The sequence below is a fragment of the Streptomyces sp. NPDC058375 genome, from assembly GCF_042723425.1.
In the GTDB taxonomy this organism is placed as follows: Bacteria; Actinomycetota; Actinomycetes; order Streptomycetales; family Streptomycetaceae; genus Streptomyces; species Streptomyces durocortorensis.
The window spans coordinates 1-56,477 of record NZ_JBHXJG010000004.1; the positions used below are offsets into that span (position 1 = coordinate 1).

General features: G+C 71.5%; 47 protein-coding genes and 2 pseudogenes (1 of these 49 running past the window's edge). 33 read left to right on the forward strand and 16 right to left on the reverse strand.

The window, feature by feature from the left end; genetic code table 11:
* Positions 1 to 132: 132 nt before the first annotated feature.
* The 5 genes from ACFWM7_RS01635 to ACFWM7_RS01655 all read left to right on the forward strand — a co-directional run bounded on the left by ACFWM7_RS01635 (position 133) and on the right by ACFWM7_RS01655 (position 5,149).
* Positions 133 to 1,209 (forward strand): LLM class flavin-dependent oxidoreductase, encoded by a 1,077-nt coding sequence (locus tag ACFWM7_RS01635; protein ID WP_383253904.1) that lies wholly within the window; start codon positions 133 to 135, stop codon positions 1,207 to 1,209.
* A gap of 14 nt (positions 1,210 to 1,223) precedes the next feature.
* Positions 1,224 to 2,504 (forward strand): NtaA/DmoA family FMN-dependent monooxygenase, encoded by a 1,281-nt coding sequence (locus tag ACFWM7_RS01640; protein WP_383253908.1) that lies wholly within the window; start codon positions 1,224 to 1,226, stop codon positions 2,502 to 2,504.
* A 4-nt stretch (positions 2,505 to 2,508) separates the two neighbouring features.
* Positions 2,509 to 3,333 (forward strand): DUF1684 domain-containing protein, encoded by an 825-nt coding sequence (locus tag ACFWM7_RS01645; protein WP_383253778.1) that lies wholly within the window; start codon positions 2,509 to 2,511, stop codon positions 3,331 to 3,333.
* Positions 3,334 to 3,586: 253 nt separating this feature from the next.
* Positions 3,587 to 4,486: a S1 family peptidase gene (locus tag ACFWM7_RS01650; protein WP_383253780.1), complete on the forward strand. Its 900-nt coding sequence runs from the start codon at positions 3,587 to 3,589 to the stop codon at positions 4,484 to 4,486.
* A gap of 183 nt (positions 4,487 to 4,669) precedes the next feature.
* A complete protein-coding gene (locus ACFWM7_RS01655; protein WP_383253781.1) occupies positions 4,670 to 5,149 on the forward strand; it encodes a hypothetical protein in 480 nt (159 codons plus the stop codon).
* A gap of 22 nt (positions 5,150 to 5,171) precedes the next feature.
* Here ACFWM7_RS01655 and ACFWM7_RS01660 read toward each other — a convergent pair whose 3' ends face one another.
* A complete protein-coding gene (locus tag ACFWM7_RS01660) occupies positions 5,172 to 6,098 on the reverse strand; it encodes a DUF4231 domain-containing protein (RefSeq protein ID WP_383253783.1) in 927 nt (308 codons plus the stop codon).
* A gap of 415 nt (positions 6,099 to 6,513) precedes the next feature.
* Here ACFWM7_RS01660 and ACFWM7_RS01665 point away from each other — a divergent pair, with 415 nt between their 5' ends.
* The 4 genes from ACFWM7_RS01665 to fxsT all read left to right on the forward strand — a co-directional run bounded on the left by ACFWM7_RS01665 (position 6,514) and on the right by fxsT (position 14,988).
* Positions 6,514 to 6,783 carry a hypothetical protein gene (locus tag ACFWM7_RS01665; RefSeq protein WP_383253785.1) on the forward strand — a complete coding sequence of 90 codons (270 nt, stop codon included), beginning with the start codon at positions 6,514 to 6,516 and terminating at the stop codon, positions 6,781 to 6,783.
* A gap of 562 nt (positions 6,784 to 7,345) precedes the next feature.
* Positions 7,346 to 9,598, forward strand: a complete 2,253-nt coding sequence (gene fxsBH / locus ACFWM7_RS01670; protein ID WP_383253787.1) for a radical SAM/SPASM protein FxsBH, inactivated beta-hydroxylase extension form — start codon at positions 7,346 to 7,348, stop codon at positions 9,596 to 9,598.
* A gap of 117 nt (positions 9,599 to 9,715) precedes the next feature.
* Positions 9,716 to 11,056: an FxsC protein gene (gene fsxC / locus ACFWM7_RS01675; RefSeq protein WP_205081642.1), complete on the forward strand. Its 1,341-nt coding sequence runs from the start codon at positions 9,716 to 9,718 to the stop codon at positions 11,054 to 11,056.
* Complete coding sequence (fxsT, locus tag ACFWM7_RS01680; RefSeq protein ID WP_383253789.1) at positions 11,053 to 14,988, forward strand: FxSxx-COOH system tetratricopeptide repeat protein; 3,936 nt, start codon at positions 11,053 to 11,055, stop codon at positions 14,986 to 14,988. The genes fsxC and fxsT overlap by 4 nt, the downstream gene beginning before the upstream one ends.
* Positions 14,989 to 15,009: 21 nt before the next feature.
* Here fxsT and ACFWM7_RS01685 read toward each other — a convergent pair whose 3' ends face one another.
* Entirely contained in the window at positions 15,010 to 15,921 is a 912-nt protein-coding gene (locus tag ACFWM7_RS01685) for an alpha/beta fold hydrolase (RefSeq protein ID WP_383253791.1), read from the reverse strand.
* A 353-nt stretch (positions 15,922 to 16,274) separates the two neighbouring features.
* Here ACFWM7_RS01685 and ACFWM7_RS01690 point away from each other — a divergent pair, with 353 nt between their 5' ends.
* Positions 16,275 to 17,453 (forward strand): S1 family peptidase, encoded by a 1,179-nt coding sequence (locus ACFWM7_RS01690; protein ID WP_383253792.1) that lies wholly within the window; start codon positions 16,275 to 16,277, stop codon positions 17,451 to 17,453.
* Positions 17,454 to 17,539: 86 nt separating this feature from the next.
* Here the strand turns inward: ACFWM7_RS01690 and ACFWM7_RS01695 are convergent, their stop codons facing one another.
* Together ACFWM7_RS01695 and ACFWM7_RS01700 are read right to left on the reverse strand one after the other, a co-directional pair.
* The gene (locus ACFWM7_RS01695) at positions 17,540 to 18,037 is read right to left on the reverse strand and encodes a phospholipase (protein ID WP_383253794.1); all 498 of its coding nucleotides are present in this window, start codon (positions 18,035 to 18,037) and stop codon (positions 17,540 to 17,542) included.
* Between the two features lie 229 nt (positions 18,038 to 18,266).
* The gene (locus ACFWM7_RS01700; protein ID WP_383253796.1) at positions 18,267 to 18,629 is read right to left on the reverse strand and encodes a hypothetical protein; all 363 of its coding nucleotides are present in this window, start codon (positions 18,627 to 18,629) and stop codon (positions 18,267 to 18,269) included.
* A 288-nt stretch (positions 18,630 to 18,917) separates the two neighbouring features.
* Here ACFWM7_RS01700 and ACFWM7_RS01705 point away from each other — a divergent pair, with 288 nt between their 5' ends.
* Positions 18,918 to 19,808 (forward strand): esterase/lipase family protein, encoded by an 891-nt coding sequence (locus ACFWM7_RS01705; protein ID WP_383253798.1) that lies wholly within the window; start codon positions 18,918 to 18,920, stop codon positions 19,806 to 19,808.
* Positions 19,809 to 19,943: 135 nt separating this feature from the next.
* On the opposite strand, the gene ACFWM7_RS01710 is transcribed toward ACFWM7_RS01705, so the two are convergent.
* Positions 19,944 to 20,984, reverse strand: coding sequence for a lytic polysaccharide monooxygenase (locus ACFWM7_RS01710; protein ID WP_383253800.1), 1,041 nt, complete (start codon positions 20,982 to 20,984; stop codon positions 19,944 to 19,946).
* A gap of 195 nt (positions 20,985 to 21,179) precedes the next feature.
* Between ACFWM7_RS01710 and ACFWM7_RS01715 the strand changes: the two genes are divergently transcribed.
* The 3 genes and pseudogenes from ACFWM7_RS01715 to ACFWM7_RS01725 all read left to right on the forward strand — a co-directional run bounded on the left by ACFWM7_RS01715 (position 21,180) and on the right by ACFWM7_RS01725 (position 22,670).
* Positions 21,180 to 21,518, forward strand: coding sequence for an endonuclease domain-containing protein (locus tag ACFWM7_RS01715; RefSeq protein ID WP_383253802.1), 339 nt, complete (start codon positions 21,180 to 21,182; stop codon positions 21,516 to 21,518).
* Positions 21,519 to 21,724: 206 nt separating this feature from the next.
* A pseudogene (locus ACFWM7_RS01720) lies at positions 21,725 to 21,772 on the forward strand (hypothetical protein); the annotation flags it as partial.
* 208 nt (positions 21,773 to 21,980) lie between these two features.
* The gene (locus ACFWM7_RS01725; RefSeq protein WP_383253803.1) at positions 21,981 to 22,670 is read left to right on the forward strand and encodes a hypothetical protein; all 690 of its coding nucleotides are present in this window, start codon (positions 21,981 to 21,983) and stop codon (positions 22,668 to 22,670) included.
* A gap of 119 nt (positions 22,671 to 22,789) precedes the next feature.
* On the opposite strand, the gene ACFWM7_RS01730 is transcribed toward ACFWM7_RS01725, so the two are convergent.
* Positions 22,790 to 23,419, reverse strand: coding sequence for a class I SAM-dependent methyltransferase (locus ACFWM7_RS01730; protein ID WP_383253804.1), 630 nt, complete (start codon positions 23,417 to 23,419; stop codon positions 22,790 to 22,792).
* A gap of 833 nt (positions 23,420 to 24,252) precedes the next feature.
* On the opposite strand from ACFWM7_RS01730, the gene ACFWM7_RS01735 reads away from it, so the two are divergent.
* Positions 24,253 to 26,019, forward strand: coding sequence for a hypothetical protein (locus ACFWM7_RS01735; protein WP_383253806.1), 1,767 nt, complete (start codon positions 24,253 to 24,255; stop codon positions 26,017 to 26,019).
* Positions 26,020 to 26,570: 551 nt separating this feature from the next.
* A complete protein-coding gene (locus ACFWM7_RS01740; protein ID WP_383253807.1) occupies positions 26,571 to 27,083 on the forward strand; it encodes a hypothetical protein in 513 nt (170 codons plus the stop codon).
* 50 nt (positions 27,084 to 27,133) lie between these two features.
* Here the strand turns inward: ACFWM7_RS01740 and ACFWM7_RS01745 are convergent, their stop codons facing one another.
* Positions 27,134 to 27,787: a response regulator gene (locus tag ACFWM7_RS01745; RefSeq protein WP_383253910.1), complete on the reverse strand. Its 654-nt coding sequence runs from the start codon at positions 27,785 to 27,787 to the stop codon at positions 27,134 to 27,136.
* A 148-nt stretch (positions 27,788 to 27,935) separates the two neighbouring features.
* Between ACFWM7_RS01745 and ACFWM7_RS01750 the strand changes: the two genes are divergently transcribed.
* The 4 genes from ACFWM7_RS01750 to ACFWM7_RS01765 are packed head-to-tail and all read left to right on the forward strand — an operon-like array spanning position 27,936 to position 32,495.
* Positions 27,936 to 28,919 carry a Bug family tripartite tricarboxylate transporter substrate binding protein gene (locus ACFWM7_RS01750; RefSeq protein ID WP_383253809.1) on the forward strand — a complete coding sequence of 328 codons (984 nt, stop codon included), beginning with the start codon at positions 27,936 to 27,938 and terminating at the stop codon, positions 28,917 to 28,919.
* The gene (locus ACFWM7_RS01755; RefSeq protein ID WP_383253811.1) at positions 28,916 to 29,455 is read left to right on the forward strand and encodes a tripartite tricarboxylate transporter TctB family protein; all 540 of its coding nucleotides are present in this window, start codon (positions 28,916 to 28,918) and stop codon (positions 29,453 to 29,455) included. Before ACFWM7_RS01750 ends, ACFWM7_RS01755 begins: the two co-directional genes overlap by 4 nt.
* Before the next feature lie 3 nt (positions 29,456 to 29,458).
* Positions 29,459 to 30,988, forward strand: a complete 1,530-nt coding sequence (locus ACFWM7_RS01760; RefSeq protein WP_383253813.1) for a tripartite tricarboxylate transporter permease — start codon at positions 29,459 to 29,461, stop codon at positions 30,986 to 30,988.
* A gap of 13 nt (positions 30,989 to 31,001) precedes the next feature.
* Positions 31,002 to 32,495: a trifunctional class I SAM-dependent methyltransferase/NUDIX hydrolase/VOC family protein gene (locus tag ACFWM7_RS01765; protein ID WP_383253815.1), complete on the forward strand. Its 1,494-nt coding sequence runs from the start codon at positions 31,002 to 31,004 to the stop codon at positions 32,493 to 32,495.
* Positions 32,496 to 32,771: 276 nt separating this feature from the next.
* Here the strand turns inward: ACFWM7_RS01765 and ACFWM7_RS01770 are convergent, their stop codons facing one another.
* Entirely contained in the window at positions 32,772 to 33,281 is a 510-nt protein-coding gene (locus ACFWM7_RS01770; protein ID WP_383253817.1) for a DUF402 domain-containing protein, read from the reverse strand.
* Complete coding sequence (locus ACFWM7_RS01775; RefSeq protein ID WP_383253820.1) at positions 33,265 to 34,182, reverse strand: GNAT family N-acetyltransferase; 918 nt, start codon at positions 34,180 to 34,182, stop codon at positions 33,265 to 33,267. The genes ACFWM7_RS01770 and ACFWM7_RS01775 overlap by 17 nt, the downstream gene beginning before the upstream one ends.
* A gap of 70 nt (positions 34,183 to 34,252) precedes the next feature.
* Here ACFWM7_RS01775 and ACFWM7_RS01780 point away from each other — a divergent pair, with 70 nt between their 5' ends.
* The gene (locus ACFWM7_RS01780) at positions 34,253 to 34,627 is read left to right on the forward strand and encodes a GntR family transcriptional regulator (protein WP_383253822.1); all 375 of its coding nucleotides are present in this window, start codon (positions 34,253 to 34,255) and stop codon (positions 34,625 to 34,627) included.
* A gap of 62 nt (positions 34,628 to 34,689) precedes the next feature.
* Here the strand turns inward: ACFWM7_RS01780 and ACFWM7_RS01785 are convergent, their stop codons facing one another.
* Positions 34,690 to 35,784 carry a DUF5925 domain-containing protein gene (locus ACFWM7_RS01785; RefSeq protein WP_383253824.1) on the reverse strand — a complete coding sequence of 365 codons (1,095 nt, stop codon included), beginning with the start codon at positions 35,782 to 35,784 and terminating at the stop codon, positions 34,690 to 34,692.
* A gap of 232 nt (positions 35,785 to 36,016) precedes the next feature.
* Here ACFWM7_RS01785 and ACFWM7_RS01790 point away from each other — a divergent pair, with 232 nt between their 5' ends.
* The gene (locus ACFWM7_RS01790) at positions 36,017 to 36,820 is read left to right on the forward strand and encodes an SGNH/GDSL hydrolase family protein (RefSeq protein ID WP_383253825.1); all 804 of its coding nucleotides are present in this window, start codon (positions 36,017 to 36,019) and stop codon (positions 36,818 to 36,820) included.
* A gap of 296 nt (positions 36,821 to 37,116) precedes the next feature.
* Positions 37,117 to 37,380 carry a hypothetical protein gene (locus tag ACFWM7_RS01795; protein WP_003970092.1) on the forward strand — a complete coding sequence of 88 codons (264 nt, stop codon included), beginning with the start codon at positions 37,117 to 37,119 and terminating at the stop codon, positions 37,378 to 37,380.
* Between the two features lie 54 nt (positions 37,381 to 37,434).
* Here the strand turns inward: ACFWM7_RS01795 and ACFWM7_RS01800 are convergent, their stop codons facing one another.
* From ACFWM7_RS01800 to hmgA, 4 genes are all read right to left on the reverse strand, one after another.
* On the reverse strand, positions 37,435 to 38,631 hold the full coding sequence (locus ACFWM7_RS01800; RefSeq protein ID WP_383253827.1) for a CaiB/BaiF CoA transferase family protein: 1,197 nt from the start codon (positions 38,629 to 38,631) through the stop codon (positions 37,435 to 37,437).
* A gap of 73 nt (positions 38,632 to 38,704) precedes the next feature.
* On the reverse strand, positions 38,705 to 39,997 hold the full coding sequence (locus ACFWM7_RS01805) for a type ISP restriction/modification enzyme (protein WP_383253829.1): 1,293 nt from the start codon (positions 39,995 to 39,997) through the stop codon (positions 38,705 to 38,707).
* Positions 39,998 to 40,145: 148 nt separating this feature from the next.
* Positions 40,146 to 40,955 (reverse strand): GntR family transcriptional regulator, encoded by an 810-nt coding sequence (locus ACFWM7_RS01810; protein WP_383253833.1) that lies wholly within the window; start codon positions 40,953 to 40,955, stop codon positions 40,146 to 40,148.
* Positions 40,956 to 41,008: 53 nt separating this feature from the next.
* Positions 41,009 to 42,328, reverse strand: a complete 1,320-nt coding sequence (hmgA, locus tag ACFWM7_RS01815) for a homogentisate 1,2-dioxygenase (RefSeq protein ID WP_383253835.1) — start codon at positions 42,326 to 42,328, stop codon at positions 41,009 to 41,011.
* Between the two features lie 191 nt (positions 42,329 to 42,519).
* On the opposite strand from hmgA, the gene ACFWM7_RS01820 reads away from it, so the two are divergent.
* The 7 genes and pseudogenes from ACFWM7_RS01820 (at position 42,520) to ACFWM7_RS01850 (ending at position 52,064) form a co-directional block, all read left to right on the forward strand.
* The gene (locus tag ACFWM7_RS01820; protein WP_383253837.1) at positions 42,520 to 43,146 is read left to right on the forward strand and encodes a TetR family transcriptional regulator; all 627 of its coding nucleotides are present in this window, start codon (positions 42,520 to 42,522) and stop codon (positions 43,144 to 43,146) included.
* 336 nt (positions 43,147 to 43,482) lie between these two features.
* A complete protein-coding gene (locus tag ACFWM7_RS01825; protein ID WP_383253840.1) occupies positions 43,483 to 45,687 on the forward strand; it encodes a molybdopterin-dependent oxidoreductase in 2,205 nt (734 codons plus the stop codon).
* A gap of 139 nt (positions 45,688 to 45,826) precedes the next feature.
* Positions 45,827 to 47,266: a CitMHS family transporter gene (locus ACFWM7_RS01830; RefSeq protein ID WP_383253842.1), complete on the forward strand. Its 1,440-nt coding sequence runs from the start codon at positions 45,827 to 45,829 to the stop codon at positions 47,264 to 47,266.
* On the forward strand, positions 47,266 to 48,600 hold the full coding sequence (locus ACFWM7_RS01835; RefSeq protein ID WP_383253844.1) for an MFS transporter: 1,335 nt from the start codon (positions 47,266 to 47,268) through the stop codon (positions 48,598 to 48,600). Before ACFWM7_RS01830 ends, ACFWM7_RS01835 begins: the two co-directional genes overlap by 1 nt.
* 42 nt (positions 48,601 to 48,642) lie before the next feature.
* A pseudogene (locus ACFWM7_RS01840) lies at positions 48,643 to 49,194 on the forward strand (transposase); the annotation flags it as partial.
* Between the two features lie 340 nt (positions 49,195 to 49,534).
* The gene (locus tag ACFWM7_RS01845; protein ID WP_383253846.1) at positions 49,535 to 50,929 is read left to right on the forward strand and encodes an aldehyde dehydrogenase family protein; all 1,395 of its coding nucleotides are present in this window, start codon (positions 49,535 to 49,537) and stop codon (positions 50,927 to 50,929) included.
* 55 nt (positions 50,930 to 50,984) lie between these two features.
* Positions 50,985 to 52,064: a Zn-dependent alcohol dehydrogenase gene (locus tag ACFWM7_RS01850; protein ID WP_383253848.1), complete on the forward strand. Its 1,080-nt coding sequence runs from the start codon at positions 50,985 to 50,987 to the stop codon at positions 52,062 to 52,064.
* Here the strand turns inward: ACFWM7_RS01850 and ACFWM7_RS01855 are convergent.
* Together ACFWM7_RS01855 and ACFWM7_RS01860 are read right to left on the reverse strand one after the other, a co-directional pair.
* Positions 52,061 to 53,023 (reverse strand): DMT family transporter, encoded by a 963-nt coding sequence (locus ACFWM7_RS01855; protein ID WP_383253850.1) that lies wholly within the window; start codon positions 53,021 to 53,023, stop codon positions 52,061 to 52,063. The genes ACFWM7_RS01850 and ACFWM7_RS01855 overlap by 4 nt on opposite strands.
* 428 nt (positions 53,024 to 53,451) lie before the next feature.
* On the reverse strand, positions 53,452 to 54,141 hold the full coding sequence (locus ACFWM7_RS01860) for a TetR/AcrR family transcriptional regulator (RefSeq protein WP_383253852.1): 690 nt from the start codon (positions 54,139 to 54,141) through the stop codon (positions 53,452 to 53,454).
* 76 nt (positions 54,142 to 54,217) lie between these two features.
* Here ACFWM7_RS01860 and ACFWM7_RS01865 point away from each other — a divergent pair, with 76 nt between their 5' ends.
* The 3 genes from ACFWM7_RS01865 to ACFWM7_RS01875 all read left to right on the forward strand — a co-directional run.
* Complete coding sequence (locus ACFWM7_RS01865) at positions 54,218 to 55,369, forward strand: acyl-CoA dehydrogenase family protein (protein WP_383253855.1); 1,152 nt, start codon at positions 54,218 to 54,220, stop codon at positions 55,367 to 55,369.
* A 97-nt stretch (positions 55,370 to 55,466) separates the two neighbouring features.
* Entirely contained in the window at positions 55,467 to 55,757 is a 291-nt protein-coding gene (locus ACFWM7_RS01870) for a YiaA/YiaB family inner membrane protein (protein WP_010070249.1), read from the forward strand.
* 90 nt (positions 55,758 to 55,847) lie between these two features.
* Positions 55,848 to 56,477, forward strand: the 5' portion of a protein-coding gene (locus ACFWM7_RS01875; protein ID WP_383253857.1) for a TetR/AcrR family transcriptional regulator. Its footprint extends 3 nt past the window's final position; the window shows 630 of its 633 coding nt (coding positions 1-630); its start codon is at positions 55,848 to 55,850; the stop codon falls past the right edge of the window.

Genomic DNA, 56,477 nt, shown 5'->3' on the forward strand with positions numbered 1-56,477 from the left:
CCCCGCCGGGCCGCCCCAAGACCACGAGCTGCCGCCGGGGCGGTGCTGCGGTCGTGGCCGGGCTCCGTCCGGCCCGGCCACGACGACCCCCGCGAGGCCCCCGACCCGCTTCCGACCCGAGAGGTCCCCGCCATGTCCGCCCGTACACCCCTCCATCTGGCCGCCGAGATCGGCGGCCCGCCGTACTACGACGCCGGGCACTACCTCCGGCTGGCGAGGCTCGCCGAGGACGGCGCGCTCGACTACGTCACCCTCGGCGACTCCTTCGCCCGACCCGGGCTCGACGCGCTCGCCGTCCTCGCCCGCGTCGCGCCCGCCACCGACCGCATCGGCCTCGTCCCCACCGTCACCACCACCCACACCGAGCCCTTCCACGTCTCCTCGGCCGTCGCCACCCTGGACTGGGTGAGCCGGGGCCGCGCGGGCTGGAGCGCCGACGTCTCCACCACCGAGGCGGAGGCCCGGCTCTTCGGCAGACGCCCGGCCGCGCCCCCTGCCGAACTGTGGCAGGAGGCCGGGGAGGTCGCCGACGTGTCCGGGCGGCTGTGGGACAGCTGGGAGGACGACGCCGAGATCCGGGACGCCGCCACCGGCCGCTTCATCGACCGGGACAAGCTGCACTACGTCGATTTCCAGGGCTCCACCTTCACGGTGAAGGGCCCGGCGATCGTGCCGCGCCCGCCGCAGGGCCGCCCCGTCACCGTCATCGACGCCACCACCGCCCCGGCCCGCGAGGCGGCCGCCCGGCACGCCGACGTCGTCCACATCCGGGCCACCATCCCCGAGCAGGCGGCCGCCGTCCGCGACGAGGTGCGCCGCAAGGCCGCCGCCCACGGGCGCGACCCCGAGGCCCTCCGCGTCCTGGTCGCGCTCACCGTCGACCTCGGCGACGTCGAGACCGCGCCGGAACCCGGCCTGGAGAGCGGACCGCAACTCGCCGGGCGCGGCACCTACTTCCGGGGCGGGCCGGTCGACCTGGCGGACCTCATCGCCCAGTGGCACCGGGCGGGCGCGGCCGACGGCTTCCACCTCACGCCCATCACTCCCGAACGCGACCTCGAAAGGATCGTCAACGGCACCGTGGCCCTCCTCCAGCACCGCAGCCTCTTCCGCACCTTCCACCCCGGCGGCACCCTGCGCGAACACCTGGGGCTCGTACGCCCCGCCAGCCGGTACGCCGCTGCCCGGGCCGCCGCGAAGGAGGCCTGACCGTGCCCCGTCCGATGCACCTCGCCGCCCACTTCCCGGGCGTTAACAACACCACCGTGTGGGCCGATCCGCGCTCCCGCAGCCAGATCGACTTCTCCTCCTTCGAGCAGCTGGCCCGGACCGCGGAGCGCGGGAAGTTCGACTTCTTCTTCCTCGCCGAGGGGCTGCGGCTGCGCGAGCACAACGGCCGTGTCCACGACCTCGACGTGGTCGGCCGCCCCGAGTCGCTGACCGTGCTGAACGCGCTGGCCGCCGTCACCGAACGGCTCGGCCTCGCCGCCACCGTGAACGCCACCTTCAACGAGCCCTACGAGCTGGCCCGCCGGATCGCCACCCTCGACCACCTCAGCGGGGGCCGTGCCGCCTGGAACGTCGTGACCTCCTCCGACGCCTTCACCGGGGAGAACTTCCGCCGGGGCGGCTATCTGGACCGGGCCGACCGCTACACCCGGGCCGCCGAGTTCGTCGCCACCGCCCGCGAGCTGTGGGACTCCTGGACGCCCGACGGCGTCTCGCGGCCGTTCGCCCACGAGGGGCCGCAGTTCACGGTCTCCGGTGAGTTCACCGTCCCGCGCTCGCCGCAGGGACACCCCGTCGTCATCCAGGCCGGGGACTCCTCCGAGGGCCGGGAGTTCGCCGCGTCGGCCGCCGACATCATCTTCACCCGGCACGGCACCCTGGAGGCGGGCCGGGACTTCTACGCCGACGTCAAGGGCCGCCTCGCGGCGTACGGCAGGGAGGCCGACAGCCTCAAGATCATGCCCGGGGTCACCGTGGTCGTCGGCGACAACGATGCCGAGGCCCAGGAGAAGGCCGCCGAGATCCGCCGTCAGCAGGTCTCCCCGCAGAACGCGATCCTCGCCGCCGAGCAGATCTGGGGCACCGACCTCTCCGCGTACGACCCCGACGGGCCGCTCCCCGACATCGACCCGGCCCCCGACTCCGAGATCACCCAGGGCCGGGTCCGGCACGGCGACCCCTTCGCGATCGTCGCCCGCTGGCGCGCGCTCGCCGAGGCCAAGGGGCTCTCGCTGCGCGGGACCGTCATCGAGACGACCACCCGGCAGTCGTTCATCGGCTCGCCCGGCACTGTCGCGGCTGAGCTGACGGCCTTCGTCGACCGACGGGCCGCCGACGGGTTCATCCTCGTCCCTCATCTGACCCCTGGCGGCCTGGACGACGTCGTCGACCGGGTCGTCCCGCTCCTCCAGGAGAGCGGCGCGTTCCGCTCCGAATACACCGGCTCCACGCTGCGGTCGCACCTCGGCCTCCCGGAGCCGGTATGGAAAGGTTGACCGCATGAGCACGGACGCACAGCAGCAGGAGCAGGCCGGCGGCGGGCCGGACGCCGCGCGGGACTGGCAGCGGTGGCACGAGGGGCGCGTCGTCGCCGTCGCCTCCCCGTACGGCCCGCTCTCCCTGACCGGAACCCACTGGCTCTCCGACCACCCGGAAGGGCGAATTCCGGCCGTCCCCGGTCACTGGCGCGAGGACGGCGACGGGGTGGTCCTCACGGCCGCCCCCGAGGACGGCATCGTCGTCGACGGCAAGCCCCTGACCGGCGAGGTCCGCCTCGGCGCGGACCGCGGGCCGATCGACGACTCCCGGGTCGCGCAGGGGGAGCGGCGTCTCGTGGTGCTCCGCCGCGAAGGGCTGTGGGCGGTACGGGACTTCGATCCGGGATCACCGGCCCGGCACGCCTTCTCGACCATCGAGGCCACCCCGTACGACCCCCGCTGGACGGTGCCCGGGACCTTCCGTCCGCACAGCGGGGACCGGACCGTACGGGTGGCCAACGCGGACGGGGTCGAGCGCGGTCTCGGCCTCGGCGGGGAGATCGCCTTCACGCTGGACGGCGAGGAGCACACACTCCAGGTGGCCGTCGAGCCCGACGGGTCGCTGTGGGCCGTCTTCGCCGACGCGACCAGCGGGAACGGCAGCTACCGCTTCCGTTTCCTGCGGCCCGGCGCGCCCGCCGCCGACGGCAGCGTGAGCGTCGACCTCAACCGCGTGCTGCTGCCGCCGTGCGCCTTCGCCGACCACTTCATCTGCCCCTTCCCGCCCCCGGGCAACACGCTCACCGTGGCCGTCCCGGCGGGGGAGCGGAACCGGATCGACGCCTGACCCGCGAGCGGTCACTCCGGCCCCGGCAGCCCCACGGCTCCCGGGGCCGGAGACGTCTCGGCGACCGGGGCGGGAACGTCTGTGGCCCGCGTGGCCGAAAGGCATTCTTGCGCCTCCTGTCGGGGCCCCTCGATACTCCGGTCAGCGATTGTCAGGGGCATGGTAATTCCGGAATCCGGACAGGCCCCCGACTGCGCCTCACGGGCCCGCCACCCCACAGGAGGGCCCCCGATTCCCCTCGGAGGAACCCGAAGTGAGGATCAAGCGCACCAACCCCCGCTCCAACGCGGCGAGACGCGTCCGTACCACGGCCGTCCTCGCGGGGCTCGCCGCCGTCGCGGCGATGGCCATCCCCACGGCGAACGCCGAAACCCCCCGAACGTTCAGCGCCAACCAGCTGACCGCGGCGAGCGACGCCGTGCTCGGCGCCGATATCGCGGGCACCGCCTGGAACATCGACCCGCAGACCAAGCGCCTCGTCGTCACCGTCGACAGCACGGTCTCGAAGGCGGAGATCAACCGGATCAAGAAGTCGGCGGGCGCCAACGCCGACGCGCTGCGCATCGAGCGCACCCCCGGAAAGTTCACCAAGCTGATCTCCGGCGGCGACGCGATCTACTCCAGCACCGGCCGCTGCTCGCTGGGCTTCAACGTCCGCAGCGGCAGCACCTATTACTTCCTCACCGCCGGTCACTGCACGGACGGCGCGACCACGTGGTGGGCCAACTCCGGCCGCACCACGGTGCTCGGCACGACCGCCGGATCGAGCTTCCCGAACAACGACTACGGGATCGTGCGCTACACCAACTCCTCCATCCCGAAGGACGGCACGGTCGGCGGCCAGGACATCACCAGCGCCGCCAACGCCTCCGTCGGCATGTCCGTCACCCGCCGGGGCTCCACCACCGGCACCCACAGGGGATCGGTCACCGGACTCAACGCCACCGTCAACTACGGGGGCGGCGACGTCGTCTACGGCATGATCCGCACCAACGTGTGCGCCGAGCCCGGCGACTCGGGCGGCCCGCTCTACTCCGGCACCCGGGCGATCGGTCTCACCTCCGGCGGCAGCGGCAACTGCTCCTCCGGCGGCACGACCTTCTTCCAGCCGGTCGTGGAAGCCCTGAACGCGTACGGCGTCAGCGTGTACTGACCGGCCCTGCCGGCCAGGTACGGAGCTGTCCGTACATACGTGCCCCCGTCCGGAATTCCGGACGGGGGCTCCCGCTCGCCGGGGGGCTCTTGAGAGGATGTCGCGACGGGTCGTCGTGACGGGGCGGCGGGGGCGGGGGCGCTCCCGGGGTGCGCTCCGCTGGCATCAGGGGGTAGCAGGTCCGTGTACCGCATCGGAGTGACCGGTCACCGCTCCATCCCCGTCGAGGCCGAGGCCCATGTGCTCGCCGGGCTGCGGGCCGCGCTCTGCGGCCGCGACCGCGCCACTCAGGCACTCTCCAGCCTGGCGGTCGGCGCCGACCAGCTCTTCGCCGACCTCGCCCTCACCTGCGGTGCCGAACTGACCGCCGTGATCCCCAGCGGCGACTACGAGGCCTGCTTCGAGAACGCCGACGACCTCGCCCGCTACCGGAAACTCAAGGCGCGCGCGGCACAGGAGGTCCGGCTCGACTTCCCGCACTCCACCGACGAGGCCTACTACGCGGCGGGCGCCTACATCGCCGACCACTGCGACCGGCTCCTCGCGGTCTGGGACGGCCTGCCCGCCCGCGGCCTCGGCGGCACCGGCGACATCGTGACGTACGCCCGCGCCCTGGGCCGCCCGGTCACCGTGATCTGGCGCGACGGAGTGCTGCGGGGCTGACCCGGGCCGCCCGGCGAGCAGCTCACACGCGGTGTCTGACCAGCCAGTCGGTGTGCTCGGGCGACACGATCCGCTCGGTCTCGAACACCGCCGCCGGCCAGTGCCGCTCGGTGAGGGTGGTCTCCATGGCGGCCTGCATCGACTCCAGGTCCTTCTCCACCAGCGAGTGCGCCGAGATCAACGGATGGTGCCGCCGCATCTCGTTCCAGGCGAGGCAGGCCGCCGCCGCCGCGGACAGCGCCCCCGTCAGACCGAACGACCGGCCCACCCCGAAGGTCTGCAGCACGCTCAGCGCCAGCGCCGGGAGCGTCAGCGCGACGATCGCGCCCGACCACATCAGCGCCCCGCGCCGGGAGGCCTGCTGACGCCGGCGGTACCAACGGCGTTGTTCGATGAGCCGGTCCCGTACATATGTTTCCTTGCGGACCGTGTAGGCCTTGTTCCGTAACGCCCGCATGGACTCCGTGATGAGGCCGCCGGAATCCGGCAGTTCCTCGCGCGGATCGGCCCAGCCCACTTTCCGCAACTCCTGGAGACCGTCCTCCAGGCGATTGGCGAACAGCGCCTCCGGATGCTCGGCGGAGCTGTCGAACGGTGCGCCGTGCACCGCGTAACGCCAGCAGTTCGATTTGATGAACTCCGCTGCGGAGCGGTTCAGTTGCCAATGCGACTTTGCTTTGCGCTGGGAGGCCAGAAAGGTCGCGAAGAGCACGCCCAGATAGGCCAGCACCGCCCCGCCGTACAGGACCCGGCCCGCCGGACCGTCCTCGGCGTGCCAGGGCAGCGCGGCCGGGACCGTCCCGACCACGAGCAGGGCCAGCTGCGCCCGGGTGGTGTTCACGGCCTCACGCTGGCGGGCCACGGCGACCGCGTCCGTGTGGTGGAACAGGGCCGGCAGGTCGTCGTTCCTGAAGACCATGGATCTCAGCGGCTCGGGCAGCGCCGTCATGGTCGCCTCCGTCTGCAGTTGTCGTATGACCCGGTCGTCGCGCCTGACCCGCCCGGGCCCACGAGAGTAGGGGGGAGCACCGGAGGCGGCAAGAGCGTCCCGGCCCCTCGGACGGTCACCACGACAGGGTTCGGCCACTTCCGCGCAGGCGGCCTTCCTCGCCCGGCGGCACTGTCGCGAGGTTGCGCAACTGGGCGGATAGGACAGTGAGTTGACGCCCCCGCCTCGACGGGTGCGGCCACCTCCGGGCGGGGGAGGGGCCATCGAGGCGCCGTCCTGGCAAGGGCGCAGTACGCCCGTACGGGGTCCGGCCCTACCTCGGCTACCGGGGCTCCTGGCGCAAAGGACTGCTCACCGAGGGCTGCGCGGCGGGCCGGAAGAGGCGGCGGCGCCCTGGGACGCCGTCCCGGACGTCGTGGCCGCCCTGACGGCGGGCGGGCTCACCGCGGGGCAGGACTACCAGCTCATCGCCTTCGTGACGGGCTTTCCGCTGGTCGGCGCCGGGAACTACGAGACCGTGCCGGTGGGGATCTTCTCGCGGCGGTGCGTCGAGGAGGTCGAGTCGCTCCACAACCGGGTCCGGGTCACGGACGTCGTGGGCGACAGTTACGAACGCGTCCTGGACTGCCTGCGCGGCGCCCGCGCCGAATACAACGTCCCCGGCGCGGAACCGGTGAACGAGTGAACGGCCGACCCCGCCGAGGCGTTTCGACGGGTGGGGCCGAGGTCCTGGCAGGCGCTTCACGACAGGCGCGCCCGGCACGGGTGTGGGCGGCTCCGAAACCGCCGGAAAGCCTCTCACCTGCGAGAGCCGGCGGCGGGCAGGCCGGCTTTCCGGCCCGCACGTCCCGCGACGCGTTCCCCGCTCACCCGGGCAGCCGCACAGAAGGCATGTTTCGTGTTTCGAAACACTGGAATGAAGGCGCCTCCGCCGGCATGTGGAGGGGCCCCGGCGGTAGTAAAGTGCGCGTGCCGGGCCGTGTGATGACACGGAATCCGGAAGCGTTTCAATGTCCGGAAACAGACCCCTTCAGGATCCCCCTAGGACGGCCGTGAAGACCTACGGAACCACCCCCGCCTTCGCCTCTGCGAAGACCCGCGCAACCCTCGCGGCGACCGACGTCCGCAGCGCCGAGGCCGCCAGGAAGCTCAGCCGTGCAATCGGTGCGACAACGGGCCGGTCCACCCGGATTTCCACTTTCAGCTCCGCTCTCTGAGCAGTCGTCAGGAGTGGCTAGAATGGCGGAATGACAGGACCCCTGGTCCCCTTCCGTGAATTCGTTCTCAAAGTGCACAGCAGGTGCGATCTCGCCTGTGACCACTGTTATGTCTACGAACATGCAGATCAGAGCTGGCTGACCCGCCCGAAGACCATCTCTGACGAGGCAATTTCCTGGACTGCCCGGCGCCTGGCCGAGCATGCGACGACACATGCGCTTCCCTCCGTCACAGTGATCCTGCACGGCGGGGAACCGCTCCTGGCGGGGCCCGCGCGACTGCGACGGGTCTGCGAGGAGCTCGGCTCGGCCCTGCACGGCATCGCTGAGCTGGACCTCAGGATCCACACCAACGGCGTCCAGCTCAGCCCCCGTTACCTCGACCTCTTCGACGAGTTCCACGTCCGGGTCGGGATCTCGCTCGACGGCGACCGCGCCGCCAACGACCGCCACCGCCGGTTCGCCAACGGACGCAGCAGTCACCCGATGGTGATGCGAGCGGTCGAACTGCTCCGCGAGGAGCGCTACCGCCATCTGGACCTCGGCCTGCTGTGCACGGTCGACATCCACAACGACCCGGTGGCCGTGCACGACGCCCTCGCCGTGCTCGAACCCCCGCTCGTCGATTTCCTGCTGCCGCACGCCACCTGGGACGACCCGCCGCCGCGGCCGGACGGATCGCCCACCGCGTACGCCGACTGGCTCCTCACGGTCTTCGACCGCTGGACGGAACAGGGCCGCCCCATGCCCGTCCGGATGTTCGCCTCGGTGCTCTCCAGCCTGAGCGGCGGCCCCAGCCTCACCGAGTCCCTGGGCCTGGCCCCCACCGACCTCGTCGTCATCGAGACCGACGGGAAGCTGGAACAGGTCGACTCGCTCAAGAGCGCCTACGAGGGCGCCGCCGCCACCGGGTTCGACGTCTTCCGCAACACCTTCGACGAGGTCGCGGCCCACCCCGGCGTCCGGGCACGGCAGCTCGGTCTGGCCGGAGTCAGCGAGACCTGCCGCCGCTGCCCGGTCGTGCGCTCGTGCGGCGGCGGGCTCTACACCCACCGGTACCGCTCCGACCACGGCCCCGAAAGCCTCTCGGGCGGCGGCTTCGACAACCCGTCGGTCTACTGCGCCGACCTGGCCGCCCTGATCCGCGGCATCGAGGAACGTACCGCCGCCGCGATCGAGTCGCCCGCCGTCCGGTCGCCCGACGAGCTGCTCGCCGCCCACCTGGACCTGACCCGGACCCTGCTCGCGGCTCTCCACGACACCCTCGACGGGCGGGGCGGGGCGCTCTGGGACGACGCCTGGCGGCTCGCGGCGACGGTCGAGGCGGACACCGCGGGCGCCGATGCGCTCGACGCGGTCCTCGCGCACCCCTACACCCGCACCTGGCTGGTCGACGCCCTGGAGGACGTCGAGGCGGGCCGAGGCCTGACCGGGCCCGCCGCCGAACGGCTCGCCGCGACCGTGGCCGCCGCCGCCGTCCGGGCCGGACTCGACCTGCCCGTACCCGTGGCGTACCGAAACGGAGGCCTGCACCTGCCCACCCTCGGCACCGTGCTCCTCGGCGGCCCGGAGAAGCGGGGAGCGGCAGTGGTACGTGCCACCAGCGGCGGATTCGTCGTCCGCCGGGAGGCCGCGCCCGGTACGGAGCTGCGCATCGCCCCCGACGAGCCCGAAGGCCCGCACTGGCTGCCCATGCACGTGCTGCGCCGCGCGCCGGCCCCCGTACTCCTGCTCGACGACCTCGACCCCTTCCGCGACCGGTTCGACGCTCCCGCGACCGACCGCCTCGAAGCGGAGGAGGCCGACGCCTGGGCGGACCGGGTCGCCGAGGCCTGGTCGCTGCTGGCCGACGCCGTTCCCGGCCAGGCGGCCGAGGCGGCCCGGACGATCACCACGCTGACCCCCCTGTTCACCGGGGTGGTCGAGCCGGGGCGACACGGTCCCGGCGCGCTCGGCGTCGGGCCGGTGGTGGGCGCGAAGGAGCTGGCACTCGGCCTGCTCAGCGGGTTTCGCCGAGTGAAACTGCGGGCGCTCGGTGAAGTGACGGATCTTTACGCCTTGGACGGTACCTGGGAACATCGAACGCCCTGGGGGAGCGAACACGTGACGTTCTCCCGACTGCTGGCCGAGACTTTCGAACGGGCGGGGCTCGGGCTTTACGATCCGCACTACCTCACGGGTGTTCCGGAAGCGCTCGACATGATCGAAAACGCGGCGGAGGTGACGGTCGACGGCAAACAACTGATCGCCGCTGTCCGCAAGGAGATCGCCGTGCGGTCATGAATCCAACGTCGCGACGTCTGACCGGAAAGTGACGTTCGAATGACCGAACAGCAGGGGGGTGGAAAGCGGTCCGCTCCGGAATGATGAGTTCGCTTGCACTCCCTTCCTCCTTCCGGGATGCGAGTGCTCACACAGGACGGGGGTCGTGTGCACGCATCGACGCAACAGCGAGCGGTGGGCCATCGGCCGTATTTCTTTCTGAGTTACGCCCACACACCGGGGTACGGCGCCGGTACGGACCCCGACATGTGGGTCGAACGGCTTTTCCAGGATCTCTGCGGCCATGTGATGGCCATGACCGACTTACCCGCCGGAGCGCCTGCGGGCTTCATGGACCGGGAGATACGCTCCGGCGAGGGCTGGTCGGAACGGCTCGGCGACGTCCTCGCCACCTGCCGGGTCTTCGTCCCGCTGTTCTCGCCGCGCTACTTCGCCAGCGAGATGTGCGGCAAGGAGTGGTACGCCTTCGAACAGCGGGCCATCCACCACCGGGCCCGCTCCAACCAGCCGGCCGAGGCCATCGTCCCCGCGCTCTGGGTGCCGGTGCCCCCGAGCCAACTGCCCGGCTCCGCCGAACGGTTGCAGTTCAACCACCGTGACTTCGGCGAACGGTACGTCAGCGACGGCCTCTACGGTCTGATCAAGCTCAGACTCTTCGCCGAGGAGTACGAACGGGCCGTCTACGAACTGGCCAAACGCATCGTCAGCGTCGCCGACTCGGTCCGCATCGACACCGGCCGGCCCGTCGACTACCGCCTGGCCCCCAGCGCCTTCGGCTCCCCCAGCAGCGGAGTCGGCGCACCCCGGCCGATGCAGATCACCATCGCGGCGCCCACCCGCCACGACCTGCCCGAGGGACGCAACAGCGACCACTACGGCGACCACCCCCAGGACTGGAACCCGTACTATCCCGCCTCCGCCCGGCCGCTGGCCTATGTCGCCGAGGAACTGGTCCGCTCCCTCAACTACCAGGCCGTCATCACCTCGTTCGACGAGGACCGGCACGACGGCAAGGCCCCGCCCAGCACCCCCGAGATCCTGCTCGTCGACCGCTGGGCCCTGCGGGACGAGGACCACCGCCGCAGGCTCGCCGCCTTCGACGCGGAGAACCGGCCCTGGGTGACCATGGTCGTGCCCTGGAGCCGCGACGACCACCAGAGCAGAGCGGCGGAGAGCGAGCTCACCGAGAAGCTCGAAGCGACCATGCCGATCAAGATGGGCCAGGGCCGCGCCCTCTGCCGGGCCGCCGCGAAAGGAGTGCCCACCATGGAGGCGTTCGGCCAGCTCCTGCCCCAGGTGGTCGAGGTGGCCGCCCAGCAGTATCTGAAACACGCCAAGGCCTACCCACCCGGATCCGGCGGCGGATCCGGCGAGCGGACCCGGCTCACCGGCCCCATGGGCAACACGAGCTACATACCCGACCCGCACGACCCTGCGACGGAAGCGGAGGACCTATGAGTGCCGGTCGTGACGGGCGCATCGTCACCTTCTACTCGTACAAGGGCGGTACCGGGCGCACCATGGCGCTCGCCAACACGGCCTGGATCCTCGCGGCCAACGGCAAGCGGGTGCTGGCCGTCGACTGGGACCTGGAGGCCCCCGGACTCCACCGGTTCTTCCACCCCTTCCTCGACCCGGCCACCCTGGGTGCCACCACCGGAGTGATCGACCTGATCACCGAGTACGCCTGGGCCGCGACCAGCCCCGCCCAGCGCGCCGAGGACTGGCACCGCGACTACGCCCGCATCCAGCCGCACGCCGTGTCGCTGACCCCGGAGTCGCTCGGCTGGGAGTTCCCGCAGGGCGGCACGCTCGACTTCGTCTCCGCCGGACGGCAGAACCGCGAGTACAGCGCCACCGTCTCCACCTTCGACTGGGACAATTTCTACGACCGCTTCGGCGGCGGCCACTTCTTCGACGCCCTGCGCGACGACATGAAGGCCAACTACGACTACGTCCTCATCGATAGCCGGACCGGCCTCAGCGACATCGCCGACATCTGCACCGTCCACCTCCCGGACGTGCTCGTCGACTGCTTCACCCTCAGCGACCAGTCCATCGACGGCGCGGCTTCCGTCGCCCGCCAGATCGCCGAGCGCAACACCGGCCGCCCGATCGCCCTCTACCCCGTACCGATGCGGATCGACGAGGGCGAGAAGGAGAAGGCGGACGCCGGACGGGCCCTGGCCCGGCTCAAGTTCGACCGGTTGCCGCGCGACCTGTCCGGCGACGAACTCACCGCCTACTGGGGCGCGGTGGAGATCCCGTACCGCCCCTACTACGCCTACGAGGAGACGCTGGCCACCTTCGGCGACGAGGCCGGGCTCACCAACTCGCTGCTCTCCGCCTTCGAACGGCTCACCGCGGTCATCACCGACCGGGAGATCACCTCGATGCCCCCGATCGGCGAAGAGGCACGCCTGCGGATCCGTGACGCCTTCACCCGGCGCAGGCCCGCCCTGCCCGCCGACCTCCACCTCAGCTATGTGGCGGAGAACCGGATGTGGGCCGACTGGCTGGAGTCGATCCTCTCCCGGGCCGGCTTCCGGGTCGTCCCGCGCGACGTCTCCGCCGAACGACCCCCGGAGGAGGCGGCCGACACCGCCCCGGAGAACGCGGCCCGCACCGTGGTCCTGCTCTCCAGCGCGTACCTGAAGTCCCAGCGCGCGGTCGAGCTGTGGGAACGGACCGCCGCCGAGGCCATCGGCAGCGGCCGCCGCCGGCTGGTCCCGCTGCGCGTCGGGGACGTACGCCTGTCGTCCCCGTACATCGACCGCAATCCGGTCGACCTCTTCCGGCTGGACGAGGTGCACGCCACCACCGCCGTGATGCGGGCCCTGGACCGCCCGGTGCAGGTCGCCGACGGGGTCTCGCCCGGGCCCCGCTTCCCCGGCACCGTGCCGAGGATCTGGAACGCGCCGCCCCGCAACCCCGGCTTCACCGGCCGCTCGCTCGTCCTGGAGCGGATGCGCGACCAGCTCGGCGGCGGCCTCGCCGTCGTCCTGCCGCAGCCGCAGACCCTGTACGGACTCGGCGGCGTCGGCAAGACCCAGGTCGCCCTGGAGTACGTGCACCGCTTCATGGCCGACTACGACCTGGTGTGGTGGATATCGTCCGAGCAGCCCGACGACGTGGTCGCCTCGCTCGCCGAACTCGCCGTCAGGCTCGGCGCCCAGGGCGGCGACGACATGGCCGCCGCCTCCCAGGAAGCCGTCGACCTGCTGCGGCGCGGGGTTCCCTCGGACCGCTGGCTGCTGGTTTTCGACAACGCGGACGACCCCGAGCAGCTGCGCCGCTACTTCCCGCAAGGCGGCTCCGGCCACATCCTGGTGACCTCCCGCAACCAGAGCTGGTCCCAGCACGGGGACGCGCTGCCCGTGGACGTCTTCCTCCGCGAGGAGTCCATCGAGCACCTCCAGCGCCGGGCCCCGGGGCTCAGCGACGAGGACGCCGCCCAGGTGGCCACGGCGGTGGGCGACCTGCCGCTGGCCGTGGAGCAGGCGGCCGCCTGGATCGCCGAGACCGCCACCCCCATCGACGCCTACCTCGAACAGCTCGCCCGGCAGGCGCCCCAGGTCCTCGCCCTCAACCAGCCGGTCGGCTACCCGGAACCGGTCGCGGCGACCTGGAACATCTCCATCGCCCGGCTCAAGGAGCGCTCGCCCGCCGCGGTACGGCTGCTCCAGCTCTGCGCCTTCTTCGCCCCGGAGCCGATCTCCGCGAACCTCCTCTACAGCAAGGAGATGATCGACGCGCTGAAGCCGTACGACTCCTCGCTCCAGGAGAAGCTGGTGCTGGGCCGGGTCATCCGGGAGATCGGCCGCTTCGCCCTCGCCAAGGTCGACCAGGTCTCCAACTCGATCCAGGTGCACCGCCTCGTCCAGGCGGTGATCAAGGCGCAGCTCAGCGAGGAGGAGCAGCGCGAGGCCCGGCACGTCGTCCACCGCATCCTCGCCGGGGCCCGGCCCGACGACGACGAGCCGATAGACAACCCGGAGACCTGGCCGCGCTTCGCCACGATCTGGCCGCACCTCGGTCCCTCCGACGCCCGCAACTGCAAGGAGCCGGAGACCCGCAGGCTGCTGATCGACCGGGTCCGCTACCTGTGGAAGCGCGGCGACGTCAGGACCGCGGGCGCGCTCGGCAACGAGCTGCGGGACATCTGGCGGGAGAAGCTGGGCGAGCGGGACCTGCAGTACCTCTACCTCTGCTTCCACCTCTCCAACATCCTGCGCACCCGCGGGCGTTACGTGGAGGCGAAGGAGCTGGACGAGCTCACCCTGGAGCGGCAGCGGGCGGTGCTGGGGCCCGAGCACCCGCACACGTACATGACCACCAGCAGCCTGGCCATCGACCTCGGTCTGCTCGGGGACTACGCCCGGGCGATCGAGATGGCGACCGAGGCGCACGAGGGGTTCGGGCAGATCTTCCACGACTCCCACCCCCGGACCCTTGCCGCCGCCAACAACCTGGCCCTGAACCTGCGCAGCGTCGGCCAGTACGCCCGCGCCCGGGAGATCGACCAGGACGTCTACGACCTCCGCTCCCAGGTGCTCGGTCCGGAGCACCCCTACAGCCTGTCCTCCGCCATGAACCTCGCCCGTGACCTGCGGGAAGTCGGACGCTACGAGGACTCGGTGGGGCTGCTCAGCACGACGTACAACAGCTTCAAGGAGACGATGGGCCGCAGCTTCCCCGCCACGCTGAGCGCCGCGAAGAGCCTCGCGGTGTCGTTGCGCAGGGCGGGCCGGCTGGAGGACGCCCGCCGCCTCACGGTGGCGACCCGCGCCCGCTACCGGGCGAAGTACACCACCGCCAACCCCGATTCGCTGGCCTGTGATCTCAACCTGGCCGCAGACCTGTTCGCGGCGGGCGAGAGCGTCGAGGCGAGGGACACGGCGCAGGAGGTCGTCGACCAGTACATGAAGGTGCCGGGGGAGAGGCACCCGTACACCCTGGCGGCGCAGAACAACCTCGGCGTCTACCTCACGGGCGCCGGCGAGCCGGATGCGGCGGAGCGGGTGCTGAAGCTGGTCGTCGCCACCATGCGGGAGACGTTCGGCCGGGAGCACCCCAACACCCTGTTCTGCGTGATGAACCTGGCCAGCGCGACGGCCGACCGGGGCGAGCTCGACATCGTGCTGGAGACCGAGCAGCGGCTGTCCGGGCAGTTGCGCGAAGCGCTCGGGGCGCACCATCCGGAGACCCTGGCCATGACCTCGAACATGGCGGTCACGCTGGACGCCATGGGCCGGGAGGACCAGGCGGCGCAGTTGCGTTCGGAGATCGTCGTCGAGCTGTCGCGCCAGCTCGGCGACGACCATCCGCTGGTCCGGATCGCCCGGACCGAGGAGCGGTTCCGGCGGGAGCTGGAGCCGATGTCGGTGTGACCCCCGCCGTGCCGGGAGGGCTCACCCTCCCGGCACGAGGGCCGGCAGGGGCGCGTCCGGCGGCTCCCGCTCGTCCAGCAGCCAGTCGAGGACGCGGGGGAGCATGGGGAACGCGTCGAAGTGGGCCGCCGCCGGCTCCAGTACGGCGGTGGCGCCCGGGATCTGTCCGGCCAGCCACCGGGAGTGGCCGACCGGGGCGAAGACGTCCTTCACCCCGTGCCAGAGCAGCACCCTGCCGGTGATCCGGGCCGGATCGAAACCCCAGGGGCGGCAGAACGCGATGGCGTCGTCGATCCAGCCCCAGGCCGAGTGACGCAGCCCCTCGCTGAAGTTGCGCAGCAGCATGGACCGGATGCCCGCGTCGTTGACGACCAGCCGGTCGGAGTCGGTCAGCTCCCGGCGCAGATCGTCCAGGAGCCGGACCGGGTCGCGCCGGATCTGCGCCGAGCGGACGATGAAGGACGCCGCCAGGCTCTCCGGGTCGTCGGCCGCCGTGGAGTACGCCTGCACATTGGACGCGGCCATCCCGTCGAACCAGTCGAGCCCGGCCGCGTCCCGGGGCGCCAGACTGACCAGGGCCGCGGTCCGGGTGATCCGTTCCGGCATCAGCGCCGCGCAGGCCAGGGCGTGTGGTGCCCCGCCGGAGCGGCCCACCACGGCGAAGCGCTCCAGACCCAGCGCGTCGGCGATGGCACGGATGTCCTCGACGACGTCCTTGATCCGGCGGCCCTCGTGCCGGTCGCTGCCGCCGTAGCCCGGGCGGTCGTAGGCGATGAGCTGTGTGTGGCGCTGGTAGAGGACCATGCCGCGGGGGGCGGGGCCGAGTCTGCTGCCCGGGGTGCCGTGGAGGAGGAAGACCGGTCTTCCCCGCGGGTCGCCCATCCGCTCGACCATCAGATGCCGCCCGTCCGCCGCGCGCACCCGATCGCGCACCCGTGCCTCCCCGCTCGGTCGCCCGGTCACCCGGCCGGTCCGAACACGGTGTGTCCCGGCGCCGGCCGCCGTTTCGATGATGACCCATCAGAGGCGTTACGGGGACTGTTCGACGATGAGGAACTGTGAAGGTCCTGGGAGCGGGTCGGCGGAGGATTCCCGTCGCCATCCGGACGGAACGCCCCATCATCCGGACCGCAGGGGCGAATACCGGACAGGACTAGTCCTCACCCAGGGGCGGTCGACGGTCGCACCGGGTGTTTGCGAAGGGAACCGACATGGCATGACCGCGGGTAAGTGAACGACCCGCGCGCGAAGCGTCGGTGTCGTGTGCACGTCCGGAAGTCGACCTTGTGTGCGTTTCCCGGCCTCGGAATAGTGGGCGCCCCATCCTCCGTGTACGGGCACCCCACTTGCTCCGTGCACGGCCCCACAGGAGGTCGAAGTTGAAGCATCGACGCATATCCAGGAAGCGCGCGACGCTGGCCGGCTCGGCCGTCGTCGCTCTGGTCGCAGCGGGATTCACGTTCCAGTCTGCGAACGCCAGTGACGATGTGCCGGAGTTCACGGCCAAGACCCTCAGCGCGGACGCGGCCGGAAAGCTTGCCGACACCCTGGGCCGTGACCTGGGCGCGGACGCGGCCGGCTCGTACTACGACACCACGGCGAAGACCCTCGTCGTGAACGTCGTCGACAAGGCCGCCGCCGAGCAGGTCCGCCAGGCGGGCGGCAAGGCCAGAATCGTCGAGAACTCCCTCACCGAGCTGAAGTCGGCCCGGCAGACCCTCACCGACAAGGCGACGATCCCGGGCACCTCCTGGGCGGTCGACCCGGTGACCAACAAGGTGAAGGTCACCGCCGACAGCACGGTCGACGGCGCGGCCTGGAAGCAGCTCTCGGCCGTGGTCGAGGGTCTCGGCGGCAAGGCCGAACTCGCCAAGACCAAGGGTGAGTTCAAGCCGCTGATCGCGGGCGGCGACGCGATCTGGGGCTCCGGCTCCCGCTGTTCGCTCGGCTTCAACGTGGTCAAGGACGGCGAGCCGTACTTCCTGACCGCCGGGCACTGCACCGAGTCGGTCACCAGCTGGTCGGACAGCCAGGGCGGCGCGGAGATCGGGGCGAACGAGGGCTCCAGCTTCCCGGAGAACGACTACGGCCTGGTCAAGTACACCTCGGACATCGAGCACCCGAGCGAGGTGAACCTCTACGACGGCTCCACCCAGGCGATCACCCAGGCGGGCGACGCGACGGTCGGCCAGGCGGTCACCCGCAGCGGCTCCACCACTCAGGTGCACGACGGTGAGGTCACCGGGCTGGACGCCACGGTCAACTACGGCAACGGCGACATCGTCAACGGCCTCATCGAGACGACGGTCTGCGCCGAGCCGGGCGACAGCGGTGGCGCGCTCTTCGCGGGCGACACCGCGCTCGGTCTGACCTCGGGCGGCAGCGGCGACTGCTCCTCGGGCGGCACGACCTTCTTCCAGCCGGTACCGGAGGCGCTGGCCGCCTACGGCGCAGAGATCGGCTGACGCACCACCGCTCCACCGTACGACGGCGCAAGGAAGGGCCCCCGGTTCGCCGGGAGCCCTTCCCGTATGCCCTGGGCGCGGTCGGCTCAGGCGGCCTGGGGCAGATTCCGGACGCCCGCGTCCGCCGGGGAGACGCCGAAGACCTTCACGGCCTGGTAGTAGGTCCAGGCCGTGCTGTTGCACGAGGTCTTCGTCGCGCCCGAGTAGTCGGCGCACACACGCTTGAGGTCCTCGTAGAAGGCGGAGTCGATCCGCGCCTTGTTGGCGGAGAACGCGCCCGCGGCCTTGTAGTTCCGGTACCCGAAGTCGTGGCGGGCGCAGGAGTTCTGGAACGGGAAGCCGAAGGGGTTGTCGGGGGAGCTGCTGCAGTAGTCCGTCGACCAGTCGAAGCCGTACGCGGCCCAGGCACCCTGGTTGCCCCGGGCTGCGTTCCAGGCGTTGTGGCTGGAGGCGCTGGTCTGGGTCCAGGAGCTGAGCACCTGGGGCTTGTCGGCGGGGGCGGCCGAGGCGGAGACGGCGGATCCCAGGGTGAGCGGGAGTGACAGGGCGACCGCGGCGAGCGGAACCGTGAAGCGACGACGCATGAACGACCTCCGTGGGGGTGAATGGAGTTGCTCCTGAGGCGCTCCTCGCCGGGTGGTGCGAGGGAGCAGGAGCAGCATGTCGTCATGAACGCGTCATGCCTAGATGTCGCACCGAGCGGACATCTAGAATTGTTCGTCCGGCACCGGGGGTTGGGGCGTGCGTCGGACGGGGGCGCCGAGGTGTCCTCGGGGCGGCGTTCGCGCGCCGCGTGCGACCGTCGGGCACGGATCACGTGTGGCTGAGGATCACCGTCAGGGCCACGAACTCCGCGAGGAGCTGGGTGGCGAAGGCTGCTTGGCGTGTGCGTACGGCCGTCGCGGCCAGGGCGACGACACAGGCGACGACGGCCAGGGCGATGCTCCAGCCGAAGAGCCAGCCGGGCAGCGCGTCGCCGCACTGCTGCCCGTACGTCATGCAGCGCCCCGCCCGTTCGCCGGTGAGGGTCAGCAGCCCCGCGAGCAGGGCGGCGGGCACGAAGAGGCCGGCGCACAGGCCGGACCAGAAGCGCGTGCGGTCCGTGGTGGCGGATCCCTCTGCCGTGGCCGGAGCCTCTTCGGTCGGCTGGTGCGGCTGCGGTGCTGTGATGTCCATCTGGTGATCCAACGCGGTCCCGCGGCCCACCGCATCGGTTCAGGTACTCGTATCGGGGTGCGCGACATGCTCATGCGCACGCCGTCATTCGTGACGGGAGCGGCGGCGTCGCGACCGTCCCTCACCCCATTACGTGGTCCCGCCCAGGGGTGCGCCACTTTTTACCGACGCGTAACTTCCTTTGCCGGCTTACTCGTGCGTAATTTGGCATGAGCACACAAAGCTTGTGGTCCGGGCCACAGGGCGCACCGCCATCGCACCTCCCTTGAGCCGCAAGGAGATCCCACGATGCTGCCCTGGTTCCGTGCTGCGCGCGTTCCCCGCACGCGCAGTCTGCTCGCCGCCCTGCTTCTCGCCCTGACCGTTCTCTTCGCCCCTACGGCGACCGCGAGCGCGGCCCCGGCCGCCGAAACGGCCACATCGCGTGGCTGGAACGACTACTCCTGCAAGCCCTCCGCCGCCCATCCCCGCCCCGTCGTCCTGGTCCACGGAACCTTCGGGAACTCGATCGACAACTGGCTGGTGCTCGCCCCCTACCTGGTCAACCGGGGTTACTGCGTCTTCTCCCTCGATTACGGCCAGCTCCCCGGCGTGCCGTTCTTCCACGGCCTCGGACCCATCGACAAGTCCGCGGAACAGCTCGACGTGTTCGTCGACAAGGTGCTGGACGCCACCGGAGCCCCGAAGGCCGACATCGTCGGCCACTCCCAGGGCGGCATGATGCCGAACTACTACCTGAAGTTCCTCGGCGGCGCCGACAAGGTCAACGCCCTCGTCGGCCTCGCCCCGGACAACCACGGCACCACGCTGCTCGGCCTCACCAAACTGCTGCCGTACTTCCCCGGTGTGGAGAAGTTCATCAGCGACAAGACCCCCGGACTCGCCGACCAGGTCGCGGGATCGCCCTTCATCACCAAGCTCACGGCGGGCGGCGACACCGTTCCCGGCGTCCGCTACACCGTCATCGCGACCAAGTACGACCAGGTCGTGACCCCGTACCGCACGCAGTACCTGGACGGCCCGAACGTACGCAATGTGCTGCTCCAGGACCTGTGCCCGCTCGACCTGTCCGAGCACGTGGCGATCGGGACCATCGACCGCATCGCCTTCCACGAGGTGGCCAACGCTCTCGACCCGGCCCGTGCCAAGCCGACCACCTGCGCCTCGGTCATCGGCTGACCCGCCGCGCAACGACGGACCGGGGGTCCGCCGTCCGCCGATGCGGATGACTGACCCCCGGCCCGTCGTCATGGCCTGCCGCGCCCGACGTCCCGGAGGGACGCGGCAGGGGTACGAAGGGGGGCGCTGCTGCGGTCAGCGGCTGTGGCGGCCCGTCGCGGCGGCGGCCCGGCGGCGCTGCGAGGCGAACAGCACGGCCGCACCGGCCGCGAGGACCCCGGCGCCCCCGATGGCCAGGTAGGTGCTGCTGCTGGAGCCACCCGTCTCGGCGAGCACCTCGTCCTTGCTCGCGGTGTTGACCTCGGGGGCGTTGCCCTCGGCCTTCTCCGCCGGGGCGGCCGGGGCGGCGGCGGTGACCTTCGCCCCGGTGTCCGCGTCGTCGTCACCGTGGCCGTTGTGCTCGACGGACGACTTCTCGGCCCCCTCGGTGATCGCGTCCTCGGACGGCGCGGAGGGGGCCGGCGCCGGAGCCTCGGCACCGGCGTCACCGCCGGACCCCTGCTCACCCTCGACCTTCTCCGCCGCGCCGCCGCTCGCCGAACCGCCGCCGAACGTCACGTCGGAGCAGGCGTAGAACGCTTCGGGGGAGTCGGAACGCTGCCAGATCGTGTAGACGAGCTGACGCCCGGAGCGCTCGGGGATCGTCCCGTCGAAGACGTACGAACCGTTCTCCAGCACCGGGTCGGTGACCTCGGCGAAGGGCTTCGCCTCCAGGTCCGACCAGGCCAGCGGCTTCGTGGCGTCATACCCCGGCTTGGTCATGTACAGCTCGAACGACCCCTTGTGCGGGGCCGTCGCCCGGAACCGGAAGGTGTGCTTGCCGGCCGACAACGCGGTGGCCGGCCAGTCGGCGCGCGGAAGGTCGAGGCCCTTGAACTTGTCGTTGGCCGCGCTGCAGAGCTTGCCGTCCGGGATCAGGTCACGGTGCTTGCCCGCCGCGTTGGCGATGTTGACCCCGTTCCAGTCGTACAGCGCCTGCACGCCACCGGCCGCGACCGCCGCCTGGCACGCCGCCGACTTCGGGCTCTCCGGACCCTCCGCGAAGCACGCCGACACCCGGCTCACCGGGTCGGTCAGCGAACCGTGCGCGACGGCCGGCGTGGCGGTCAACCCGGCCAGCGCGAGCGGTGCGAGTCCGAGGGCGAGAATTCCGGCGGCCTTGCGACGAGCGGTCATGGGTGGATCTCCTTCGATACGGCACAGCTGTCGGGGGGTGGCGATCAGCAAGCTAGCCGCTCGGAAGGCCGAAAAGGCCTGCTGGGAGGGGGTGATGGGGATCCTTATGGTGCGTTTAAGGCGCGGCTAAGTGGGCGCTCAGGAAGTCCCCTGCCGAGGTGGGGGCAGAGGCAATGGCCGGGAGCCGTACCACCCATGACGGTGCGGCCCTGCGCGTGCGCCGTCAGTCGCAGGTCGCTGAGCTGTGTCAGTGCCGCTTGTTACCTTGCCCGAGAGAGTGAGGCGCGTCGGAACGTGAGCCGAGCCTGGGCGGAAGTTCAGGCGTTGCAGACCACGGCAAGCAGGTACGGACTGACGCCGGAGCAGGTGCGGGTGGTTCGCGCTGTTGATGCTTGCATGATCTGCGCGTCTGCTGTATCGGGGTTCAAGTCCGACACATTCGCCGTCGATCATTGCCATGGCAGCGGAGTCGTCCGCGGCCCGTTAACCGAACTAACTCGTGAGTTCTTGCAGGTCAGACGGCTTCTCCACTAGCTTCTCAGGATGCTTCAAGGCGATGTCCCCGAGCGGGACTTGGCAGCGTTCGTCCTGCCCGAGTTGGGCAGACTGCAGGAGACCGGTGATCAGTGGGCGCCGTACCAGTTGCTCGACCAGGATGGCGTTGTTGTCGACCCGTCCGGGCCTTCTTCGCCGAGTTGCAGGCAGAGGACAAACCTGCCTCCACGGTCCGCTCATACGGCATGGACCTGCTGCGCTGGTGGCGGTTTCTGTGGGCTCTCAACATCGAGTGGAACCGGGCAACGCGTACTGATGCACGGGACTTCATCCGGTGGATGCAGATCGCGAACAAGCCCCAGCGCCTGCACTGGCGACACCGGAAGGCAGGCTACTCCGAGGAGACGGTGCCGAAGCCGCGGACGACGCGCAAGAGAACGGGCCTTCTGGGCCTGGGCCACGATCGAATTCCTGCAGCACACCGGCGTCCGGATCGAGGAGATGCTGGAGGCCAGCCATCACGCCTTGATCCAGGTCGCCGTCGTCGCCACGGGCATGGCCGCCCTCGCCCTCGGCTGGGCGGCGCTCGCCCTGACGGCGGGCCGCCCGGTGTTCGCCCTGGTGCTGGTCCCGCTCCTCGGCCTCTTCGCCTTCGGTACGGGCACCGCGCAGGTCCTCGCAGGTCACTCCGACATCAACACCACGATGGGCTACAACGCCATCTACCCGGCGGACGCCATCGAAGCCCACCGCGCGTTCATCGCCCGCCGTCGATCACTTCGTCCCAGCGAGGAATACCGGACCCCGACGAACGAGGAGTGGGACGCCTTCCTCGCCCACTTCGAGAAACGGAAGGTGTCCATCGGTACCTGCGCACGCGCCTTCGGGACCCCATGCATTCATGAACGCGCTTGTGTCAGATGCCCACTCCTCCGACCTGACCCGGCCCAACGGGCACGGCTTGCCGAGATCCGCGACAACTTGATCGCCCGAGTCACCGAAGCCGAGACGGAAGGCTGGCTCGGCGAGGTCGAAGGTCTCCAGATCGGCCTGGCTGGCGCCGAGGAGAAACTCAGCCAGCTCGACGTACAGATCTCCCAGCAGCAGGAGTCCGTTGACCTGGGAATTCCCACCTTCCGGGAGATCGTCGCTCACACCACTACCGTGGCCACACCGCCGGAGCCTTCGTGACCAGGACGGTCGTCACCTCTGGCGATGCTCAGTGGACGTCGGCACAGAACGCGGCGGCGCGGACGAGCTTCATCCACGCGGATGATCTACACCACCCCGACCCAGGCCACGGGCACGCTCTACGGGCGGCGGGCCAGAAAGTGGGTGTCGAGGAAGCCACGCTCGGACGCTGGGTCGTGGAGCAACCTAGCCACCGTGACAAGGCCGGCACCGGCCAGCAACTCGGCAAACTGCTCCGCCGGCCAGCTATAGGCGGGCGCCACCTTGTGGTCGAAGCGGACCGGTTCCGGCCCCTCGGTCCCGAAGAAGGACACCAGGAGCAGACCCCCTGGTGCCAGGACACGCACCTGCTCAGCGAGCAGTGCGGGCAATTCTCCAGGTGGGGTATGGATCATCGAGTAGTGGGCCAGCACCCCGCCGAGCGCGCCCTCCTCGACCGGCAGGGACTCCATGCGCGCTTCGTCGAACCGCAGCGACGGCTGGGCCCGCCGAGCGTGGTCGACCATGGCCGGGGAGAGGTCGAGCCCGAAGGCGTCCAACCCCAAGTCGTGCAGCATGGCTGTCAGATGACCGGGTCCGCACCCGACGTCGGCTACCCGCAGGTTCCCCGAATCGCGCACGAGCTCGGCGAAGGTGCCGATCATGTTCCGCGCGAACGGCTGCGTCTCCAACCGGCTAGTGAACATCGACGCATAGAGCTCGACGACCCCGTCGTAGGCCGCCCTGGTCTCATCCTGGTGTTTTGACACGGGCAGGAAACTAACACCCGCGCCGTTCGCAGCCGTTCTCCGGCCCTTCCTCTCGGGACTGATCGTCCCGTCGCCGGATCACGGACGGCCCGGTAGTTCGGAGAAGGGGCCCTGTGCCAGTCCTGCAATTTTCTCCTGGGCAACGCCCGCGACGATGTCGACGTGCTGCTGGGTGCCATAAGTACCTGCTCGAGGACCATGCGGCTGAACCATGGAATCAAGGAGCGCGTCGAGCGGAAGTGCTGGCTGAGCGAAAGGAGCAGGGGCTGACGGCCCGACTTGCGCAGAGCGAGCGTGCTCTGGATGCGGCTGAACAAGGTGTCAAGGAACTTGAGGCTGTCCTGGTGGAGGTTCCCGAAGACACGGCAGTCACCGCACGTCGGGCCAGGGATGCCGATGCCGTGGAGAAGTTCATCGGCGAGTTCATATTGCCTGCTCCCTCCGGCAGTTCGCGCGTCACGGCCGGCGCTCTGCGTACTGCTTGGGCTGACTGGGCCGCAGGCGCGTCCTGCCCGGTACGGAGTCTCCACGCGACTCTGCACCGACGGGGAGGCCGTCATCGCCGATCGTCGACCGGGCGTTACTGGGACGGAGTAGCGCTCCGATCTCCCCCTCGTCCGGACGTCAGGACGTGAAACCCTTGCGTGGCCTCTCAGGTTGCGGGGTGCCGTTGAGGCCCGCCCGCAGCCGGGAAGGGCGGAATCTGGCCAGATTTTCGCTGAAGCGCCTTAATGAGTGCAATGTCGGGTTTGGTGGGCTGGTGCGATCGCGGATCCCCGGTGAAGATGCCCGCCGTACCGGCGAACGGGGGCGTAGTGGGATTCGGGCGTGGAGTGCGTCTCAAGGAACGGGCCGATGGCGACCTGGTCGGAGGGCCGGCAATCCCCCTTCAGGCCGCCTCGGGAGTAGGAGAAGAGCATCGCCTCGACGAGGTGAATGCCACCACATCGGATGTGACCAGGCTGCTGTGTCAGGCCGTCTATACGCGTCCCGACCGGGTCGAGGCCATCAAGGCATGGTGGCGCAAGGTGAGAGGCAGAAGCGGCGGGCCGGACAAACCGCGACGCAGTGCTCGTCGGCGTATCTACTTGGAGGGCAGCGATGATTGCCCGCCCCTGGGCGAGCCAATGGCTCGATGGGTGCTGGACCATGTTCTGAACGGCCCGCCATTGCCCGTCCCTTCGTACGGATTCGACCTCGAACCGATCCTTGCGCACAGCAAACGCGCGCGGCGGCGCCAGTGGTTCCGTCGAATCGGGGTGCTGCTCGTTGTCGCTTGTCTGGTGTACCTGTCTCCTCCGGCCGCTGCGGTGTGGGGCGGGGCCGCCCTACTGGCACTGGCGGTGCGATGGGCGGGGTTGAGGGCGCTACGAAAGGTGCGTCGAGCGTCGCGGTTGGTGACGTCTCGCTGGTCGCCGCACGTCGTTCTGTGTGTGCCCTTGGCGCTCGCGATGGTTCCTTTCGAGCCGAATGGCGATCATGTTCTTGGACTGCGTGCCGGCCTCCTTCTGCTGCCGCCCGCGCTGTTGGCGGGGACGGCGCTCGTTTTCGTCGCTGACCGGCTTGCGGCGCTTGCCGCCCTGGCCGTGCTCAGTGGCCAGGGCGGCGGGCTGGACCGGCTGCCGTGGGTCGCCTGGAAAGCCGGGGAGCGCAAGACACGGATCGGCAGCGAGCAGACGCGGCGGGAGTTGCCGTACGAGACCCCGGAACGTTTCGTAGGGGCTGGGCGGGATGTCTGGGGTGTTGCGGACATCAGCATTCCGCTCAAGCCGAGGGACCATGAGAAGTCGGTCGGATCGTTGAGCGATTCGGAGCTGCTTCGCCAGACCGGTGCGGCTCTGCTACGGCTGGGACGAGATGCTCGGGAGGTCACCGATCCGTTGCCCGGCTTCACTGTGGTGCACGTGCGAGGGCTACCTGCTGCCCTGTGGCTGCAGCGAACGCGGGCCGCGAAGCTGGAGCCACCAGATCTCGGTGGCCGCGGGCGCAGGTCACCCTCGAGCATGCCGGACCGCCTCTATCTACGTGCACAGACTGTGAGCTGGAGTGGTCAACTCGTCGTCAATGTCTTTGTGCACGCCGCACTGGAGGCGGGGGAGCTGCGGCTGACCGTTCGCCCCCACGTCATGACTCCGCTGTACAACGAGCTGCGCGCCACTACTGCTCCCCTCGCCAAACGAGGCATCCGACGACTCGGTTGGGTGTTCGTGCAGGCGCTTCTCGACGCTGCTGCGGGGCCGCTTGCGCTCTGGCGGGCTGTAGCCCGTCTCGCCCTCGGAGAGAAGGGAGCGAACGGCCGTACGGAGGAGAAGGATCCGGTTAGCCTGCGCGACCGGTACTCCACCGAGGAAGTGGACGACATGCACCAGAGCGACGATGCCAAACGTCATGTCGTGCTGATGCAGGCTTGCATTTTTCGAACTGTCTCGGAGTACCTCGAGGAGCGTGGAGTCGACACGAGTGCGTACAACCGCCAAGTGGCTGCGGTGATCACGAACATTCAGATCTACGGAGACAACAACGCCCCCATCCAGAACGTCGCGGGTAGCGGCATCCATGGCGTGGGCCAGAACAACGGAAAGCAGGGAGGCGCACAGTGATCGTTGGGCGAGGCCGCCGCCAACAGGAACAGGGGCACGGATCCGGTATCAGTATCGGAGGTGACAACATCGCCCCGCTCCAGAACGTCGTGGGGGAGAACATTTCCCACGTGTACCAGTCGGCATCGGGGCAGGGCGCCGTCGACGCCGGTACCGTACGGGATCTGCTGGCCTCCTTCCGGGCGGAGGTGGACCGCAATGCCGAAAGCCTGGACAACCTGGTGGTTCTGCGGGCTATGGCAGAAAGGATCGATGCAGCCCTGGCTGCGCCAGACCCTCAAGCGGGAGCCGGATCGCTCCAAGGACTTGCCCAGGCTCTTCCCTCCTTGGTCCTGGGAACAGCTGTGCAACAAGGCGGAGAGGCGCTCGCGAATGCTCTTGCCGGGTGGGCGGGCTGAGAATGACGCGGCCAAAGGGAGCGGCAGTGGCTGGGGGTTCATGAGGCCTCGCTGAAGCCGGTGATGCCTGCCTGATGGCCCAAGGCCGGGAGGCCATCCGGCAGGATGTCGAACGGTGAAGGGCGCGGAAGCCCGACGGGGGAGGCGGAGGTCATGGTCGACCGGTGGGGCGAGGACGAGGCGGAGCCGGACGAGCGGCTGCCGCTGGAGTACGCCGTGCTTCCCGCGCAGCGGCGGCTGTGGCGGTGGATCGCCGGGGGGTGGCTGGTGACCTACGCCCTCGCCGCCCTGTATCTCGGTGCGGGCAGCGGGGCCGCGCTGCCCCTGTGGGTGGCGGCTCTCGTCTGTCTGCCCGTGGCGGCAGGGGCGGTGCAGTCCTGGCGCAGGTCCGCCGGAAGGACCCGTATCGACGAGGACGGGGTGGCCACCGGAGTCTGGCCCGCCCGGCAGGTGTGCCGCTGGGAAGAGATACGGACGGTCACCACCGTACGCACCGGCAGCGGGCCGAGCGCCCGCACCTTCATCCAGCTCGTACGGGAGGACAGCCGTGCTGTGACGCTCCAGGCCCCCGTCGACCTGGCCGAGGACCCCGACCACCGCTTCCGGCGCGCCCATGCGATCGTGCGCCGCACCTGGCAGGAGAGGGGTGCCGGCAGCACCTCCTGAGGGCGCGCTTCGGCGGCGTCGCGCGGGTGGCTGTGGCACCTTGTGACGCCTCAGCCCTTCCAGCGGTACCGCCGCTCCGGCCGCCCCGTTCCCCCGTACCGCAAGGTCACCTCCGCGCGTCCCGTTCCGGCGAACCACTCCAGGTAGCGGCGCGCGCTCACCCGGGACAGCGTCCCCGCCTCGGCGCACTCGGAGGCGGACAGGCCCCCGGGGTGGTCGCGCAGGGTGCGTTCCACCAGGTCGGCCGTGGGGGCGGCCAGGCCCTTCGGCAGCTCGCGGGAGCCGGGCGGGCGGGTGCCGAAGATCTGGTCGACGTCCTCCTGGCGGGCCTCTCCCAGCTCGTCCAGGCGGGTCCGCAGCGAGGCGACATGGCGCAGCTGTTCCTGGAGGGCCGAGCGGTTGAACGGCTTGATGAGGTAGTGCAGCGCCCCGGCCCGCAGCGCCGCCCGGATCACCCCGGCGTCCCGGGCCGCCGTGATGAACAGGGCGTCCGTGCTGGAGCGTGAAGCGTCCTGTTCCTCCGCCGTACGCAGGGCGCGCAGTACGTCGATCCCGTCCATGTCCGGCAGGTAGATGTCGAGCAGCACCAGGTCGGGGCGCAGTCGCTCGGCCGCCCGCAAGGCGTCGGCGCCGTTGTGCGCCACCCCGACCACCGTAAAACCGTCCATGGCGGACACATAGCGACCGTGCAGCTTCGCCACCATGAAGTCGTCGTCCACCACCAGCACCGTTGTCACGCCGCCACGCTAGGCCGCGACCTCAATGACCACAACGTCCGTTGATACCGGAAGAGAGACAGCTTCTTAACGCGCAGGCAACATGTGGGCCACTTCACAGCGAAAGGCGGAACCTGTGCGACTGCGCACTCCCCTCGCCCTGTTCGGGGCCGCGTTGCTCGTGGTGGTGGGGCCACCTCTGCTCTCCACCGACGACGGCTCCGACACCGGCACTCAGATTCCCGGGCTCCGCTTCATGGTCCCCAACACCCCCGGCGGCGGCTACGACATCACCGCCCGCACCATGGCCAAGAACGCCGAGGACGCCGGACTCACCCACAACATCGAGGTGTTCAACCTGCCGGGCGCCGGCGGAACGGTCGGCCTGACCCGGCTCGTCGGCGAACACGGCAACGGCAAGCTCGCCCTCTCCATGGGCCTCGGCGTCGTCGGCGCCGTCCACACCAACAAGTCCCCGAGCACCCTCGCCGACACCACTCCGATCGCCCGGCTCACCGAGGAGCCCGACATCGTGGTGGTTGCCAAGAACTCGCCCTACCGCACCATCGCCGACCTCCTCGCCGCCTGGAAGAAGGACCCGGCCCGCGTCCCGGTCGGCGGCGGGTCCTCGCCCGGCGGCCCGGACCACCTGGCCCCGATGCTCATGGCGCAGGCCGCCGGGATAGCCCCGAAGACGGTCAACTACGTTCCGTTCGACGGCGGCGGCGAACTCCTCGCCTCCATCCTCGGCAACAAGGTCGGCTTCGGCGTCTCGGGCCTCGGCGAGTACCGCGACCAGATCGAGGCGGGCGAGCTGCGGCTGCTCGCCGTGACCGGCCCGAAGCGGGTGCCCGGCCTGGACGCCCCCACCCTGCGCGAAGCCGGACTCGACACCGAGTTCACCAACTGGCGCGGCATCGTCGCCCCGCCCGGCCTCTCGGACACCGAACGCGACAAGCTCACCGGCCTCATCCGCAAACTCCACGCCTCGAAGGAGTGGAAGGAGTCGATGAAGACGAACGGCTGGGACGACGCCTTCCTCGCCGGTGAACCCTTCGGCGACTTCCTCGACGAGCAGGACCAGCGCGTCGCCACCGTCCTCAAGGAGCTGGGACTGTGACCACCGAATCGCCAGAATCCGCAGGTGCGAGCGGGAACACCACCCGCGCCTGGCTGCGTGAACGCTCCGAACTCGGCGTCTGCGTCCTGCTGTTCGCCCTCGGTGTGCTCGTGCTCACCGACGCCCTCACCATGGACGTCGACATCGCCCAGCGCGGTCCCATCGGGCCCCGCACCGTCCCGTTCGTCGTCGGCGCCGGGCTCCTGCTGGTCGGGGCCCTGCTCGCCGTCGACGTCCTGCGCGGCGGACGCGGCGAGGCCGAGGGCGGCGAGGACGTCGACCTCGACGAACCCGCCGACTGGCGTACCGTCCTGCTGCTCACCGGGGTCTTCCTCGCCGCCGCCGTCCTGATCGGCCCGCTCGGCTTCCCGATCGCCGGGGCGCTGCTCTTCTGGGGGGCCGCCTACGCGCTGGGCAGCCGCCACTACGGCCGCGATCCGCTCATCGCGGCCGGACTCTCCCTCTTCACCTACTTCGTCTTCGACAACCTGCTCGGTGTCCCCCTTCCGGGCGGCCCGCTGATGGGGGTGCTCTGACCGATGGATTCCCTCAACTCCCTCATCGACGGCTTCGGTACCGCGCTCACTCCGATGAACCTGCTGTGGGCCGCGATAGGCGTCCTGCTCGGCACGGCGATCGGCGTGCTCCCCGGCATCGGCCCGGCGATGGCCGTGGCGCTGCTGCTCCCGGTGACGTACGGACTCGACCCGACCGGCGCGTTCATCATGTTCGCGGGCATCTACTACGGGGCGATGTTCGGCGGTTCCACCACCTCGATCCTCCTCAACACCCCCGGGGAGAGCGCCGCCGTGGTCGCCGCGATCGAGGGCAACCCGATGGCCAAGGGCGGGCGCGGCGCACAGGCGCTCGCCGCCGCCGCGATCGGCCACTTCGCGGGCGGCATGATCGGCACGATCCTGCTGGTCGTCCTCGCCCCGACCGTCGCGTCGCTCGCCATCGGCATCGGCGCGCCCGACTACTTCGCCATCATGGTGCTGGCCTTCATCGCCGTCACCTCCGTCCTCGGCGCGTCCCGCATCCGCGGCATCGCCTCGCTCCTCATCGGCCTCACCATCGGCCTGGTCGGCCTCGACCAGATGACCGGTCAGCAGCGCCTGACCTTCGGCTCGCTCCACCTGGCCGACGGCGTCGACGTGGTGATCGTCGCGGTCGGGCTCTTCGCGATCGGCGAGGCCCTCTGGGTCGCCGCCCACCTGCGCCGCTCCACCGGCAAGCCGATCCCCGTCGGCCGCCCCTGGCTCGGCCGCGCCGATCTGAAGCGCACCTGGAAACCCTGGCTGCGCGGCCCCGTCATCGGTTTCCCCTTCGGGGCGATCCCGGCGGGCGGCGCGGAGATCCCCACCTTCCTCAGTTACGTCACCGAGAAGCGGCTCTCCAAGCACCGCGACCAGTTCGGCAAGGGCGCCATCGAAGGCGTCGCCGGACCCGAGGCCGCCGCCTCCGCCTCCGCCGCCGGCACCCTCGTCTCGATGCTCACCCTCGGGCTGCCCACCACCGCCGTCGCCGCCGTGATGCTGGCCGCCTTCCAGCAGTACGGAATCCAGCCCGGCCCGCTGCTGTTCGAGCGTGAACCGGAGCTGGTCTGGGGGCTCATCGCCTCGCTGTTCGTCGGCATGGTGCTGCTGCTCGCCCTCAACCTGCCGCTCGCCCCCGTCTGGGCGAAGCTCCTGCGGATCCCGCGCCCCTATCTGTACGCGGGCATCCTCTTCTTCGCCGCCGTCGGCGCGTACGCGGTCGGCGGCGAGTCCCTCGACCTGGTGATCCTCCTGGTCATCGGGTTGATCGGGTTCGGGATGCGGCGTTACGGGCTGCCGGTGCTGCCCGCCGTCATCGGGGTGATCCTCGGCCCGGCCGCCGAACAGCAGCTGCGCCGCGCCCTCCAGATCAGCGACGGGAGCGTGACCGGGCTCGTCAACACCCCGTTCTCCGTCACCGTCTACGCGATCGTGGTGCTGATCGTGGCCTGGCCGCTGATCGGCCGGCTGATCGTAGGGCTGCGCGGTGGCCGGAAGGGGGCAGAGGAGAACCGCACTGTCAGTGGCGGCTGAGAGCATCGGCACCATGACCACGATCGACTGGGACGCGATGGCCGGATCCTTCGACGAGGAGCCCGACCACGGCCTCCTCGACCCCGCGGTGCGCGACGCCTGGGCCGGGCGGCTGGAGAGCTGGCTGCCCGCCACCCGCGGCGATGTGCTGGACCTCGGGTGCGGCACCGGCAGCCTCTCGCTGCTCGCCGCGGGTCAGGGCCACCGCGTCACGGCCGTCGACCGCTCGCCCCGCATGGCCGATCTGGCCCGTGCCAAGCTCGCCGGGACCGGTGCGGAGGTCCTCGTCGGGGACGCCGCCCGGCCCCCGGTCGGGGAGCGGGCGTTCGACGTGGTCGTGGCCCGGCACGTCGTCTGGCTGCTGCCCGACCCGGCGGCCGCCCTGGAGCACTGGTTCGGCCTGCTGAAGCCGGGCGGGCGGCTCGTCCTGATCGAAGGGGTGTGGAACGGCACCGGCCTGTCCGCCACCACGCTCACCGCCCTGCTCTCCACGCACACCGAGCGCATCCACCACGAGGACCTGGCCCCCGACACCCGGCTCTGGGGCAAGGAGGTCGACGACGAGCGCTATGCGCTGGTCGCCCGGGCGATGCCGCCGCACCGGCACACCGAGGTCGTCGACGTCCATCTGATCCTGCGCCGCGGCCCGGACGTCCTGCTGGCCCGTCGCGCGAACACCGGGTATGCGGACGGACTGCTCCACATGCCCTCCGGCCACGCGGAGGACGGCGAGGACGTCCGCGAGGCGATGATCCGGGAGGCCGCCGAGGAGATCGGCCTCGATCTGGACCCCGACGAGCTGCGGGTCGCCCTCGTGATGCAGCACCGGGGCCCCGGCGGCGGGGCGCGCATGGGCTGGTTCTTCGTCGCGGAGTACGACCCGGAGCGCCCGCCGCGCAACGCGGAGCCGGAGAAGTGCTCCGAGCTGGCCTGGTTCCCGCTGGCCGCGCTTCCGGACGACATGGTGGCGTACTGCCGCGCGGGCCTGGACGGTTACCGGGCGGGCGAGCACTTCATGATCCACTGGCACCGGGACGGGGAGCCGATCGCGTACGTCCCGGGCGGTGTCGGGCGGGCCGTCACGCTGCCCGCCGCCTGCGAGACCACCGGCCGGGTGCACCACATCGAGCTGTGGGTCGCGGACCTCACGGCGGCGGAGCGCAGTTGGGGCTGGCTGCTGGGCCGGCTCGGCCATGTCCCGTACCAGCACTGGGCCCAGGGCCGCAGCTGGCGGCGCGGCGACGCGTATGTCGTGCTCGAACAGTCGCCGGACCTGACCGCCGGCGGCCACGACCGCCGCCGTCCCGGGGTCAACCACCTGGCGTTCCACGTCGGTGACCGGGCCGCCCTGGACGCCCTGACGGCCGAGGCCCCGGCGTACGGCTGGCGGCTGCTGTTCCCCGACCGCCATCCGTACGCGGGGGGCCACGGGCACTACGCCGCCTATCTGGAGGACCCGGCGGGGCATGAGGTCGAGCTGGTCGTCGGCTCCCGGCCGCGCCCCTGAGCGGGGGCCGACGTGTTTTCGGCGCGCTGTCCGTGATGGACTGACGTGCGTTCACCGAGGCCATGGCGGTCCTGGCGACCGTCATCGCGGCGGCGACCATGGTGTACGCCAAGGTTCCCCGGCTGGCCCGCCCTGACGGGCCCGGCACGCCGCCACAAGGCTGAGAGCTGTTCCACCGGAGCCGGAGCCGGAGTCCGGGCTCGCCGACCGGGTGGTGCAGGCTGCCGCGCCGGTCAGCCGGGGGAGTGGCGTGACCGGCGCCCCCCGCCGCGCCGGTCAGCCGAGAAGACCGGCCAGCCCCTCGGCCCGGGCCAGGGTCTCCAGTTCGTCCAGGGCCGAGGCCGCCGCCCCGGCCGCCGCAGGGTCGCGATCCGCCAGACCGCTCTCCTCGAACTCGTCCTCGTCCAACCGCAGGACGGTCGAGCCGTCCGCCGACACCCACAGGTCCAGGTCCAGGTCCTCGACCGCCAGCACCCCGTCCGCGAGCACGGCGGGCCGGGTGATGTCGCAGTACCAGCCCTTGAGGCCGCCTTCGCCGGTGCGGACCTCCTTCACCGCGAACCACCGGTCCCGCCAGTAGTGCTCGGTGAACACGTCGCCCGGCTCGAACCGGACGAAGCCGAAGTCCCGCACCCCGGGCGCGGCCCACGGTGCCCGGACGGTGACGCGGACGCCGTCGTCGCGGACCAGCTCCGCCGGATACCTGATCTTGGTGCGGCCCGCCTTGGTCAGCGTGACCACCAGCTCGTCCGGACGGCCCGGCCGGGGCTCAGAGGGTGCGAACATGGCGGATCTCGGTGGCGCAGACGGTGTAGCCGAACCACTCGTTGACGGCCAGCATCGGGCCGTTCCCGGTGTCGTTGGACGTGTAGGCGTCCGTGTAGCCGGCCGCCCGCGCCCGGTGCAGCGAGTCGTTCTTCGCCAGCTTCGCCAGGCCCCGCCCCCGGAACTCCCGCAGGGTGCCGGTCATGCCGCTCAGATACGTCCGTTCACCGTCGGTGGTGGCCGCGCTGAACGCCGCCACCTTCCCGTCCACCAGCGCCACCGACGTGAGCCCCTGGTCGAAGGCCGGGTGCCGCCAGGTGTTCGCCAGCCAGTCCTCGTAGTCGTCCAGCTCGGAGGCGATGTCACTCGGCTCGTCCGCCGTCACCTCCACGTCCGCCTCGAACAGCGGCCGGGGATCGTCGGCGAAGTCCGCCCCGGTCCGCAGCTCGACCCCCGGCGGCAGCTCCTGACGCGGCGGCAGGGTGCCGCCCGCGAGGTCCAGTCGCTGGAAGTGGGCCGAGCGCTTGGGCTCGTAGCCCCGCTTACGGGCGAACTCCAGGCTCTCCGGGTTGTCCAGCACCCACGCGTACAGCACCGTGGCCCCGACCCCGGCCAGGTGTTCCTCCGCCGTGCGCAGCAGCAGCGAGCCCGCGCCGCGGTTCGTGCGGCCGGGGAGCGTCTGCGGGGTGAAGTAGCCCTGCCCCGGCTCGGGGCTCTCGTGGGCGATGCCCGCCTGCGCCGTCGCGATGATCTCGCCGTCCTCCTCGGCGACCAGCAGCCGGTAGTGCTTGTCCGGATGGGCGTGCGTCAGGTCGTGGACGACCTGTTCGGGGGTGGCCACCATCCACGGGACCGAGGCCCGGCGGACCCGGGTCCAGGCCTCCGCGTCGGACGGGCGGAAATCGCGCACGATCACAGTCATGCGGTGGACCGTATGCGCAGCCGCGCCCCGAACGCCTCCCCTTTTTCCGCCGGTGGGGGACAATCGGTCCGTGACTGAGAAGATCGTCCTCGACCCGGACTCCGGCATCGCCCCGTACGAGCAACTGCGCACGCAGCTCTCCGAACTGGCCCGTTCCGGCGCGCTGCCCGTAGGCCACCGGCTCCCGACCGTACGCGGCTTCGCCGAGGAGCTGGGCCTCGCCGCCAACACCGTCGCCAAGGCCTACCGGGCCCTGGAGGCGGACGGGGTGATCGAGACCCGGGGCCGTAACGGAACGTTCGTCGCGGCCGCCGGGGGAGCGGCCGAACAGCGGGCCGCGACCGCCGCGCAGCTGTACGCGGAGACCGCCGAGCGGCTCGGCCTCACCCGGCAACAGGCCCTGTCGCTGGCCAAGGACGCGGTACGGGCCGCGTACGGGGGCTGACCCCGCACCTCGCCCGTAACGCCTGGCGTCAGCGGTCCAGCCCCGCATCCGCACACCTGAGGTCAGAGGTACAGCCCCGCATCCGCCCCCGCGTCCTGCTTCGGCACCGACGCGGGGCCGAAACCCCGGCGCAGCGCGTACAGCTCGGCCAGGGAGTTGCCCTCGCGGCCCACCCCTTCGTCCGTGCCCAGCCAGGCCACCGACTCCTGGCGGGTCAGCGGGCCGACCTCGATCCTGGCCAGGCAGCGGCCGGGCCGGACGACCGCCGGGTGCAGCCGCTCCAGGTCCTCGTTCGTGGTGACGCCCACCAGCACGTTGCGGCCCTGGCCCAGCAGGCCGTCCGTCAGGTTCAGCAGCCGGGACAGCGCCTGGCCCGCCGTGTGCTTGGCCTCGCCGCGGATCAGCTCGTCGCAGTCCTCCAGGAGCAGCAGCCGCCACCGGCCCTTCGCCGTGCCGTCGTCCTCGCCGATCGCGATGTCCATCAGATAGCCGACGTCGTTGAAGAGCCGCTCGGGGTCCAGCACGCAGTCGACCTGGCACCAGTCGCGCCAGGAACGTGCCAGGGTGCGCAGCGCGGACGTCTTGCCGGTGCCGGGCGGCCCGTGCAGCAGGAGCAGCCGGCCCGCGATGTCGTCCGGCGTCACCTTCATCAGCCGGCCCATGGCGTCGGCCACCGGCGCGGTGTAGTTGGGGCGGACCTCGTCCCAGCTGCCGGCGGTGATCCGGCGGGTGGTGCGGAGCGGGCCGCGGCGCGGCGAGACGTACCAGAAGCCCATGGTCACGTTGTCGGGCTGGGGCTCCGGCTCGTCCTGCGCCCCGTCCGTGGCCCGGCCGAGGACCTGCTCCGCCAGCTCCGCGCTGGTCGCGGTGACGGTGACGTCCGCGCCCCGGTTCCACCGGGAGGCCAGCAGGGTCCAGCCCTCGCCCTCCGCGAGCGTCGCGCTGCGGTCGTCGTCACGGGCGGTCCGCAGCACCCGGGCCTCCGGGGGCAGCAGGGTCGCCCCGGACTTGACCCGGTCGAGGGAGGAGCTGTGGGAGTAGGGCTGCTCGCCCGTCGCGAAGCGGCCGAGGAAGAGCGCGTCGACGACGTCGGACGGTGAATCGCTGTCGTCGACGGTGAGCCGGATCGGCAGAGCGGATTCGGGAGAGTCGGGCATGGCGCTCATGATCCGGCACGGGGGCACCGCGTGCACCCGGGTTTCGCAGGCTCGTGCGGGGCGGGCGAGCCGTGGCGGCCGACGGGGCGACAGCGGGCGGTCGGCGAGCGCCCGTTGAACCGCCGGGGGCGGACGGAAGCACTCCGGGCCTATTTTTGGCATGGACACTTCCGGTCGGGCGGAGGCGCTGCTACTACGGAGTAGGCAGATACCCCCTGCTCAAGGAGGTTCCATGAAAATGTCCAGACTCGTGGCGTTCTCGTCCTCTCTCCTGCTCGGCGCCGCCCTCGCCCTGACCGGTGCGGGGGTCGCGAACGCCGACTCGTCCGCCGCGGCCGTCGACTATGTCGCCCTCGGCGACTCGTACTCCTCCGGCGTCGGAGCCGGCAGCTACGACGGCTCCAGCTGCAAGCGCAGCAGCCGCGCCTACCCCGCCCTCTGGGCGGCCGCCAACTCCCCCTCGTCCTTCGACTTCGCCGCCTGCTCCGGCGCCAGGACCAACGACGTCACCGGCAGTCAGCTCGGCAGGCTGAACGCCTCGACCGACCTCGTCTCGATCTCCATCGGCGGCAACGACGCGGGCTTCGCCGACGTCATGACGACCTGTGTCCTGCAGTCCGAGGCCACCTGCCTCAACCGGATCGCCACCGCGCGCGCCTACGTCGACTCCACCCTCCCCGGCAGGCTCGACTCCGTGTACTCGGCCATCCGCTCCAAGGCCCCCTCCGCGCAGGTCGTCGTCCTCGGCTACCCGCGCTTCTACCAGCTCGGCGGCGGCTGCATCGCCGGTCTGAGCGAGAAGGAGCGCGCCGCCATCAACGGCGCGTCCGACCACCTCAACACGGCCACCGCCAAGCGGGCGGCGGACCACGGCTTCACCTTCGGCGACGTCCGGACGACCTTCACCGGACACGAGATCTGCTCGAACAGCTCCTGGCTGCACAGCGTGAACTGGCTCAACATCGGCGAGTCCTACCACCCCACCGCCGCCGGACAGTCGGGAGGCTATCTCCCGGTCTTCAAGTCCGCACTCTGACAGGCACGTTCCCCTGACAGGCACGTTCCTCTGACAGGCACGTTTCCTCCGCCCGGCCGCCCCTGCGGGAGTCCTCGACGGTCGAGGCCTCCCGCTTCGGGGTTGAACGACGGGCGACCCAAGGGGCAAACCTGCCGAACTGTCCCAAGTCGCCCTGGAATCGCGCGAATTCGATAACGGGCCGTCAATCTCCGTATATGTGTGCGCAATCGTGTGGCCGGGATACACGGGTGTCACCGCGGGACGATAGGGTTAACCTGCCCGGACCGGGTGCCCTCGTACGGGTGGGGAGTGACATGGAACAGATAACGGTGCGAAGCAGGCCGCGTGTGCCTGCCATCACATGCGGGAGCGGTGCGACCAGTACGCGCCTCGACCGCCATCTCGCGGTGCTCGGCGGCCCCGTCGTCCCGCAGCGCGAGTCGGCCGAAGCGACGCTGCTGATGCGTGAGCTGACCTCGCGCGACGCCGCGCACACCCGCCGGAGCAGGAGCGCCCGCGTGTCGCTCTTCGCGCCGCTGCGGCGACTGCGGCGCTCGCTCTTCGGCAGCCGCCGCTGACCCACGGCCCGGCTCGCCCGCCCCGGACCGGCCCACCGCTCGGGACGGACCAGGTCAGGCGACCACTCCGTCCCGGCGCAGCACCGATGTCTGCTCGTCCGTCATCCCCAGGGCTCGCAGCAGTGCATCGGTGTGCTCACCCAGCGCCGGTACGGCGCCCATCCGCGCCTCCTCGCTCCCCGGCAGCGTGATCGGCGGCAGCAGCGCCCGCAACGGCCCCACCGGTGAGCCCACTTTCCGCCACCGGCCCCGCGCCGCGAGCTGCGGATGCGCCGCCACATCGGCCACCGTGTTCAACCGGGCACAGGCGATCCCCGCCGTCTCCAGCCGGGCCAGCGCCTCCTCGCCCGTCAGGCACGCCAGCGCCCGGCCCACCGTCTCGTCGGTCCGCTCCCGGTTCGCGGTCCGCGCCGCGTTCGTCGCGAACTCCGGATCCCCCGCCAACTCGGGCCGTCCCAGCACCTGTTCCGCCAGCCGCCGCCACTCCCGGTCGTTCTGCACGGAGAGCAGCACCTGCTCGCCGTCGACCGTGGCGAACGCGTCGTACGGGGCGATCACCGAGTGCGCAAGACCGGTACGCGGCGGGGGCGTGGCCCCGTGCATCCCCTGGTGCAGCGGGTGGCCCATCCACTCGGCCAGCGCGTCCAGCATGGAGACCTCCACGGGGCCGCCCCGCCCGGTGGTCGCCCGCCTCAGCAGCGCCGCGAGCACCCCGGAGAACGCGTACATGGCCGCTGCGATGTCGGCCGCCGGAACGCCCGCCTTCACCGGCGCTTCCGCCGTCCCGGTCACCGAGACCAGACCCGCCTCGCACTGGACGAGCATGTCGTAGGCCCGCTTGTGCGCGTACGGCCCGTCCGCCCCGTACCCGGAGATGTCGACCGCCACCAGGCGCGGGTGCGCGGCGCAGAGCGTGGCGGCGTCGAGCCCGAGCCGGGCCGCCGCCCCCTGCGCCAGATTCTGTACGAACACATCGGCTCCGGCGACGAGTTCACGGACCACCGCGAGGCCGCGCGGGTCCTTCAGATCGACGGCGAGGGACTCCTTGCCCCGGTTGCACCAGACGAAGTGCGAGGCGAGACCGCGCGCCGCCGTGTCGTAGCCGCGAGCGAAGTCGCCGCCGTCCGGGCGCTCCACCTTGATGACCCTGGCTCCGAGGTCGGCGAGCTGCCGGGTGGCGAAGGGCGCGGCGACCGCCTGTTCGACGGCCACCACGGTGATGCCGTCGAGGGGGAGTGGCAATGTGTTCATGCCCCCGTGCATACCTGCTGACCGGCGCTTTCGCCACTCTCTCCGCCACCCGGAGGCCCCCAGGGCTTTTTCGCTACAGCAGCGCGAACTGCCCCTCCGGGCCCTCCTCCTGGTGGCCGAGCACCGATGCGGGACGCCGAGCCGCAGCCGGGACCGGCAGCACGCCGGCCGCCCGCAGGTCGGCGCGGCTGATCAGCGGCCCCGCCTCCAGCGCGGCCCGCAACTCCTTCCGGGGCCCCGCGGTGCCGTCCAGCAGAGCCAGTACGGTGATGAGTTCGAGCAGCTCCGAGGTCCACTCCCGGGGCCAGCCGCGCGCACCGACCACGTCGAGACCGTCCGGGGCCGCTCCCTCCGGCACCCGGCCCGCCGCCGCTGCCGCCCGGCGGCCGAACCAGAGCTCCAGCACCCGCACCCCGCCCACCGTGAACTCCCAGGCCGCCGCGGGCACCGGCGAGATCCGGCCGTCGCCGACGATCAGCGCCTCGTCCTCGGCGTCGTACGACAGCTCCGTGGGGCGGGCCGGGAGGGCCGCCCGCACATAGGGCCTTCGCCCGCCCGGCAGCCGGGGCCGCTCCCCGCCCCGGGCGCCGCGCAACTGGAGCCGTAGCAGCTCCCGGCCGAGCGCCACCCCCGACGACCACACCTGGGCGTCGGCCGGCAACGGGACCTGGGGTCCGGTGGCGGAGGGACGGGCGGCGGCCAGGACCCAGGCCAGCACCGCTTCCGGGGTGAACGCGTCCGGGCCCGCCCCACCGCCGAGCCGCTCGCGCAGCAGCTCCAGGAGCCCCGGCGCGAGGTTGGGTTCCGTGCCGCCGGGTCTGCGGTGGAGCGGCCTGATCCGGCCGGGCCGGCCGGCGGGGGAGCGCCCGTCGGGCAGCAGTGCGGTCACCGACAGGGCGGGCCCGGCGTCCTCGGGGGCGGCGCTGTGTTCGACCGCGAAGAGCTGCTGCTCGTCGGCGACCCGCCACAGCTCCGGACGGGCCGCGTCGATCAGCCGGTGGTCGGGGAGCAGCCACTGTTCGTCGTAGGGGCCGTGCTGGATCCGTACGGGGTCGGGGCAGGGGCCCGGCGTCCGGGCGAAGCGGGCCGTGCCGGTCGACTGGCCGGGCAGGGCGGCGACCGAGGTGTGCGGCGTACGGGAACGGGTGGGCGCGAACAGCCGTTCCTGCTCGGCGGAGTCGGCGGCGGCCAGCCGTTCCCAGCGGGTCCGGAGCGCCACGGGGTCGGGGCCGCTCACCCAGGCGCGGCCGGTTCTCAGCGGCCTCGACGACCACGGCATCAGCTCGTCCAGCGGGACGAACGCGTCGAGCGGCGAGGACTCCGTGTCCCCGCCGGATCCCGCCGCCGCCGTCCTGCGCGCTGCCACCGAGCCGTCCCTCCCCTTTCCGGTGTCCCGTTTCCCCTGCCCGCCTTGACCTGTCGGCCGAGGCCCTTCGCATCGTAACGGCGGGCGGTGTCCCCGTGGGGCGGGGTCAATGCGGGGCGGTGTCCCCGGGGCCGGTGCGGGGCGGGGGTCAGTGGGCCTCCACCGTCACGGAGAAGGAGAACCGGTCGCCCCGGTAGCGGATCCGGGCCACGTCCACCACGCGCCCCTCCTCGTCGTACGTCACGCCCGTGTAGTGCAGGATCGGGCTGAGCAGCGGGACCTGGAGGAGTTCGGCGGTGACGGGGTCGGCGAGGCGGGCCTCCACCGTGTCGGTGATCCGGGAGATCCGCACCCCTACGACGTCGCGCAGGACCTTGGTCATCGGCCAGCGTTCGAGGTCGGCCACGTCGATCCGGGCGGCGATGTCGGGGCGCACCGCGTTCTCCGCCCAGTTGGTGGGCTCGTCGCTCTCGCCGTCGCGGCGCAGCCGCCGGTAGCAGGTCACCTCGGCGCAGTCGGGGAAGAACTCCGCGAGATCGCCGGGCAGCGGCACCGGGCCGTGGCCGAGAACGGTCGTCGCCTCCCCGGACTGCTGGGCCACGATCGCGTCGACCGAACCCAGCAGCCGGACCGGGGAGACCCGCCGGGCGCGCGGCTCGATGAACGTGCCGCGCCGCCGGTGCCGGCTGATCAGCCCCTCCGTCTCCAGCTCCTTGAGCGCCTGGCGCATCGTGAGCACGCTGACCCCGTAGTGCGCGGCGAGCTGCTCCTCGGTGGGCAGCCGGGCGGAGGCGTCCTGCGGGCGGCCCAGTATGGAGGCCCGCAGGGACTGGGAGACCTGGTACCAGAGCGGCAGCTTCCGGTTCAGGACGAGGGAGTCGGGGGCGAAGGCGGGCGGATGGCGTGGCTGTTCCGCCGCACCGCTGTCGGCCCCGTCCCGCTCATGGCGCTCGGTCATGTCGTCCCCGTCCCGTCCTGTCCCGCCCCTCCGGGCTTCCCCGCGCCCGCCGGCTACGGCCGGAAGTTGCGGCTCAGACCCTGCCATACGTCGTCGTAGCCGCGCTGCAGATGATCGGCGGTCGCCGCCTGCTCGGTCGCCGTCACCGGCCAGCGGGTCTCGAACATGAAGGCCAGACCGTCGTCGATCTTCTGCGGCTTCAGCTCCGCCGCGCTCGCCCGGTCGAAGGTCTCCCGGTCCGGTCCGTGCGCCGACATCATGTTGTGCAGGGAGCCGCCGCCCGGGACGAAGCCGTCCGCCTTCGCGTCGTACGCCCCGTCGATCAGGCCCATGTACTCGCTCATCACATTGCGGTGGAAGTACGGCGGGCGGAAGGTGTCCTCGCCGACCAGCCAGCGCGGGGCGAAGACGACGAAGTCCACGCCGGCCAGCCCCGGGGTGTCGGACGGCGAGGTCAGCACCGTGAAGATCGACGGGTCGGGGTGGTCGTAGCTGATGGTGCCGATCACATTGAACCGGCGCAGGTCGTAGACGTACGGGGTGTGGTTGCCGTGCCAGGCCACCACGTCGAGCGGCGAGTGGTCGTACGTCGCCGACCAGAGGTTCCCGCAGAACTTGTTGACCACCTCCACCGGGCCCTCGTGGTCCTCGTACGCGGCGACGGGGGCGAGGAAATCCCGGGCGTTCGCCAGGCCGTTGGCGCCGATCGGGCCGAGGTCGGGCAGCGCGAAGGGGCGGCCGTGGTTCTCGCAGACGTAACCGCGCGCGGTCTCCTCCAGCAGCTCCACCCGAAAGCGGACCCCGCGCGGGATCAGCGCGATGTGGCCCGGTTCGACGTGCAGCACGCCCATCTCGGTGCGGAGCAGCAGTCCGCCGCGCTCGGGGACGATCAGCAGCTCGCCGTCGGAGTCGCTGAACACACGATCCGTCATCGAGGAGTTGGCGTGGTAGAGGTGGATCGCCATCCCGGCGCGCTGGGCGGCGTCGCCGTTGCCGCCGAGCGTCCACAGGCCGCTCAGGAAGTCCGTGCCGGGCGCGGGGTCGGGCAGCGGGTTCCAGCGGAGCCGGTTCGGGTCCGGCACGGTCTCGGTGAACGGGGCCGAGCGCAGATTGCCGTTGCCGGTCCGGGTGAACTCCGGGTGGGCGGCCGAGGGACGGATTCGGTAGAGCCAGGAACGGCGGTTGTCCGCGCGCGGCTCGGTGAAGGCGGAGCCGCTCAGCTGCTCCGCGTACAGCCCGAGGGGGGCGCGCTGGGGGGAGTTGCGGCCGTGCGGGAGCGCCCCCGGCACCGCCTCCGAGCTGTGCTCGTTGCCGAAGCCGGAGGAGTACGTCAGCCCCTCGGCCGTCTTCCTCGCCTGGTCGATCGCGCTCATCCCGCACTCCCGGTGCCCAAGAAAGCCCTCGGACCCGCCGGACGACGAATCCTATGCACCACCGTAGGAATAGGAGCGGGGCACGTCAACGGCACACATCGGGCCATACGGTGCGTGTGCGGTGTCCCGTGGGGCGGGGGGCCTCGGGGCGGGTGCCTCTGGTGTCCACCCCGGGCGCAGGGCACGGCATCATGGGCCGCGTGTCTCAGCCCCATGTCACCCCGAACCTCCGCCGCGCCCCCGTGCAGCAGCGCAGCGCCGACCGGCTGGCCCGGATACTCGACTCCTGCGCCGGCCTGCTGGACGAGACCGGGTACGAGCAGCTCACCACCCGGGCCGTCGCCGAGCGCGCCGAGGTGCCCATCGGCTCCGTCTACCGGTTCTTCTCCAACAAGCGCGCGCTCGTCGACGCCCTCGCGCTGCGCAACCTGGACACCTACGCCGACCGCATCACCGCCCGGCTCGCGGACCTCCCCGCCGCCGACTGGCGGGCCGCCATCGACGCGGTGCTCGACGAGTACCTGGCGATGAAGCGGAGCGTGCCCGGCTTCGCGCTCGTCGACTTCGGGCCGCCGTTCCCCGCCGAGGGCGCGGCGGACGACGCCAATCGGCGGCTGGCGGACCGGCTCGCCGCGCTGCTCGCCGGCCACCTCGGCCGCCGGCCCGACCAGGCGCTGTCCCGGGCGATCCTGGTGAGCGTCGAGGCCGCCGACGCGCTGCTCCAGCTCGCTTTCCGTACGGAGCCCTCGGGGGATGCGGCCATCGTCGCCGAGACCCGGACCCTGGTGAGGTCCTACCTCGCGCACACGCTCGACTGAGCGCCGGCCCTCTTGGCCGGGGTGCTCCATCTACGGCGTCGGCCCTTTCTGCCGGGGCGCTGCGTCTACGGCGTCGGCCCTCTGTCGGGGGCGCTCCGTCTGCTGCGCCGGCTCCCTTCGCCGGGTATGCGCCTTCCGCGCCCGCTACCTTCGCCGGGTATGCGCCTTCCGCGCCCGCTCCCTGCGCCCGAAGCCACCCGGCTTCGCCCCCGTACGACACCTCCCCACCGTGCGTACCGGTCGGTATGCTCGCCCGTGCCGGGGCTTCCGGGGCTCCCATGCCCCGGCCCGGTCCATGTCCGCGTGCCGTCGCCGCAGCCGCCCCGGGGAGGGCCCATGTCCCACGACTACCGCACCGCACCGCGCATCTGCCCCCTCTGCGAGGCCACCTGCGGCCTCACCCTCACCATCGAGGGGACCACCGTCACCGGTGCGCGCGGCGACCGCGACGACATCTTCAGCCGGGGGTTCATCTGCCCCAAGGGCGCCTCCTTCGGCGGGCTCGACGCCGACCCCGACCGACTGCGCGTCCCCCTTGTGCGCGGCGACGACGGGGAGCTGCACGAAGCCACGTGGGAGGCGGCGTTCGACCTGATCGCCGCCCGGATACCGGACCTGGTGAAAGCCCACGGCCCGCAGTCCGTCGGCGCGGTCCTCGGCAATCCCAACGTGCACACGATGGCGGGCTCCCTCTACCCGCCCCTGCTGCTCGCCGCCCTGCGCACCCGCAACGTGTTCACCGCCAGCACCCTGGACCAGATGCCCAAGCACGTCTCCAGCGGCCTCCTCTTCGGTGACGCGCACGCCATCCCCGTACCGGACCTCGACCGCACCGACCACCTCCTCCTGATCGGCGCCAACCCGCTGGAGTCCAACGGCAGCCTCTGCACCGCCCCCGACTTCCCCGGCCGGCTCAAGGCCCTGCGCCGGCGCGGCGGCACCCTCACCGTCATCGACCCGCGCCGCACCCGCACCGCCCGCCTCGCCGACCGGCACGTCGCGATCCGGCCCGGCGCGGACGCCCTGCTGCTGGCCGCCCTCGCGCACACCCTCATCGAGGAGAAGCTCGCCGACCCCGGGCCGCTCGCCGAGCACCTGGAGGGACTCGACGAACTCGTCGCCGCCCTGGCGGACTTCACCCCGGACGCGGTCGCCGCCGCCTGCGACGTGGAGGCGACCACCATCACCGCCATCGCCCGCGAACTCGCCGCCGCCCCCACCGCCGCCGTATACGGGCGCATCGGCAGCTGCACCGTCGAGCACGGCACCCTGGCCAGCTGGCTGGTGGACGTCCTCAACATCCTCACCGGCAACCTCGACCGGCCCGGCGGCGCACTCTTCCCGCTCTCCGCCACCGCGCGCGCACCCCGCCCCGCCGAACCCGGGACGCGCAGTGCCGCCCCCGGCAAGGGCTTCGCCCTCGGCCGCTGGTCGAGCCGGGTCTCCGGGCACCCCGAGGCCAAGGGCGAACTGCCCATCGCCGCCCTCGCCGAGGAGATCGACACCCCGGGCGAGGGCCGCATCCGCGCCCTGGTGATCGTCGCGGCCAACCCCGTGCTCTCCGCGCCCGACGGCGACCGGCTCGACGCGGCCCTCGCCGACGGGCTCGACTTCATGGTCAGCGTCGACCCGTACCTCAACGAGACCTCCCGCCACGCCGACGTCGTCCTGCCCCCGCCGCCGCCCTCGCAGAGCGCCCACTTCGACTTCGCGTTCAACAGCTTCGCCGTGCACAACCAGGTCCGCTACACCCGTGCCGCCATCCCCCTGGAGGACGGGCGGATGGACGAGAGCGAGATCCACGCCCGGCTGATCCTCGCGGTCAGCGGTATGCACGGCGCACCGCCCTCCGCCGTCGACGACCTGGCCGTCGACACCGCCCTCACCCGGGCCGGGGCGCCGAAGGAGCTGGCCGCCGAACTCACCGGCGTGAGCGGCCCCGAACGGCGACTGGACCTGATGCTGCGCCTCGGCCCGTACAAGCTGACGCTGGAGCAAGTCCTCGCCCACCCGCACGGCATCGACCTCGGCCCGCTGAAACCCCGCCTCACCGAGGTCCTGCGCACCCGCTCCGGCCGCGTCGAACTGCTCCCGGAACCGATCGCCGCCGATCTACCGCGCCTGCGCCGGGCGCTGGGCGCCCGGCCTGCCCCGCTCGTCCTCGTCGGCCGCCGCCATCTGCGCTCCAACAACAGCTGGATGCACAACGTCGGCTCGCTCACCGGCGGCTCCAACGTCTGCACCCTCCAGGTCCACCCCGACGACGCGGCCCGCCTCGGGGTCGTGGACGGGGCCACCGTCCGGATCGAGTCGTCGGGCGGCGGCATCGAGGCCCCCGCCGAGATCACCGACACCGTGCGCAGCGGGGTGGTGAGCCTCCCGCACGGCTGGGGCCACAGCCGCCCCGGCACCCGTATGTCGGTCGCCGCCGCCCGCCCCGGGGCGAACGTGAACCAGCTGCTCGACGGCACGCTCCTCGACCCGCTGTCCGGCACCGCCGTCCTGAACGCCATTCCTGTCTCCGTCACCCCAGCTCATTAGCACCACCGCGTTGACCTGGGGTTTTGCTCGTATTGCTCACGCGTCAACGTCTTGTTAACTCTTCGAGGAGGCCCCTAACGTCATCCGGACCGACCGCCGAGACCGGTGGGAGTTCAAGGATGAACGTTAGGTATCCCCCATGCTGACAATCCTCGGCTTCGCCATGATCGCGACCTTCCTGGTCCTGATCATGACGAAGAAGATGTCGCCGATCGCGGCGCTGGTACTGATCCCCGCACTGTTCTGTGTGGCCGTCGGGCAGGGCGCCCAGCTCGGCGACTACGTGATCGAAGGCGTCGGCAACCTCGCCCCCACCGCCGCCATGCTGATGTTCGCCATCGTCTACTTCGGTGTGATGATCGACGTCGGCCTGTTCGACCCGATCGTCCGGGGCATCCTGAAGTTCTGCCAGGCCGACCCGATGCGCATCGTCGTCGGTACGGCGGTGCTCGCCGCGATCGTCTCGCTGGACGGCGACGGTTCCACCACCTTCATGATCACCGTCTCGGCGATGTATCCGCTCTACAAACGCCTGAAAATGAGCCTGGTCGTGATGACCGGCGTCGCGGCCACCGCCAACGGCGTCATGAACACCCTGCCCTGGGGCGGCCCCACCGCCCGCGCCGCCACCGCCCTCAAGCTGGACGCCTCCGAGATCTTCGTACCCATGATCCCGGCGCTCGCCATGGGCTTGCTCGCCGTGTTCGTGCTGGCGTACGTGCTCGGCATCCGGGAGCGCAAGCGCCTGGGGATGCTCACCCTCGACGAGGCGCTGGCCCGGGAGCCGCAGCCGGAGCCGGAGACCGTGTCGGCCGGCACCGGCGGAACCGGCGGCAAGGACCGCCTCCGCAAGGGGACCGCCGCATCCGGCTCCGCGAGCGGTACGGGAACCGAGAGCTCCGCCGGTGGTGCAGAGGGCGCGGACGGCGACGACGATTTCCAGGGCCTCGATCCCAACCGGCCCACGCTCCGCCCGAAGCTCTACTGGTTCAACGCCGGACTCACCGCCGCCCTGCTGACGGCGATGATCATGGAGCTGCTGCCGATCCCGGTGCTCTTCCTCCTCGGCGCGGCCCTCGCGCTCACCGTCAACTTCCCCCACATGCCCGACCAGCGGGCCCGGATCGCCGCCCACGCCGACAACGTGCTCAACGTCTCCGGCATGGTCTTCGCCGCCGCCGTCTTCACCGGCGTTCTCACCGGCACCGGCATGGTCGAGCACATGGCCGACTGGGTCGTCGGCACGGTCCCCGACGCGATGGGCCCGCACATGGACATCGTCACCGGCCTGCTCAGCCTGCCGCTCACCTACTTCATGTCCAACGACGGCTTCTACTTCGGCGTCCTCCCCGTCCTCGCAGAGGCGGGCGCGGCCCACGGCGTCTCGCCGGTGGAGATCGCCCGCGCCTCCCTGGCCGGTCAGGCTCTGCACATGTCCTCGCCTCTCGTGCCCGCCGTGTACGTCCTTGTCGGCATGGCGAAGGTCGAGTTCGGCGACCACACCCGCTTCACCGTCAAGTGGGCCGTGCTCACCTCGCTCGTGGTGCTCGCGGCGGGCATCCTCTTCGGCATCATGTGATGACCGACCGACCGCGATCCGGGCCCGGCAGGGGCTGGCTGCTGCGCCTCGTCATCGCCTTCGCGTTCGCGCAGGGGGCCGTGTCGATGGCGCGGCCCGCCGTCTCCTACCGGGCCCTCGCGCTGGGCGCGGACGAGGCGGCCATCGGCGTCATCGCCGGGGTGTACGCCCTGCTCCCGCTGTTCGTCGCCGTGCCGCTCGGCCGCCGCACCGACCACGGCCGGTGCGCGCCCCTGCTGCCGCTCGGCGTGCTCCTGATCTCCGGCGGCTGCGCGCTCAGCGGCCTCGTCTCCTCGCTGCCCGCGATGGCCGCCTGGAGCGGGGTGATGGGGCTCGGCCACCTGTGCTTCGTGATCGGCGCGCAGTCGATCGTGGCCCGGCAGTCCGCACCCCACGAACAGGACCGCAACTTCGGGCACTTCACCATCGGGGCCTCGCTCGGCCAGCTCATCGGCCCGATCGCCGCGGGCGCGCTCATCTCCGGACAGGGCGGAGCCCTCGGCCGTACGAGCGCGCTGGCGCTCCTCGTCTCGGCCGGGGTCTGCGCGGTCGCCCTCACCTCGCTCTGGCGCATCGAGCACCGCCGGGCGGCCGGCTCCGGGGCGCGGACCGGCGGCAAGGTTCCGGTCCGGACGATCCTCGGCGCGCGCGGTGTCCCCGCGGGCATCCTGATCAGCATGGCGGTGCTGTCCGCCACCGACATCCTCACCGCCTACCTTCCGGTCGTCGGCGAGCACCGCTCCATCGCGCCCGCCACCGTGGGGCTGCTGCTGAGCCTGCGGGCCGCCGCCACGATCGCCTGCCGGCTGGTGATGACCCCGCTGCTGCGGCTGCTCGGCCGGCGGGCCCTGCTGACCACCAGTTGCCTGCTCGCCGGGCTCCTCTGCGCGGGCGTCGCGCTGCCCGTCTCCGTCCCTGTCCTCGCCGTCATGCTGGCCGTGCTCGGCTTCTGCCTCGGCGTCGGCCAGCCGCTGTCCATGACCACCGTGGTCCGGGCCGCCCCCGACGGGGCCCGGTCCACCGCGCTCGCCCTCCGGCTGACCGGCAACCGGCTCGGCCAGGTCGCGGCCCCCGCCGCGGCGGGCCTGATCGCGGGCGCGGTGGGGGTGGCGGCCCCGTTCGTCCTGCTCGGCGTGGGGCTGCTGGGCGCGGCGGGACTCGGCCTGCGCGGCGAGGGCCGTACGGGCTCCGCCCCCGCGTCGGAGCCGGACGATGCGGGCGCCGCCCCCGCCCCGGAACCGGGCGTTGCCGGGCCCGCCCCCGTACCGGCGCCGGCACCGGCAGACGCGGGGCCTGCCCCCGTACCGGCAACGGACGACACGAGGCGCACGTAGTAACACGTAGTAGAGGGTGTCGGGCGGGTCGTAGACGCGACCGCCTTGGAGGCGGCCCAGGCCCAGCAGACCGCGCTGCCCGGCGAGGCCGTCGCCGCACAGATCGTCGCCGACCCGGCCGCGCAGATCCTGGCCCTGGACGACCGGCTGAAGCGGATCGACAAGCAGATCCGCGAGACGTTCCGCAGCCACCCGCAGTCGGAAATCATCGAGTCCCTGCCCGGCATGGGCCCGATACTCGGTGCCGAGTTCGTGGTCGCCGCCGGGGACCTCGCGGCCTACGCGGACGCCGGCCATCTGGCCTCGGCGGCAGGACTGGTGCCCGTCCCGCGCGACTCCGGCCGCCGCACCGGCAACCTGCACCGGCCCAAGCGCTACAGCCGCCGTCTGCGCCGGGTGTTCTACATGTCCGCGCAGACCAGCATCATCCGCGAAGGACCGAACCGGGACTTCTACCTCAAGAAGCGCGGCGAGGACTGCAAACACGTCCAGGCCGTCATCGCCCTCGCCCGCCGACGGGCCGGCGTGTTGTGGGCCCTGCTGCGTGACGGACGGGTGTTCACCCCCGTCCCGCCGGTCACGCAGGCGGCTTGACTCCATCATTGAGACTCCTCGATGGATGATCTTCGACGATCCGGATGCGCGGGGATGATCCGGATGCGCGGGACTCGCCCCGGTCCTGTCCCAGTCCTGCCCCGCCACCGGCCGTCGGGACAAGGGCTCATGCCGTTCCGGCAAGTCGGGCCGGAGCGCGGGTGGCCGGACCGGGAAGCGGGTAGAGGCCCGGGGGCGTACGCGTCCGGCGTGACAGGCGTCTCGGGAGACTCCCTGGCGCCGAAAAACTAACGGCGCTAGTTTGGGCGGGTGCGACGTGTGCCCCGCACCCGCCGCACGGCTTCGGCGCTCCGTACAGCACGTCCGGGAGGAAACAGCCATGAAGGCCCATGACGAGATGTACATCGACGGTGCGTGGCGGCCCGCCGTAGGCCGGGACACGATCGCGGTCGTGAACCCGGCCGACGAGCAGGTCATCGCCCACGTACCGGCGGGGACGGCCGAGGACGTCGACGCGGCGGTGCGGGCCGCGCGCGCCGCCTTCCCCGCCTGGGCCGCGACGCCGCCCGCCGAGCGCGCCGCCCGGCTCACCGCGCTGGCCGACGCCCTGGCCGCCCGCAAGGACGTGCTGGCCGAGACGATCACGGCGGAGCTGGGCTCGCCCCTGCCGCTGTCGCAGATGGTCCACGCGGGCGTGCCCGTGCTGGTGGCCGCCTCGTACGCCGAACTGGCCGCCCGCCACACGTTCGAGGAGCGGATCGGCAACTCCACCGTGCTGCTGGAACCGGTCGGCGTGGTCGGTGCGATCACCCCCTGGAACTACCCGCTCCATCAGATCGTCGCCAAGGTCGCCCCCGCCCTCGCCGCGGGCTGCACCGTCGTCCTCAAGCCCGCCGAGGACACCCCGCTCACCGCCCAGCTCTTCGCCGAGGCCACCGAGGCGGCCGGTCTGCCGCCCGGGGTCTTCAACCTCGTCACCGGCCTCGGACCGGTCGCCGGACAGGCGCTCGCCGCGCACGAGGACGTCGACCTGGTCTCGTTCACCGGCTCCACCGCCGTGGGCAAGCAGATCGGCGCGACCGCCGGGGCCGCGATCAAGCGCGTCGCACTCGAACTGGGCGGCAAGTCCGCCAACGTCATCCTGCCCGGCGCGGACCTCGCCAAGGCGGTCAACGTCGGCATCGCCAACGTGATGACCAACTCCGGCCAGACGTGCAGCGCCTGGACCCGGATGCTGGTGGACGCCGAGCGGTACGACGAGGCCGTGGAACTCGTGGCGAACGCGGTGACCAAGTACGTGGCCGGGGAGCGGGTCGGCCCGCTCGTCAACGCCAAGCAGCAGGACCGGGTGCGCGGTTACATCACCAAGGGCGTCGAGGAGGGCGCCCGGCTGATCGCGGGCGGCCCGGACGCCCCGCTGGACACCGGCTTCTACGTCAGCCCGACCGTCTTCGCCGACGTCACCCCGGACATGACGATCGCCCAGGAGGAGATCTTCGGCCCGGTGGTCTCGATCCTCCGCTACGAGGACGTGGACGACGCGCTCCGCATCGCCAACGACACGGTGTACGGGCTCGCGGGAGCCGTGTGGGCCGCGGACGACGAGGAAGCGGTGGCCTTCGCCCGCCGGATGGACACCGGACAGGTCGACATCAACGGCGGACGGTTCAACCCGATGGCCCCGTTCGGCGGTTACAAGCAGTCGGGGGTCGGACGCGAGCTGGGCCCGCACGGTCTGGCGGAGTACCTCCAGACCAAGTCGCTCCAGTTCTGACCCCTGTAACCCTTTCCTCGTAACTCGTAACTCGTAACTCGTAAGGAGCCTGTTCGTGGTCCGCGCCGCCGTACTGCCCGCCGTCGGAGCTCCGCTGGAGATCACCGACATCGTCCTTCCGGAGCCCGGCCCCGGCCAGGTGCGCGTCGGGCTCGCCGCCGCCGGGGTCTGCCACTCCGACCTGTCCCTGTCCAACGGCACCATGCGCGTCCCGGTGCCCGCCGTTCTCGGCCACGAGGGAGCGGGTACGGTCCTGGCGGTCGGTGAGGGCGTCACGCATGTCGCGCCCGGCGACGGCGTGGTCCTCAACTGGGCCCCCTCGTGCGGGGCCTGTTTCCACTGCGGGATCGGCGAGGTGTGGCTCTGCGCCGACGCCCTGAAGGGGACGTCCAACCTCCACGCCCGTACGGCGGACGGCACCGACCTTCACCCCGGCCTCAACGTCGCGGCCTTCGCCGAGGAGACCGTCGTCGCCGCCAACTGTGTCCTCCCCGCCCCCGAAGGCATCCCGCTCACCGACGCCGCCCTCCTCGGCTGCGCGGTCCTCACCGGCTACGGGGCGGTCCACCACAGCGCCCGGGTCCGCGAGGGCGAGAGCGTCGTCGTCTTCGGCATCGGCGGCGTCGGCCTCGCCGTGCTCCAGGCCGCCCGGATCGCGGGCGCGTCCCGGATCATCGCGGTCGACGTCTCCCCGGCCAAGGAGGAGCTGGCCCGGCAGGCCGGGGCCACCGACTACGTCATCGCCTCCGCCACCACCCCGCGCGAGATCCGCAAGCTCACCGGCGGCCAGGGCACCGACGTCGCGGTCGAGTGCGTCGGCCGGCCCGCGACCATCCGGGCCGCCTGGGAATCCACCCGGCGCGGCGGCCGTACGACGGTCGTCGGGATCGGCGGCAAGGACCAGGAAGTCACCTTCAACGCCCTGGAGATCTTCCACTGGGGCCGGTCCCTGACGGGCTGCGTCTACGGCAACAGCGACCCGGCCCGCGACCTGCCCGCCCTCGCCGACCACATCCGCGCGGGCCGCTTCGACCTGTCGATGATGGTCACCGAGCACATCGCCCTGGACGGTATCCCGGCCGCCTTCGACAACATGATCGCGGGCAAGGGCGGCCGGGCGCTGGTCGTCTTCTAGGGCGCGTCCGAACGGGCGGCCACATCTGCCGGGGCCGGGTTCTCGCGCGCGGGCCCGGTCCGCCGGCGGCTCCGGGACACCGCCACCCCGGCCAGGCAGAGCAGCCCGCCGAGGACGCCGAGCGGGGTCGGCACCTCGTCGAGCAGCACCCACGCCATGAGCACCACGATCGCCGGGACCGCGTACGTGGTGGCGCCCATCCGGCCCGCCGTCGTCCGGGCCAGGGCGTAGCCCCAGGTGGTGAAGGCCAGGGCGGTAGGGAAGACGCCCAGGTAGATCATGTTCAGTGTGGCGGCCATCGGCGCGTCGGCCACCTCGGAGATCAGCACCCCGGTGAACGGCAGGCAGGCGACGGCGCCGATCAGGCAGCCGAAGGTGTTGATCTGGAGCGAGGAGCCGTACGCGAGCGCCGGTTTCTGGCTCACCACGCCCAGCGCGTACACCACCGCGGCCAGCAGGCAGAGTGCCACGCCCAGCACGGACGAGCTGCCGTGCCCGGACATCGCGAGGCCGACGACGACCGCACCGGAGAAGGAGATGCCCATGCCCAGGAGCAGGCGCCGGGGCAGCCCCTCGCCGAGCATCCGGGCGCCCATCAGGGCCATCAGGATCGGCCCGATGTTCACGAGCATCGCCGCCGTGCCGGCGTCGACCTCCTGCTCACCCCAGTTGAGCGCGACCATGTAGAGCCCGAACCAGAGCACCCCCGACGTGACGATCCCGCGCCAGGCCCCGCGCCCCGGAAGCCCTTCCCCGCGTACGAGGAGGATCGCGCCGAGCACCAGTACGCCCGCCAGCAGCCGCCCCAGGGCCAGCGCGCCGGGGGAGTAGGCCTCGCCCGCACTGCGGATGGAGACGAAGGCGGAGGCCCACAGCACGACGGTGGTGCAGGCGGCGGCGGTGGCCCGCCAGCGGTGGGCCGACGGGGAGGCCGGAAGCGGTGTCGGGGTCGTCGTCATGGCCACGACCGTAAAGCCGAAAAGCTTCGGCCCCCACCGAATTGTCAATCCCCGTCAACCGGCGACCCGCTTCCAGCCCGTGCTCCCCGCCCAACCCCATCCGACACTTGAGGACGGAGCCCTGCTCCCCCCCCCAAGCCCGTCCGGCGGTTGAGGACGGAACCGTGCATCCCTCCAGCCTGTGCCCCACTTCAAGGCCGGAGCCCTGCTCCCCCCAAGCCCGTCCGGCGTTTGAGGCCGGAGCCCTGCCCCCCTCAAGCCCGTCCGGCGTTTGAGGACGGAACCGTGGCGGTGGCACCGGGCGACCCCTCCGTGTCCGGGAAGCAACGGCACCGCCATCCCGAGCGCCGGTTCCGTTCTCAAACGCCGGACGGGCTGTATAGGCGCGGGTCGCGGGGAACGGGAACGGTCCATACGTACAGCGTGCGTCAGGGACGGTCCGGCCCCGGCCGAACCGTCGCCGCGTCGTCACCCACCGCCCGCGCGTACTGCTCGTACTGGATCGCCAACCCGTCCAGCAGCGCCCGCAGCCCCGTCTCGAAGGCCCCCTCGTCGACCTGGCGGCGGTGGTCGGCCAGCAGGTGGGCCTGGCCGAGGTGCGGGTAGTCGGCCGGGTCGTAGGCGGTCTCGTCGTCGACGAAACCCCCGGCGAAGGAGCCCAGCGCCGAGCCGGTGATGAAGTACCGCATCAGCGCCCCGATCCGGGTCGCCTGCGCCGGCGGCCACCCCGCCCCCACCATCGCTCCGAACACCGCGTCGGCCACCCGCAGCCCCGCCGGCCGGCGGCCGGGCCCTCGGGCCAGCACCGGGACGATGTGCGGGTGCGCGGCGAGGGCGGCCCGGTAGGACAGCGCCCAGTCGTGCAGGGCCTCCCGCCAGTCGCGCGGGTCCGACTCCTCGAACATCGACAGATCGACCTGTACGGAGACCGCGTCGGCGACGGCGTCGAGGATCTCCTCCTTGTTGCGGAAGTGGTTGTAGAGCGAAGGGCCGCTCACCCCCAGCACGGCCGCCAGCCGACGGGTGGAGACGGCGTCCAGCCCCTCGGCGTCCACGAGCGCGCTCGCCGCCCCGACGATGCGGTCTCTGCTCAGGAGGGGCTTGCGCGGTCGGGCCATGCGGCTCATAGTAGGCCCTGCGAGCCGGAAACTAGCAGTGCTAATTAAGCGATCGTGGGAAGCGGGGTGGCGCGCGATGGACCTGGCGCTCAGCGAGGAGCAGGAAGCCGTCCGGAAACTGGCCGAGGATTTCGTCGCCCGCGAGGTCACCCCGCATGTCGTCGCGTGGGACCGGGCCGAGAGTGTCGACAGGTCGATCGTGAAGAAGCTCGGTGGTCTCGGCTTCCTCGGGCTGACCGTCCCCGAGGAGTACGGCGGCTCCGCCGGCGACCACCTCTCCTACTGCCTGGTCACCGAGGAGCTGGGGCGCGGCGACTCCTCGGTGCGCGGCATCGTCTCCGTATCGCTCGGCCTCGTCGCCAAGACCATCGCGTCCTGGGGGAGTGAGGGGCAGAAGCGGCAGTGGCTGCCCCGGCTCACCTCCGGCGAGGCGATCGGCTGTTTCGGCCTCACCGAGCCCGGCACCGGCTCGGACGCCGGGAACCTGGTCACCCGGGCCGTCCGCGACGGCGGTGACTACGTGGTCAACGGGACCAAGATGTTCATCACCAACGGCACCTGGGCCGACGTCGTCCTGCTCTTCGCGCGGACGAACGACAGCCCCGGCCACCGGGGCGTCTCCGCCTTCCTCGTCCCCACCGACACCCCCGGCCTCACCCGCCGCACCATCCACGGCAAGCTCGGCCTGCGCGGCCAGGGCACCGCCGAACTGGTCCTGGAGGACGTCCGGGTACCGGAGGCCTGCCTCCTCGGGCCCGAGGGCAAGGGCTTCTCCATCGCCATGTCCGCCCTCGCCAAGGGGCGCATGTCGGTCGCGGCCGGCTGTGTCGGCATCGCCCAGGCCGCCCTGGACGCGGCCGTGCGCTACGCCGGCGAGCGCGAGCAGTTCGGCAAGACCATCGCCCGCCACCAGCTCGTCCAGGAACTGCTGAGCGACATCGCCGTGGACGTGGACGCCGCCCGGCTGCTGACCTGGCGGGTCGCCGACCTGATCGACCGGGGCCAGGGCTTCGCCACCGCCGCCTCGAAGGCCAAGCTGTACGCCTCCGAGGCCGCCGTCCGCTGCGCCAACAACGCCCTCCAGGTCTTCGGCGGCTACGGCTACATCGACGAGTACCCGGTCGGCAAGCTGCTGCGGGACGCCCGAGTGATGACGCTCTACGAGGGCACCAGCCAGATCCAGAAGCTGATCATCGGCCGGGCGCTCACCGGCGTCTCCGCCTTCTGACGGCCACCGCGCTCGCACGGGTGTCTGAGTACCGGCCAGATACGGCCTGAGTACGGGCGCGGATGTGGCGTGCGCCACGTCGGCGGATGCTGAACCCATGAGTGACACGACATCGGTCAAGCAGCAGAGCACCGCCGCCTTCTACGTCCAGGCCGTCGCCTCCTTCATGGTGGCGATCGGCGCGGTCGCCTTCGGCATCTTCTTCCTCGACGCCGACGCCTGGGTGCGCGGCTTCCTCGCCATCGGCGTGCTGTACCTGGTCACGTCCTGCTTCACGCTGGCCAAGGTGATCCGGGACCGCCAGGAGGCCGGGCAGATCCACAGCCGGGTCGACCAGGCCCGGCTGGAGAAGATCCTCGCCGAGCACGACCCCTTCCAGAAGCTCTGACCCCGGCGCCCATCGGCCGGACAACCCCTAAGCGCTTGCTCAGGTTCGGGGTATGGTGTTCGTCCTGCTGACGGAGAGGGGCCCTGGGCGATGAGTACGGCGGAGGAGACGAGCGGCGAGGACGCGCCGTGGGGCGAGGTCACTCCCGAGGCGGCCAGGCGGCTCCTCGTCGCCGCCGTGGACGCCTTCGCCGAGCGCGGGTACCACGCGACCACCACCCGTGACATCGCCGGCCGGGCCGGGATGAGCCCGGCCGCGCTCTACATCCACTTCAAGACCAAGGAAGAGCTGCTCCACCGGATCAGCAAGATCGGCCACGAGCGGGCGCTGTACGTCCTCGACTCCGAGGCGGACCGGGACGGCACGGCCGCCGAACGGCTCGCCGGGGCCGTCCGCTCCTTCGTCCGCTGGCACGCGGAACGGCACACCACCGCCCGGGTCGTGCAGTACGAGCTGGACGCGCTGGGCGAGGAGCACCGCACCGAGATCGTCGCGCTGCGGCGCAGGAGCGACGCGGTGGTGCGCCGGATCATCGGCGAAGGGGTGCGGGACGGCGAGTTCGACGTCCCCGACGTCCCCGGCACCACGCTCGCGGTGCTGTCCCTCTGCATCGACGTGGCCCGCTGGTTCAACGCCCAGGGCAGCCGCACGCCCGACGAGGTCGGCGAGCTGTACGCCGACCTCGTCCTGCGGATGGTCGGGGCCCGGCAGGTCCAGCAG

What these genes read in the sequence shown, in the direction of transcription:
- ACFWM7_RS01775 (WP_383253820.1), bottom strand. Translation starts at nt 34,182, where the DNA reads ATGACTGTGATCGTGCGCGATTTCCGCCCGTCCGACGCGGAGGCCTGG.
- ACFWM7_RS01640 (WP_383253908.1), top strand. Translation starts at nt 1,224, where the DNA reads ATGCACCTCGCCGCCCACTTCCCGGGCGTTAACAACACCACCGTGTGG.
- fsxC (WP_205081642.1), top strand. Translation starts at nt 9,716, where the DNA reads ATGCGAGTGCTCACACAGGACGGGGGTCGTGTGCACGCATCGACGCAA.
- ACFWM7_RS01660 (WP_383253783.1), bottom strand. Translation starts at nt 6,098, where the DNA reads ATGACGGCGCTGCCCGAGCCGCTGAGATCCATGGTCTTCAGGAACGAC.
- ACFWM7_RS01810 (WP_383253833.1), bottom strand. Translation starts at nt 40,955, where the DNA reads ATGACCGAGCGCCATGAGCGGGACGGGGCCGACAGCGGTGCGGCGGAA.
- ACFWM7_RS01725 (WP_383253803.1), top strand. Translation starts at nt 21,981, where the DNA reads ATGCTGGAGGCCAGCCATCACGCCTTGATCCAGGTCGCCGTCGTCGCC.
- ACFWM7_RS01695 (WP_383253794.1), bottom strand. Translation starts at nt 18,037, where the DNA reads ATGCGTCGTCGCTTCACGGTTCCGCTCGCCGCGGTCGCCCTGTCACTC.
- ACFWM7_RS01795 (WP_003970092.1), top strand. Translation starts at nt 37,117, where the DNA reads ATGGAACAGATAACGGTGCGAAGCAGGCCGCGTGTGCCTGCCATCACA.
- ACFWM7_RS01715 (WP_383253802.1), top strand. Translation starts at nt 21,180, where the DNA reads ATGACGGTGCGGCCCTGCGCGTGCGCCGTCAGTCGCAGGTCGCTGAGC.
- ACFWM7_RS01760 (WP_383253813.1), top strand. Translation starts at nt 29,459, where the DNA reads ATGGATTCCCTCAACTCCCTCATCGACGGCTTCGGTACCGCGCTCACT.
- ACFWM7_RS01705 (WP_383253798.1), top strand. Translation starts at nt 18,918, where the DNA reads ATGCTGCCCTGGTTCCGTGCTGCGCGCGTTCCCCGCACGCGCAGTCTG.
- ACFWM7_RS01845 (WP_383253846.1), top strand. Translation starts at nt 49,535, where the DNA reads ATGAAGGCCCATGACGAGATGTACATCGACGGTGCGTGGCGGCCCGCC.
- ACFWM7_RS01700 (WP_383253796.1), bottom strand. Translation starts at nt 18,629, where the DNA reads ATGGACATCACAGCACCGCAGCCGCACCAGCCGACCGAAGAGGCTCCG.
- fxsBH (WP_383253787.1), top strand. Translation starts at nt 7,346, where the DNA reads ATGACAGGACCCCTGGTCCCCTTCCGTGAATTCGTTCTCAAAGTGCAC.
- ACFWM7_RS01835 (WP_383253844.1), top strand. Translation starts at nt 47,266, where the DNA reads ATGACCGACCGACCGCGATCCGGGCCCGGCAGGGGCTGGCTGCTGCGC.
- ACFWM7_RS01645 (WP_383253778.1), top strand. Translation starts at nt 2,509, where the DNA reads ATGAGCACGGACGCACAGCAGCAGGAGCAGGCCGGCGGCGGGCCGGAC.
- ACFWM7_RS01855 (WP_383253850.1), bottom strand. Translation starts at nt 53,023, where the DNA reads ATGACGACGACCCCGACACCGCTTCCGGCCTCCCCGTCGGCCCACCGC.
- ACFWM7_RS01870 (WP_010070249.1), top strand. Translation starts at nt 55,467, where the DNA reads ATGAGTGACACGACATCGGTCAAGCAGCAGAGCACCGCCGCCTTCTAC.
- ACFWM7_RS01825 (WP_383253840.1), top strand. Translation starts at nt 43,483, where the DNA reads ATGTCCCACGACTACCGCACCGCACCGCGCATCTGCCCCCTCTGCGAG.
- ACFWM7_RS01745 (WP_383253910.1), bottom strand. Translation starts at nt 27,787, where the DNA reads ATGGTGGCGAAGCTGCACGGTCGCTATGTGTCCGCCATGGACGGTTTT.
- ACFWM7_RS01710 (WP_383253800.1), bottom strand. Translation starts at nt 20,984, where the DNA reads ATGACCGCTCGTCGCAAGGCCGCCGGAATTCTCGCCCTCGGACTCGCA.
- ACFWM7_RS01830 (WP_383253842.1), top strand. Translation starts at nt 45,827, where the DNA reads ATGCTGACAATCCTCGGCTTCGCCATGATCGCGACCTTCCTGGTCCTG.
- ACFWM7_RS01770 (WP_383253817.1), bottom strand. Translation starts at nt 33,281, where the DNA reads ATGTTCGCACCCTCTGAGCCCCGGCCGGGCCGTCCGGACGAGCTGGTG.
- ACFWM7_RS01800 (WP_383253827.1), bottom strand. Translation starts at nt 38,631, where the DNA reads ATGAACACATTGCCACTCCCCCTCGACGGCATCACCGTGGTGGCCGTC.
- fxsT (WP_383253789.1), top strand. Translation starts at nt 11,053, where the DNA reads ATGAGTGCCGGTCGTGACGGGCGCATCGTCACCTTCTACTCGTACAAG.
- ACFWM7_RS01860 (WP_383253852.1), bottom strand. Translation starts at nt 54,141, where the DNA reads ATGGCCCGACCGCGCAAGCCCCTCCTGAGCAGAGACCGCATCGTCGGG.
- ACFWM7_RS01740 (WP_383253807.1), top strand. Translation starts at nt 26,571, where the DNA reads ATGGTCGACCGGTGGGGCGAGGACGAGGCGGAGCCGGACGAGCGGCTG.
- ACFWM7_RS01785 (WP_383253824.1), bottom strand. Translation starts at nt 35,784, where the DNA reads ATGCCCGACTCTCCCGAATCCGCTCTGCCGATCCGGCTCACCGTCGAC.
- ACFWM7_RS01635 (WP_383253904.1), top strand. Translation starts at nt 133, where the DNA reads ATGTCCGCCCGTACACCCCTCCATCTGGCCGCCGAGATCGGCGGCCCG.
- hmgA (WP_383253835.1), bottom strand. Translation starts at nt 42,328, where the DNA reads ATGAGCGCGATCGACCAGGCGAGGAAGACGGCCGAGGGGCTGACGTAC.
- ACFWM7_RS01790 (WP_383253825.1), top strand. Translation starts at nt 36,017, where the DNA reads ATGAAAATGTCCAGACTCGTGGCGTTCTCGTCCTCTCTCCTGCTCGGC.
- ACFWM7_RS01865 (WP_383253855.1), top strand. Translation starts at nt 54,218, where the DNA reads ATGGACCTGGCGCTCAGCGAGGAGCAGGAAGCCGTCCGGAAACTGGCC.
- ACFWM7_RS01820 (WP_383253837.1), top strand. Translation starts at nt 42,520, where the DNA reads ATGGGCCGCGTGTCTCAGCCCCATGTCACCCCGAACCTCCGCCGCGCC.
- ACFWM7_RS01765 (WP_383253815.1), top strand. Translation starts at nt 31,002, where the DNA reads ATGACCACGATCGACTGGGACGCGATGGCCGGATCCTTCGACGAGGAG.